Consider the following 56,692-nt stretch of genomic DNA (forward strand, 5'->3'; position numbering starts at 1 on the left):
CCGGCCGTGCCCAACCCGCCACCACCGGCGCCGGCACCCCCCGCCCCGCCGCCGCCCGCACCGGCCCCCGCCGCACCGCAGAAGGCCGACATCGCGGTGGCCTGCCCGAAGCAGGTGCCACCGACCGTGCCCGACCAGGCGATCGAGGACGGCATCAGCGGCACGGTGAAGGCCGAGCTGCGCATCAAGGCCGGCAAGGTGGTGGGCGTGCAGATCCTGTCGGGTCCGCGCGTGTTCCATGCGGCGGTGCGCCGCGCGGCCGCCGCCTACGGCTGCACCACGCCGCCGGATGTCGAGCTGATCGCCATCCAGGACTTCACCTTCAAGGTGGAATGAGGAGAAACCCGGTCGGTCCATGACCGACCGCGATGCCGGGCATCGGGCGAAACGATTTCACGCCGCCCGGTGCCTTCCGCAGAATTCCGTCACCGAACACCACCGCGCGCACACGCCGGTGGAACAAGAGGCCCACGGGCCCCACCGTGCAGGAGACATCGATGAGCACCACCATGACACGCCCCCTTTCCGCCACGGGGGCCTCCATGCGGGAACCCCGCTTCATCCAGGCCGCGCTGCTGCTGCTGACGGCCAGCCTGACGGTCCTGGTCACCGCCATCCTGGGCCCCAGCATGCCGGCCATGCAGGCCCACTTCAAGGACGTGCCCGGCGCCGACTACCTGGTGCCGCTGACGATGACGGCGCCGATGCTGATGATGGCCGGCCTGAGCGTGTTCGTCGGCGAGCTGGCCGACCGCGTCGGCCGCAAGCCGCTGCTGCTGGGCTCGGTCACGCTGTATGCGGTGATCGGCACGGCGCCGCTGTACCTCGATTCGCTGATGGCCATCATCGCCAGCCGCTTCGCGCTCGGCGCACTCGAGGCCTGCCTGATGACCGTCAGCACGACGATGATCGGCGACTACTACGACGGCGCCAAACGTGAGCGCTACATGTCGCTGCAGACGACCGTCGCCGCCACCTCGGCCTTCCTGCTGAACAACGTCGGTGGCATGGTGGCCGAGTACGGCTGGCGCGCGCCCTATGCGGTGTTCGCGATCAGCCTGATCCTGGCCCCGCTGATGGCGCTCTATCTGTGGGAACCGCACACCCGCGCCAACATGACGGCCGCCCAGGTCGAGCAGGACAGCATGTCCTTCCGTCCGGGCCGCCTGGGCTTCATCTGCGTGCTGGCGGTCGTGCTGGGCATCGTGTTCCTGACGGTGCCGGTGCACTTCGGCTACCTGTTCGGCGCCATCGGCGTGCAGTCGCCGGCGCAGATCGGCATCGCCTACGGCATCAACAGCCTGGGCGTGATCGCCGGCACCCTGCTGTTCGGCTGGGGCCTGGCCCAGCGCGTGGGCGTGCCGCTGCAGCTCACGCTGGGCTGCCTGGTGGCCGGTGGCGGCTTCATGATGATGCAGGGCGCGGCCGACTACACGACGATGACCACCGCCGGCTTCCTCAACGGCCTGGGCTGCGGCGTGCTGCTGCCCACGATGGTGACCTGGAACATGCGGGAGCTGCCGGTCTCGCGCCGCGGCGTGGGCATCGGCGCCTACCAGTCGGCCCAGTTCTTCGGCATGTTCGTCAACCCGATCCTGATCGTCGGCCTGGAGAAGGAACTGGGCGGCGCCCGCGCGCTGGCCATCGGCCTTGAAGGCCGGGTCCTGGTCGGCCTCGGCCTGCTGGCCCTGGCCATCGGTCTGCTGGGCCGTCGCCGCTGAGCGCCGGATGCGGCCATGACCCGGCTGCTGCTGGTCGATGACGATCACGACCTGACCGACCTGATCGGTGAGTACCTCGCACAGGAGGGCTTCGACGTCGAGGCGGTGCATGACGGTGCCGAGGGCGCCCGCGCCGCCCTCGACGGCGACTACGCGCTGGTGGTGCTCGACGGCATGCTGCCGCGGCTCGACGGGCAGGAGGTGCTGCGGCGCATCCGCGCCCGCAGCAGCGTGCCGGTGCTGATGCTCACCGGCCGCGGCGACGACGCCTGCCGCATCGAGGGCCTGGAGGCCGGTGCCGACGACTACGTGACCAAGCCCTGCTCGCCGCGTGAGCTGACGGCCCGGGTGAGGAGCATCCTGCGGCGCCTGAAGCCCGATCTGCCGGTGCTGGCGCCCCAGCGCGTGCTGCGCACCGGTGAGCTGGTGATGTGGCCCGAGCAGCGCCGCGCCTGCTGGCGCAGCCAGGACCTGAGCCTGACGCCGACCGAGTTCAGCCTGCTGGAGGTGCTGGCCGAGGCCACCGGCCGCGTGGTCTCGCGCGAGGAGCTGTCGCGCCGCGCCCTCGGCCGCGAGGTCGGCCCCTACGACCGCAACATCGATGTCCACCTCAGCGCCATCCGCCACAAGCTGGGACCGGCCGCCGACGGCCAGCCCTGGATCCGGGCCATCCGCGGGCTGGGCTACCAGTTCGTCCGCCTGCACTGACCCGCTGGCGGCGGGATCCGGCGCTGCGCGCCCATCGCCACGCTGGCCCCACCAGCTGTTCTGGAAGATGCTGGCCGCCTGCTGGTGCACGTCGATCGGCACCGGCCTGGGCATCCACCTGTTCGCCCGGCTGCTGCCGGGCCTGATCGACCTGCCGCCGACGCCTCCGCGTCTGAGCCAGTCGCTGGGTATGCCGCTGCTGGCCGGTGCGCTGTGCGCCTGCGGCATCAGCGCCGTGATGGCCTGGCGCCTGGCACGGCCCTTGAGCCTGCTGCGGTCCGGCTTCCAGGCCGCCGCGGCCGGCCATCTGGAGACCCGCATCTCGCCCGCGCTGGCCGGTCCGGCCGACGAGTTCACCGGCCTGGCGCGCGACTTCGACGGCATGGCCCAGCAGCTGCAGCAGCTGATGCAGGCGCGCCAGCGGCTGCTGCACGACGTCTCCCACGAGCTGCGCTCACCGCTGGCCCGGCTGCAGGTGGCCTGCGAGCTGCTGCAGCGCCAGCCATCCGATCCGGCCCGCGCCGTCGCCCGCATCGAGCGCGAGATCGCCCGCATGGATGCGCTGGTCAGCGACGTGCTGACGCTGGCCCGCATCGAGGCCGGCCCCTGCCCGCCCGAGGCCGCGCCGGTGGACATCGGCGCCCTGATCGACCGCGTGGTGCAGGATGCGCAGTTCGAGGCCCAGGCCAGCGGCCACACGATCCGCTGGCAGGCCCCTGCCACGCACTGGCGCCTGCACGCCCGCGCCGAGCTGCTGCGCCGCGCGGTCGACAACGTGCTGCGCAATGCGCTCAAGCACGGCCCGCCGGACCAGCCGGTCGATGTCGGCCTGCAGCTCGATCCGGCCGGCCGCTGGCTGTGCATCCACATCGCCGACCGCGGCCCGGGCCTGAGCGACGAGGAATGCGCCGCCGTGCTGCAGCCCTTCGTGCGCGGCGGCGCGGCGGCACCCACGGGCCGTGGTGCCGGCCATGGCCTGGGCCTGTCGATCGCCGCCCGGGCGCTGCAGGCCCATGGCGGTGATCTGCGGCTGCAGCCGCGCACCGGTGGTGGCCTGACGGCCGCACTGCGCCTGCCGTGGCCCGGCCGCACCGCGTGACGCGCATCGGCGGCGTGGACGGTCGCCACACGGGCCTGCGATCGCGTCACCTCATCCTGCAGGTCAGGCATGTCTCGCCGAAGGCGATCGCGCCGGTCTTAACCTGCTTTTACCGATCCCGCAGGGCCTACCCTGAGGACGCCCGGACAGCTTGCGGACACCATGAGCGACACGTGATGCAGGCCTTGCACCCGAGAGACCACAAGGCTGCCACGGCCCACGCCCAGACCCGCATCGAGGTACCCGCCCATGTTCCGCACCGACCGTCCGCGCACCGCCTTCCATCCGCTCAGCCTGGCCGTGGCCTGCGCCCTGCTGGCCCCTGCCCTGCCCGCCCTGGCCCAGAACCAGGATGCGGCCGACCCCCCGCAGGAGTCGGCCTCCGCGCCGCGCCGCCAGCTGCAGGCCGTCACCGTCACCGCCGAGCGCCGCGCCGCCAACATCCAGAAGACCGGCATCGCCATGCAGGCCGTCGGCGGCACCGAGATCGCCCAGCAGGGTCTGAGCAGCGGCAGCGAGATCCTGAAGAACGTCTCCAACGTCGAGGTCCAGGGTGCGGCCCGCGGCAACGTGATCGCCGTGCGCGGCATCGGTTCCGACCTGCCGCCGGGCATGGGCGAATCGGCCGTGTCCACCAACTACGACGGCATCTACAACTTCCGCGCCGAGATGAACACGCTCGGCTTCTTCGACCTGGAGCGGGTCGAGGTGCTGCGCGGCCCGCAGGGCACGCTCTACGGCCGCAATGCGGCCGCCGGCGCACTGAACTACGTCACCCGTGATCCGGTGTTGGGCAGGCAGCAGGGCAATGCCTCGCTGGAGCTGGGCTCGCAGAACCTGATGCGCACCGAGGCCGGCTTCAACCTGCCGCTGTCCGACACGCTGGCGCTGCGCCTGTCGGGCGCCAGCATCAGCCGCGACGGCTACCTGAGCGACGGCTTCAACGACGCCCAGGCCAGCGGTGCCCGCGCCAAGCTGCTCTACCGCCCGGACGACACGCTGCGCCTGGTGCTGGGCGCCGAGCGCATCCACCTCGGCGGCAAGGGCCCGGGCTTCATCCCGCAGGCCAACTGGGACAGCTCGTCGACCCGGCTGCAGGCCGTCGTCCACCCGACCACGCCGGGTCTGGAGAAGGTCGGTTACCAGGATTACGAGGGGACCAAGCTGTGGGCCCAGCTCGACCTGAACCTGGGCTTCGCGAACCTGACCGTGCTGCCGGGCTGGCAGGACGCCTCGGGCGTGGTCTACCGCAAGTACGACGGCTCGCGCCCGGCCGGCAGCGAGGAGCAGTACAACGCCGATCCGGCCGTCGCACGCCAGAAGAGCCTGGAGGTGCGGCTGGCCTCGCCGGCCGCGTCCCCGATCCAGTGGGTGGCCGGTGCCTATGGCTACGACATGCTCAACGCCCAGACCTGCCTGTTGGGCACGACGGCCTGCGCCTCGTCGAACAACACCCATGACACGACGACCTCCAAGGCGCTGTTCGGCCAGATCAGCGTGCCGGTCGCCGAAGGCACGCGCCTGATCACCGGCCTGCGCCTGACGCGCGACCACAAGACCGCCATCGACGGCTCGGTCGGCGACTGGGATTCGACCGACGGCAAGATCGGCCTGGAGCACGACCTGGGTGCCAAGGCCATGACCTACCTGACCTGGTCGACGGCCTATCGCCCGGGCGGCTTCAACACGCTGCCGGGCAACAGCGGCACCTTCGATGCCGAGAAGCTGCGCTCGCTGGAGCTGGGCCTGAAGAGCCGCTGGCTGGACGACACGGTGCAGCTGAACGCCGCCGTCTTCCGCTACGACTACCGCAACTACCAGGCGGTGGACTTCGCGATGCTGGACACCGGCACGCTGCACGCGCAGTTCCTGAACGTACCCAAGCAGACCGTCCAGGGCATGGAGGCCGAGGCGCAGGCCCTGCTGCCGGGCCAGGCCGGCAAGGTGCGCGCGTCCTTCACCTGGCTGGATGCCACGCTGGGCAACCTGACCCAGACCAACCCGGACGGCAGCACCTACTCGCTGGCCGGCAACCCGCTGCCCCATGCCCCCAAGCTGAGCGTGAAGGCCGGCTATGAGCTGCCGATCGAGGTCGCCACCGGCGGCACCGTCACGCTGCGCGCCGATGCCCGCCACTCGCAGAAGCAGTACGTGTCGATCACCGAGAACGCCTACACGCTGCAGCCGTCCTACACCCAGGCCGATCTGTCGGCCAACTACCGCAGCGCGGACGACAAGTGGGGCCTCAACGTCTACGTCAAGAACGTGACCGACTACGTGCCCAAGGTCGCCAACTTCGCCGGTTACACGATGGTCGGTGCACCGCGCACCGCCGGCGTGGTGTTCAACACCAAGTTCTGAGAGTGGCCCTGGCGATGACACCCCGCTTCTCCACCCTGGCCCTGGCCCTGTGGCTGGGCCTGAGCACCGTCGCCCAGGCCCAGATGCCGGGCCCGGTACCGCCCGAGGCCATCGCTGCCGCCCGGCTGAACCCGCGCCTGGCCGCGGGCGAGGCCTGGATCGTGCCGCAGACCACCGAACTGCAGAGCCTGACGCTGGCCGCCGGCTCCGCGCTCGCCGCCCCGCCGGGCAAGAGCCTGACCCTGAGCGTCGACGGCGTGGAGACCACGCCGCGCCCCGGCCGCTACCAGGGCCGCATCGTGCTGACCATCAGCGATCGCCACGAGGTGGTCTTCTCGCCGCTGCAGAGCCACCCCTTCCGCCAGGCCGTGCTGCTGGATGAACGCGGGCTGGATCCGGCCCGATCGGCGCTGGCCGCGGCCGGCGCACCGCGCGTGCAGGGCCGCACGCTGGCCGGCGCCCACATCCGCTCGGCCGGCGAGAACTTCAACGGCCTGCTGGCCGCCGGTGGCGACTGGACCGTGCAGGGCCTGCAGCTGGACATGAGCGGCAACGGCGGTAATGACTTCGCCGGTTATGGCGCCGGCCTGATGTCCGATGGAGCGCGCACCCGGCTGGTGGTCGATGGCGCCCGCATCCGCACCCACGGTGCGGTGCGCACGGCCGTGGTGGCCGGCGGCGGCAGCCATCTGCTGGTGCGCGACAGCCGGATCGATGCGCTGGGCGGCACGCTGCCGCCCGACTACGTCAGCAACGTCACCCCCGGCGAGATGAAGGATGCGCCATGGATGCTGGGCATCCGCGGCAACAACCGGGCGACCAATCTGCTGGGTGACCGCACCGTGGCCACCTATCTGCGCTCGGACCTGGCGGCCGATGGCTGGGGCGTGCTGTCGGTCGATGCCAGCCAGAACGCGCACCTCAACGCGATCGCCAGCACCGTCACGCTGCGCGGCGAGAGCGGTTATGGCTCCTACGCGATCGGCAACTCGACCAACCGCTTCCTGGGCACGACGATGGACGTGCCCACGCACGGCATCATCATCACCGGCGGCCATGCCGTCTTCGGCGCGAGCCGGCCCGATGTGCTGGCCGCGCTCGACCGCGAGCTGGCACTCGGCCTGGGCGCGGCCGAGCTGGCGGCGATCCCGCTGCGCCAGAGCGTGGTGCGCGCCGGCCGCCATGCGGTGATGAGCTGGGGCGATGCCACGGTGCAGGTGCGCGATGCCACCGTCTTCGAGACCGGCGACGCGGTGTTCCTGAACAAGGGCGCGACGCTGACGGTCGATGTCGACGGCTCGCAGGGTGCCCAGCTGCGCTCGGCCACCGGCGTCATCCTGCAGGCGATCGACAACGACGATCCCGGCCCGGTGATGCGCAACGGCCTGATGGCCAACCTCGGCGTCTGGCGCGAGCCGACGGAGCCGGTGCGGCCGGTGCCCGGCTTCGACAACACGGCCGAGCATCCGACCGACATGCGCCTGCGCTTCACGAAGACGACGCTGAACGGCGACTTCTACAACGCGATCCGCGCACGCCAGATCGGCGGCGGCTTCGGCCCCGACGGCCCCAGCCCCGAGCCGCCACGGCCCTACGGCGCCAACCTGCTGCTGACGCTGCAGGACAGCACGCTGACCGGCGTCGTCAGCGCTGCCAGTGCCCGCCACCTGAAGGCCGAGATCGGCCCGGCCGATCATGCCTGGCTGGGCCGCGTGACCAACACCGTGGGCCCGGCCATCAACAACGGCGTGATCGTGCGGTTGCAGCGCTCGACCTGGACCGTCACCGGCCCCTCACACCTGACGGTACTCGACCTCGCCGACGGCGCCCGCCTGCAGGCCCCGGCCGGCCGCCGGCTGCGCCTGAGCGTCGACGGCCGCGAGGTGCCGCTGCGTGCCGGCCGCTACACGGGCCACATCGTGGTCGAGCCGGTCTGACGGGGGCGATGATGAACCGGCACCCGTCCGCATCCCCATCCGCGTCCCCCCTGACCGGCCGCCCCGGCGCGCCCGCCCGGCCACCGGCCGCGCAGCGCCACGGCCTCTGGCTGTCCGTGCTGAGCCTCGGCCTGGGCCTGGCCACGACGGCCCTGCCGCCCGCCGCCGAGGCCGCCGGCACCGTCCAGGCGGTGACCGCAGCCACGGCCCCAACCCCTCAGGCCGAGCGCTACGTGCGGGTCTTCCCCGGCCGCTACACGCCGCGCGAGCAGGCCTGGGTGCAGAAGTACCTGGACGACAACGCCGCGCTGCAGCGGCGCGGCCCGATCGACGTGCAGCGCCTGGTGCGCGGCGAGCTGCCCCGGGACACCCCCGGCCTGGGCCCGGTGATCCGCGTCACCGAGGACTGGGTGCGCTACCAGAACCAGCGGGTGGACCCGGACAACCCGCTGCGCCATGACCGGGCCTACGCGCAACGCGCCGGCCTGCCCGACATCCTGGCCTTCAACACCTTCGGTGCGCACGACGACACCTTCATGGTGCCCTGGCCGCCGGCCGCGCGCGACAAGCTGCTGGTCAGCGACCTCAACCACAGCGTGACCACGCTGCGCCCGATCCACCCGGGCGACACGCTGTACCTGGTGGCCGACGCGCGCGAGGTGATCGACCTCACCCCGCCCGAGGGCGCCACCCAGCGCACGGTGGCCCTCAACACGCAGGGCAGCATCTACAACCAGCGCGGCGAGAAGGTCAACGAGGTGATCTTCCGCGTCACCGAGAGCGTGCGCCAGTTCCGCGATCCGTCCGAGGCGCCGAAGAACCCCGGTTTCTTCGACATGTGGGAGGCGCCGGACTGGCTGAGCCGGCCGGCCCGCGTCTACACCGACGCCGACTGGGCCCGCATCGCCCGCCTGTGGCGCGGTGAACAGCGCCAGGGCGCCACGCCGCGCTACTGGGACGACGTGGCGGTGGGCAGCGCGCCGGCGCCGACGCTGGACGGCCCCATCCTGGCTTCGGTGACGCCGGTGCCGCCCTGGGGCATGGGCTCGGGCGGCAGCCGCACGCTGCGCCGCGAGATCCTGGATGACGGCCAGCGCGCCGGCCTGGTGCGCGGCGCCCGCGACGGCATCTGGCGCACCCGCGAGCGCGCCGGCTATGTGCCGGCCACGCCGCCGCAGCCGGCCGGCCATGCGGGCGGACCGCCGCCCGATGCCGGCGCCATCACCACCACCGACATCCACAAGGACGGTGAGCAGCGCAGCCCGCTGGTCAACTACATGGGCCGCGATCTGGCCATCCGCCACCTCGACCACTGGATGGGCGAGGCCGGCTGGCTGCAGAACATCCGCTGGTCGATCATGGACCCGCGGGGCCACGCGGCCATGGGCCTGCCGGTGCCGGCCAACCCGCGGGCCGAGCACTTCCTGGACCGCCTGGCGCCCTTCATGCCCGAGATGAGGGGCCGCTACGTCCACACCCACGGCCTGAGCCAGGACGTCGCGCTGGTGCAGTCGCGCGTGGTGTCCAAGGCCGTCGTCGATGGCCAGGCCCTGGTCGAGCTGGTCTGGTGGATCGAGACGATCGACGGCCAGATCTGGCAGGAAGGCGCGGCCACGATCCGTCTGCCGCGCAAGCCGCTCTGAGGCGGCGCCGCCGCCCGGCCACACCCCAACCCCACACCATCCGCCCGCCATGTCCTGCACACCGATCCTCCGCCGTCCGGCCGCCGTGCTGTCCTCCCTGCTGTGCGCGATGGCGCTGGCCATCCTCAGCCTGAGCGTCATGCCACCGGCCGCGCGCGCCCAGGGCATGCCCGGTGCGCCGGGCGGCGCCATGGCGCCGGCGATGCAGGGTGGCCCGGGTGCGGCCAGTGGCCCCGGCGCTCCCGGTGGCCCGGGTGGCCCGGCGGGGGGCCCGCCGCTGCCCGCCGGCCTGCCCCCGATGCCGCCGCAGGAGCCGGTGGTGCTGGTGCCGGTGGTCGAGATCGTCGACGGCCAGTGGCGCGCCGGGGATCCCGCGGCAGCCGCTCAGGTGCGCGGGCAGGATGGCCGCCAGGCGCTGCGCATCGTCTCCACGCGGGACCAGGTCAACGGCCTGATCGTACGCGGCCGAGGGCAGACCACGCTCAAGGGCGCCCGCATCGAGATCCGCGGCCGCGGCAAGAGCGACTTCGACGGCATCGCCGCCGGTCTGCTGGTCAAGGACGACGCGCAGCTGACGCTGCACGACGCGCGCATCGTCACGCGCGGCGTGGTCGCCTCGGCCATCACGGCCACCGACCGCAGCACGCTGGAGGTGCGCCGCTCGCACCTGGTGGCCGAGGGCGGGCCGCTGCCCAGCGGCTACACCCGCCGCATCGGCCCCGGCATGATGGAGCCGCCGACCCCGCTGGGGCTGTCGGGCACGGCCCGCACCACGCTGGCCCTCGGCAGTGCGAAGGTGCGCTATGTCGACAGCCACATCGAGGCCGAGGCCTGGGGTGCGCTGTCGACCGACGCGGCCCGCGGCGCGACGCTGCAGGCCGACCGCTGCACGATCGTCGTGCGGCGCAGCGGCTACGGCACGTACTCGGACAACGGTGCGGCGGTGATCCTCAACGACAGCCGCATGACGGTGCCGACCTTCGGCGGCGTGATCGCCGGCCAGGCCAGCCTGACCCTCAACCGCGTCGTCAGCCAGTCGGGCGGCAACACGGTGATGATCCACAGCGTGATGGGCCAGCCGCAGGAGGTGGGCACGCTGCACATCGACGGCGGCACGCTGCACAGCACGAACGCGGCCATCGTGGTCAAGAGCGCGAACGCCGACATCGTGCTGCGCCGCACGACGCTGCGCGCCGACAACGGCGATCTGCTGCTGGGCGTGGCCAACGACGACGCCTTCGCCACCCGCACGCAGGGCGCGGTGGTGCCGGGCATCCGCGCGCTGGTGCAGGACAGCACGCTGCAGGGCCACCTGGTGCACCTGGACAAGGACCGCGCGATGCGCGTGCGCCTGCAGGGCAGCCGGTTGCAGGGCCGGGTCCAGGACGTGGAGCTGGCGCTGGACGCCGGCAGCCACTGGCTGGCGACGGCCGATTCACGCGTGCGCCTGGCGCCGGGCACGCCGCTGGAGCGCATCGATGCGCGGCCGGGCGTGACGATCACGGCGCTGGCGCAGCCGGGCGGCCTGGCGGTGGGCGAACACCGGCTGGCCAGCGGTGGCCGGCTGCTGATCCAGGCCGATCCGGGCTGAGGCCGTGGCCTGCACGGGTCACGGCGTCATCGGGGTGCCGCGCCGCCGGAGGCCCTGCGGCGCGGCACCCCATTCCATCATTCCTTTCTTCATCTGCATCGACAGGACGCTCCTCACATGACAGCGCATCTGAGTTCCCATCTGCCGGCCCGCCGGGGCGATCGTCTGGCGGGCAAGGTGGCGGTGGTCACCGGCATCGGGGCCGGCATCGGCAAGGGCATCGCCCGCATGTTCGCGCTGCAGGGTGCGCGGGTGATCGGCTGTGACATCGACGCGGCGGCGGCGCAGGCGACGGTGGATGCGGCGGCGGCCGAGGATCTGGTGATCGACAGCCTGCATCCGCTGGATCTGACGCAGCCGGCCGACGCGAAGCGGCTGATGGACCATGCGGCGCAGCGTCATGGGCGCATCGACGTGCTGGTGAATGCGGCGGCCTTCGGGGCTTTCGTGTGGCTGGAGGAGATGGACTATGAGCGGGACTGGAAGCGGACGCTGACGGGTGAGGTGGATCTGGTGTTCCTGGCCTGTCAGGCGGCGTGGCCGTATCTGAAGGGGCATGGGTCGAGCGTGATCAACTTCGCGAGTGCGAATGCGCGGATGGCCTTGCCGCTGTCGCCGGCGCTGGCGCACTGTGCGGGCAAGGGGGCGGTGCTGGCGATGAGTCGTCAGTTGGCGATGGAGGGGGCGCCGCACGGGATCCGGGTGAACACGATCAGTCCGGCCTTGGTGGAGACGGCGGCGACGCGGTTTCCGATGGAGAACATTCCGGGTTTCCGGGAGCAGGTGCTGGGCAAGCTGATGCTGAAGCGGACGGGGCAGCCGGAGGACATCGGGTGGCTGGCGGTGTTCCTGGCGTCGGATGAGTCGAGCTGGATCACGGCGGCGGATCATGCGATCGATGCGGGGGCGACGGCTTGGTGAGGTGGGGCTTGATGCTCAGGATGAGGGTTGTTGTGCCTGGGGGCTTTTGAGGCGCTTGCGGGTGGGACGGGGGGGCGGCCGGTGCGCTCGCGCCGGAGCGGGGTACGCGCTTCACTTCGTGTCCCCCGGCGCCCGGAGGGCGCCTCCTCCTTGACCTGCGTGAAGCGCGTACCCCGCCCCGACGCTCGGGGGGCGTGGGGGGGCTGGGCGCGTGGGCGTGGGCGTGGGCGTGGGCGGCTGGCGGAGGTGGCGGGATGGATGGACTGGACGAGGATCGTGCGGAGATGGATCTGGCGCGGCACCGGGCGAATGTGGCGCGGTTGCTGGCGGACATGGCGCGGCATGGCAATGGACGTGAGGATCCGGTGCGTACGGTGCCGGCGGCGCTCGGGGATCGTTGGAGCTCGCTGATCATGCATCTGCTGAGTGCGGGGATGCTGCGGCATGCGGAGATCAAGCGGCTGGTGGGGCGGGTGTCGGCGGAAGGGGAGATCTCGCAGCGGGTGCTGACGCTGAAACTGAGGCTGATGGAGCGCGACGGGCTGGTGGCGCGGCGGGTGACGGGGGATGTGCCGCCGCGGGTCGAGTACCGGCTGACGCAGGCGGGGCATGAGGCCTATGCGCACTTCATCGCGCTGGTGCGCTGGGCGGAACGGCAGACGGCGGCGATCCGGGAGGCGCGGGCGGCCTATGACCGGCGGCATCCGGATGTGGTGGCGATGCTGCAGCAGTCGCGTCAGGTGGGTTCGGGCGGCTGAGCGGGAGCGTGGGGTCAGGCACTTAAAAGTGCTCATGGCGAGTCCGCTTGGCCGGGCTCGGGGTGCTCTCTAAGCTGATCGTCAGGTCGCATCGGTCTGCAGGGGCAGGCGGTGCGGCAGGACGAACACCTGAAGGAGACCGCCGATGACCCGTACCCTCACTTCGATGGCGCTGTCGCCGCGCGCCCGCATCCACACCAGCACCCACGCTCTGGCCGCCGGCACCCTGATGTCGACGCTGCTGCTGGCCTTCGGCGCGCAGGCGGCGACGATGGACCCGCGGCCCTTCTTCCGTGAGGTCGACCGCAACCACGACGGCTGCATCACGCAGGCCGAATGGCGCAAGGCCGGTGCGCCGGCTTCGGCCTACGACATGCTGAAGGATGCGGCGGGCTGCGTGAGCGTGGCGGCGATGCAGCGCACCGAGGCGCCGGACGGCATCGACACCAATGGCGACGGGCAGCTGACGCTGGCCGAGCTGAAGGCCTTCGACAGGAAGATGGCGCCGATCATGGCGGCGCAGGCCAAGGCCGGTGGCGCCACAGCGGGTGGCGGCGGCGCGCCGGCGATCCGTATCACCGATGGTGAGCGTGCGGCCGCCACCTGGGCGGTGCAGAACCTGATGAGCCGGCACGAGTACATGCACGCGGCCGGGCTCAATCTGGAGGAGATCGACGGCCACTGGGTCTCGCGCAGCGGAAAGTTCGCGAAGACGGCGGCCTTCGCCAGCCCGGGCTGGGTGATGAACGGCATCGAGACGGTGCGCGCGGCCTACGGCCAGGGCAGCCGCAAGGACGCCGAGGCCGCGCGCAAGGCGCTGGCGGCGATCGATCCGTCCGTCCAGGACACGCCGGCGTTCTTCGGCGCCGGGGCCGAATGGGTGATGCACACCAGCACCACGCCGCTGATCGAGATCGCCGACGATGGCCAGACGGCGCAGGGCGCCTGGTACTCGCCCGGCATGGGCATCATGCCGAACATCGTCGACGGCAAGGTCAAGCTGACGCCGGTGATGTTCTGGGAGAAGTACGGCGGCGACTTCGTCAAGGAGGACGGGGTCTGGAAGATCTGGCACCTGCAGATGGCCTATGACTTCGTGCCCGGCCTGCCCGCCGAGATGGTGGCCGACATCCAGAAGAAGCTCGGTGATCTGGCCTGGAAGGGCCTGGCCGGCGGCGCACAGGTCGAGGCCGGCGAGCGCATGAACGGCGCGCTGCCGCCGGGCTTCAGCCAGCCGAAGTACAGCTATCCGGCCTACAGCCCGCAGCGCCCCGGCATCGTCTACCCGCACCTGCCGCGGCCCTACAGGACCTGGGGCGAGACCTTCAACAACTGCAACTGCGACCAGTGAGCCGCACCCGCCTGACCCGAGGAGTGCGCACCATGTCCCCCCCCGCCCTCACCCCCACCCTCCGCCCGGTCGCCCGGGCCGTGCTGGCCGCCATCGCCTGCCTGGGCCTGTCCGTTCAAGTCCAGGCCCAGGTCCAGGCGCCGGTCCAGGCCGAGGACGCCGCGGGCCGTGCCGCGCCGCCCGCCGCCGACGCACCGACCGCCACCACCCCACCGGCCCGCGGCGCGCTGCAGGACGTCGTCGTGACGGCCGAGCGCCGCACGACGAACGTGCAGAAGACGGCGATCTCGATCACCAGCACCAGCGGCGCCGAGCTGCGCGCCAAGGGCCAGACCACGCTGGAATCGACGCTGTCCGACACCCCGGCGGTCAACGTGATGGCCACGCCGCAGGGCGGCCAGGTCTTCGTGCGCGGCGTCGGCTCGCAGGGCGACAGCAACTACGTCGATCCGGCCGTCTCGCTGAACCTGGACGGCGTCTACAGCGGCCGCGCCGAACGGGTGTTCGCCAGCCTCTACGACGTGCAGCGCGTCGAGGTGCTGCGCGGGCCGCAGGGCACGCTCTACGGCCGCAACGCGACCGGTGGCAGCGTCAACGTGATCACCAACAACCCCGGCCCCACGCAGGAGGCCGGGCTGAACCTGCAGCTGGGCAACTTCGGCCTGCGCCACGTCGACGGCTTCGTCAACCTGCCGGTCAGTGACACCGTCTCGCTGCGCGTGGCCGGCATGCGCGAGCAGCGCGACGGCTACTTCAGCAACGGCGGCCGGGCCTCCGATCTGACGGCCGGGCGCGTCAAGCTGCGGGTCCAGCCGAATGCCGACGTCACCTTGCTGGCCACCGTCGATGCCTTCGACAGCCAGGGCCGCGGCGTCACCTCGGTGCCGCGTGCCTTCAGCGGCGGGCCGCCCTTCTTCAACTGGCGCACCGACTACGCGGACCCCTGGGAGGTCGATCCGCTGCATCCGGCCGACGTGCAGCACACGCGCTTTCTGACCAGTTCGCTGCAGGCCGATGTCAACCTGGGTTTCGGCCAGCTGACGGTGCAGCCGGCGATCACCCGCAGCCGCCGCCTGACGCAGACCGATCTGGTGGCCGGCACCGCCGTGCCCGGCACCACGCTGCCGCTGCCCGAAAGCATCTGGGAGGAGACGCAGAAAACGCTGGAAGTGAGGCTGGCCGCACCGGCCCGCGCCCGGCTGCAATGGGTGGTCGGCGCCTACCTGTTCGATGCCGACAACCGCCAGAGCGGCGTGCCACCGTCCTACCCGACACCGACCTGGGAGAGCTACGGCACCCGCGTGCCGACCACCTCCAAGGCGCTGTTCGGCCAGGCCACCTGGCCGCTGGCCGAGGCCTGGCGCCTGACCACCGGACTGCGCCACACCCGCGACGAGAAGACCACCACCTACGGCGTGCGCAGCACCAGCGTGTGGACCGGCAGCGCCTACGACAGCGGCCTGCTGTCGACGGCCAACGCCTACAGCGCCACCACCGGCAAGCTCGGTCTGGAACATGACCTGGGCCCGCGCAACATGGTCTATGCCCAGGTGGCCACCGGCTACAAGGCCGGTGGCTTCGGCATCGCCGTGCCCCCGCAGGCCTTCGAGCCCGAACGGCTGACGGCCTTCGAGCTGGGCAGCAAGAACCGCTTCCTGGACAACCGGCTGCAGGTCAACGGCGAGCTCTTCCACTACCGTTACCGCAACTACCAGGTCATGTATGCGGACTCGGCCGCGCCCTCGCCGATCAGCGGGGACACCACGGCCGCCTTCATGCAGTACGTGGTCAATGCGGGCGAGGGGCAGATCAGCGGCGCCGATGTCGAGGCCCGCTGGCGGCTGGAGGACGGCCCCGAGCTCAAGGCCGCCGCCACCGTGACCGAGGCCCGCTACGGCGATTTCGCGCTCGGCGCGCTGCAGTCGATGAACGGCGCACGGGTGGTCGGCACGCCGCGCTGGACGCTGACGCTCGGCGCCGAGCAGCAGTGGCCGCTGGCCGGTGGCCTGCTCACGGCCGGCTTCACGACGAAGTTCTCCGATGGCTACACCGTCTCGCTGAACGACGCGATGCCGGGCGGCAACCTCAACGGCCGCCAGGGCGCCTTCCACAAGACGGATCTGCGCCTGGGCTGGGCGCCGGACGACGGGCGCTGGAGCGTCTCGGCCTGGGTGCGCAACCTGGAGAACGATGCGCAGACCACCCAGGTCCTGCCCTTCGGCCGCGCGCAGATCACCGATCCGCGCACCTTCGGCGTGAACGCCGGCTGGACCTTCTGAGCGCAGGCGGCACGGGGCGCGGGCGGGCCGCGACAGAAGTCGCGGATCGCGGCCGCGCATCGGGGGAGACGGCTCAAGACCGCCGGCCCCCGGCCCGAAACCGGGCAGGACGACGCCCCGGACGCCGCTGCGGTGCCCGGGCCCTCCGCACCGATCGAGAGCCCGCCCGTGATGCGCCCTGCCCTGCCCCTGACCTGCGCCGCCAGCCTGCTGCTGGCCATCGCCCTGCCCGCCACGGCCCAGACCAGCCCCTGGACACTGCGCACCGGCCCCGCCCGGGTGACGCTGCACACCGAGACCCGGCTGAGCGTCGCGGGCAATGACGTGCCGGGCGCCGCGGTGGCGGCCAGCGGCAGCGATCCCCTCGGCCTGGAGCTGGGCCGCCGCCTGGACGAGGCCTGGACGGCCCGCCTGGCCATCGGCCTGCCGCTGCCCGAAAGCACGCTGCGCACCGCCGGCTCGCTGCAGGCCATGGTGCCGCCGCTGAGCGGCACCCTCGGCCGCGTGCAGTACGCACCGCTGGTGCTGACGGCCACCTGGTCGCCCGGACGCTGGGGCGCCCTGCAGCCCTATGTGGGCGCCGGCATCAACCACACCCGGATCACCCGCACCGAGGACGGCGACCTGTCCGGCCTGACGGTCGACCATGCCTGGGGCAGCGTGCTGCAGCTGGGCGCCAGCTGGGCGCTCGATGCGCGCTGGGCGCTGTTCGCCGATGCGCGCACGGTGCGGCTGAAGACGACGGCCCGCGGCCAGCTCACCGCGCTCGGCGGCCTGCCGGCCGAGGCGAAGGTGCGGCTGGATCCGACCATCGTCCACATCGGGCTCGAATACCGGCCCTGAGCGGCCGGGCCCCTGATCCGGCCCGTCTGCTCACCGGCCCTCCGCCGTCTGCCCGCCGCCGTCCGCCCGCGGGTCGACGGCCTGTCCGCCCGGCCGTCCGCCCTGCCGTGCCGCCCATCCGCCCCACCTCCGCCACACCGATGTTGGACCGCTTCCTCTGCCGCTTCCGCCTGATGCCCCGCATGCTCGGCGGCTTCGCCATCCTGGTCGTGATCGCGAGCACGCTGGTGGCGCTCGGCGTCTACGGCATGGGCCGCATCCGTGACGACGCCCAGCGCATGGCCGCGCATGAACGCGTGGCCATCGCCGCGATCGACGACACCCTGTCGCAACCGGGCACCAGCGGCCATGCCGCCCTGCGCCAGGCCCGCGACACGCTGGATCGCCAGGCACGCGAAGGCCTGGCCGAGGCCGACGCGATCCAGGCCGAGGTGCTGCGCTGGCTGGCCGTGCTGCTGGTCGGTGGCGTGGGCTTCGGCACCTGGCTGTACGTGGCGATCGCCCGCTCGATCAGCCGCGCCGCAGCGCGGGCGGCCGCACTCGGCGAGGCGATGGCGCGCGGTGATCTGACGCAGTCCATCGATGCGGTCGGCAACGACGAGCTGGCCGGCATGACGCGCCAGCTGGAGGCCATGCGCCTGACCCTGGCCACGCTGGTGCGCCAGGTCAGCACCTCGGCGGTGACGATCGACCAGGCCTCGGCCGAGATCGACGCCGGTGGCCGGGATCTGGGCGACCGGGCCGAGCGCATCGCCGCCCATCTGCAGCGCACCAGCCATGAGCTGACCGAGCTGTCACGGGCGCTGGGCGACACCACGACATCGGCGGAATCGGCCGACCAGCTGGCCGGCGATACCGCGCGCACCGCCGGCGATGGCGGTCAGGCCGTGCAGCGCATGGTGAGCTCGATGGACGGCATCCGCGACCGCGCCGCCCGCATCCGCGACATCATCGGCACCATCGACGGCATCGCCTTCCAGACCAACATCCTGGCGCTGAACGCGGCGGTCGAGGCGGCCCGGGCCGGTGAGAACGGCCGCGGCTTCGCGGTCGTGGCCGGCGAGGTGCGGGCCCTGGCCCAGCGCAGCGGCGAGGCCGCCCGCGAGATCCGCGGCCTGATCCTGCAGTCCAACGACGCGATCGAGGCCGGCACCGAGGTGGCCGGCGATGCCGGCCAGCGCATGGCGCAGATCGTCGGCTCGGTCGGCAGCGTCAGCGCGCTGGTCTCGCAGATCTCGGTGGCGGCGCGCGACCAGACCCGCAGCATCGGCCAGCTGACGGCCGGCCTGTCCGAGGTCGACGGCATGGCCCAGGGCAATGCGGCGCTGGTCGAGCAGACGACGGCGGCCGTGCAGTCGCTGCGCGCCCAGGCCGCTGAACTGGCCGGTCAGGTGCGGCGCTTCCGGGTCTGAGCGGCGGCGGCGCCAGGCCGTCTGCGGGGGGCGGCCGCGGCCGCCGGGTCGGCACCCTCGGCCGGTGCCGGATCGCCACCGGCCAGCGCCTGCAGGATCACCTCGCGCAGACGGCGCGAGGCCGGATTGCGCTCCTCGCGCCGCCAGGCCAGGTGGATCTCGGCCACCACGTCGTCGCGCCACAGATCGCGGTAGACGACCTGGTCGAAGCGCAGATGGCGCGCCGAGGCCGGCACGATGGCCAGCCCGATGCCGGCCTGCACCAGGGCCACGATGGCATGCGTCTGCCCCATCGGGTGGATCCAGCGCGGCTGCACGCCGGTGGCGGCGAACAGCTCCAGGATGCGGTCGTGGAAGTACTGCCCCTCACGTCGGGCGTACATCACCAGCGGCTGGCCGGCCAGATCGGCCAGCGTGATGCGGGCCTGCGTGGCCAGCGGATGCATGGCCGGCACGGCCAGCTGCATCGGCTCGCGCAGCACGCGGCGGTAGTCGAGCGCGATCTCGGTGGCCAGCGGGCGCACCAGGGCCAGGTCCAGCGTGCCCGCGGCCAGCCCACGCAGCTGCTGCGACGAGACCATCTCCTCCAGCACGATCTCCACCCCCGGCAGCGCCTGGCGCGCCTGCAGCAGCAGCTGCGGCACCATCACGTAGCTGCAGACGGCCGTGTAGCCCAGGCACACGCGACCGGCCTCGCCGCTGGCCGTCAGCCGGGCCTGCTCGATCGCGGCCGTGGCCTGCTGCAGCAGGCGCCGCGCATCCTCCAGCAGCGCGGCACCGGCGGCCGTCATCGCCACGCTGCGGCTGGTGCGGTCCAGCAGGCGCACCCCCACCGCCGACTCCAGCAGCTGGATCTGCCGGCTGAGCGGCGGCTGGGTCATGTGCAGGCGCGCCGCGGCACGGCCGAAGTGCAGCTCCTCGCAGACGGCGACGAAGCAGCGCAGCTGGAACAGGTCCATCATCGATCCAGTTCATGTATTGATCGATCCAAATATAGCGTTGGACCCTGATCGATCGGATTTCTACACTGCGCCGCAGATGCCCGGGCCGAGCGCCGGCCACGGGTGCGACGGACTGCAGGAGACACGATGCGCCGATCGATCCTCTTCACCCTCACGCGGGCCGCACTGGCCGCCGCGGCCTGCGGCCTCGTTGCCGGCCCGGCCGCCGCCCAGACCGCCGCCTGGCCGACCCGCCCGGTCACGATCGTCGTGCCCTTCGCGCCCGGTGGCGGCACCGACACCGGTGCGCGCATCCTGGCCGAGCAGCTGTCGCGCCGCTGGGGCCAGACGGTGCTGGTCGACAACAAGAGCGGCGCCGCCGGCCAGATCGGCGCCGACAGCGTGGCCAAGGCGCGGCCGGACGGCCATACCTTGCTGATGGGCAACGTCGGCACGCAGGCCATCAACCCGGCGCTCTACCGCCGCATGCCCTACGACCCGGACAAGGCCTTCGCGCCGGTCTCGCTGGTGGCCGAGCTGCCGCTGGCGATGATGGTCCACCCCGGCGTGCCGGCCCGCAGCGTCAAGGAGTTCATCGCGCTGGCCAAGGCCAGGCCGGGCCAGATGAGCTACAGCAGCTCGGGCGCCGGCGGCGGCCCGCACCTGGCCGCCGAGATGTTCAAGGACGCCACCGGCAGCTTCATCGTCCACGTGCCCTACCGCGGCGGCGGGCCGGCCATCGCCGATCTGATCGCCGGCCATGTGCAGCTGTCGTTCATGACCGCCTTCGAGGCCAATGCCCACCTGAAGACCGGCAAACTGAGGGCCCTGGCCGTCACCAGCGCCCAGCGCGTGCCGGCCCTGCCCGACGTGCCCACGCTGGCCGAGGCGGCGATCCCCGGCTTCAACAGCATCTCGTGGATCGGCCTGCTGGCACCGGCCGGCACGCCGCCCGAGCTGACCGAGCGCATCGCCGCCGACGTGCGGGCCGTGATGGCCCAGGACGAGGTGCACCGACGCTTCGCCGATCTGGGCGCGCAGCCGGCCGCCGGCACACCCACGGCCTTCGCCCGCCTGATCGAGGCCGACCGCAAGCGCTACGCCCGGATCATCCAGGACCGACACATCACGGCCGACTGAGGGCGCCAGGCGAGCGGACCCACGCACCGCCCGACCCGGCTCCCGCCACGACCGATTCCTGCAGGGCCACGCACCCGGTGGCCCGCATTCCAACCTCCATGACGAGGAGACAGACCATGCGCCGACCGATCACCCGCCGCCCGCTGCTGGCCCTGCTGGCCGCCCCCCTGCTGCCGACCCTGCTGGCGCTGCCCACGGCCGCCCAGGCCCAGGGCTTTCCGTCGCGGCCGATCACGATCGTGGTGCCGGCCACGCCGGGCGGCGCGATCGACATCACCGCGCGTCTGATCGGCGCGAAGCTGGCCGCGGCCTGGGGCCAGCCCGTGGCCATCGAGAACAAGGCCGGCGCTGCCGGCATGCTGGGCTCGGACACCGTGGCCAAGGCCGCACCGGACGGCCACACGCTGGCGCTGGTGGCCAGCAGCCATGCGATCAATCCCAGCATGTACCGCAAGCTGCCCTTCGACACCGTCAAGTCCTTCGAGCCGGTGGTGCAGACCCACATGGTGCCGCTGGTGCTGGTCGTCAACCGCGAACTGCCGGTCAAGACCGTGCCCGAGCTGGTCACGCTGGTGAAGGCCAAGGGCGGCCAGGCCAGTTATGCGTCCAGCGGCAACGGCGGCGCGCCGCACATGTCGGCCGAGCTGTTCAGCAGCGTGGTCGGTGTCGACATGACCCATGTGCCCTACAAGGGCAGTACCGCCGCCCATCCGGACCTGATCGCCGGCCGCACGCTGCTGATGTTCGACACCGTGGCGGCCGTGGCCCCGCAGGTCAAGGGCGGCAAGCTCAACGCGCTGGCCGTGACCACCACCCGCCGCTCCAGCGCCCTGCCCGAGGTGCCGACGATGGCCGAGGCCGGCATCAAGGGCTATGACACCAGCACCTGGGGTGGCCTGTTGGCCCCCGCGGGCACGCCGCGCGAGGTGGTGGCGAAGATCAATGCCGAGGTGAACAAGGCCCTGGCCTCATCCGACGTGCGCGAGAAGCTGGCGGTGGCCGGCATCGAGCCGGTCGGCGGCACGCCGGCGCAGTTCGGCGGCTTCATCCAGAGCGAGATGCAGCGCTGGGCCCAGGTGGCCCAGCGCGCCGGCATCCAACCCGAATGACCCCTGACGAAAGACCCCCCATGACCCCACCCACGCTGCTGCAGGCCGGCGACCTGCCGGACTGGGCGCTGGACGAGCTGCGCGCGCTGTTCCGCGTCGTGGCCCTGCCCGCGGACCCGGCCGACATCGCGCCCTTCCTGGCCGAGCACGGCCCGGCCATCCGCGGCATGGCGCTGCGCAAGACCCGCGTCGACACGGCGCTGCTGCAGGCCCTGCCCGCGCTCGAGATCATCTCCAGCTACAGCGCCGGCCTGGACAACGTCGACGTGGACGCGGTCAAGGCCCGTGGCATCCGGCTGGAGAACACCTCGCAGGTGCTGGCCGCCGACGTCGCCGACACCGCGATCGGCCTGACGCTGGCGCTGACGCGCGACCTGGTCAATGCCGACCGCTTCGTGCGGGAAGGCCAGTGGCCGCGCCAGCCGCAGTACCCGCTGGGTCGATCGTTGGGCCGGCTGCGGGTGGGCATCGTCGGCCTGGGCAGCATCGGCCTGGCCATCGCCCGCCGCCTGGCCGCCTTCGATGCCCGCGTGGCCTGGTACGGCCCCCGCCCCAAGCCGGTCGACCTGCCCTGGCATGCCGACATCCTGTCGCTGGCCCGCGCCAGCGACCTGCTGATCCTGACCTGCCCGTTGAGCGACGCGACGCATCATCTGGTCGACGCGGCCGTGCTCGACGCGCTGGGGCCGCGCGGCCTGCTGGTCAACATCGCCCGCGGCCCGGTGGTCGACGAGCAGGCCCTGATCACCGCCCTGGCCGAAGGCCGCATCGCCGGCGCCGCCCTCGATGTCTTCGAGCACGAACCCGAGGTGCCCGCGGCCCTGCGGCAGGACCGCCGCCTGGTGCTGACACCCCACATCGGCTCGGCCACCGAGGAGACCCGGCGCGGCATGGCCGAGCATGTGGTGGACACGCTGGCGGCGCATTTCGGGCTGACCGGGCCGCGGGCGGCCTGAGACGGACCGGTGAGGCGGCCGGGCAGCGGCCAGCGGTCCGCGACGGGCGGCGCTATGCTGCCGGCTCGTCCGCCCCTCATGCCCGGAGTCACCGCATGGCCACCACATCCACCGTCCTCGGTCAACCTGCTCTGGAGCTGGACGGCCGCTACGCCGGCGCGCTGCGCAGCCTGCAGCCGCCCGGCCATCGGGTGCAGCCCGCGGCCTCCGGCGCTGCGGACCGTGGCGCGTCACCGGGCCCGGCCGTCGGCATCACGCCGATGGCCGCCGAGTTCGATCTCGTCGACGACAGCCCGCTGCTGGCCTGGGCCCAGAGCCTGCTGAGCGGCAAGCCCCGCACCGCCGCCGGTGCCGCCCTGCAGCTGGACGCCCAGCGCAAGGTGCAACGCCGCATCGCCTGGACCGACGGCGTGCCCACCGCGCTGCGCCTGCCCACGCTGGACGCCACCCTCAAGCAGCCCGTCACGCTCGGCCTGAGCTGGCAGCCGGGCAGCGTGGCCTACCCCAAGGCCGCTGGCGAGGTGGTGACCGACGCCTCGTCCAAGCCCGCACGGAAGGCGCCGCAGCTGGGCCAGTTCCGCGTCCTGAGTCTGCCGTTCAACGGCGCCCATGTGCAGCGTGTGGCACTGCCCGGCATCAACGTGCGCGGGGCCACGGCCGGCACCACCGTTGACGCACGGCAGGCGCCGTCGGCCGCAGCCGTCGACCTGGGCGAACTGCGCCTGGACATCGCCAGCGCGGGTCGCGATGCGGCTCTGGCCTGGGTCGTCCAGTGCGTCACGGACGCACCGCAGAAGGCCAGCGAGGCGCTGACGCTGACCGTGGAGCTGCTGGACCCGTCACTGAAGACCGCCTTGGCGCGCCTGGTGCTGTCCGGCTGCGGCCTGCTGGCCTGCGACGAGCCCCTGCTGCGGTCGGACACGGCGACGCCCTCCGTCATGTCGCTTCGTTTGTCCGTCAGGCAGATCACGCTCCAGCTCGTGAACTGAGCGGCTCATCAATCCGAGGGCCGCCCTCGTCTGGGCGGTGGATGGATCGCCCGCCCCTGGAAGCGCACGATGCCGGCACGGCGGCCGCGCGGTGCGGACGCCGAGACGCTCAAAGGAGCCGATCATGCGCGACCGCTACACCATCTACCGCCTGACGCCTCAGGACAGCAGTGACGAACGCCTGCGCCAGCTGGCCGGCAGCCTGTTCGACCAGAACCAGGACTACCGCCTGGACAAGACCGCCGATGGCCTGACCCTGCGCCATGGCCACCGGGTGGTGGAGCTGTTCCACGCCAGCGGTGGCGTGTGGGCCGCCGACGAGAGCCAGCTGTGGCGCCCGTCGGTCAAGGCCGATCTGCCGAGCGCCGACGAGGCCGTCCTTCTGGCGCACAAGCTGAGCGACAAGCACCGCCTGCTGCCCCCGCTCGACAAGCCGCTGGCCTGGGGCCCGCCGGTGACCGGGGGCACCTGGCATGCGCAGCGGGATCTGAAGACCGGCCAGCGCCAGCAGCGCCAGCTCGACGTGCAGGTGGTGTTCCCGCTGCAGGTCGACGGCCTGCCGGTGGTCGGCGGCGGTGGCGATTTCAGCTTCAGCTTCGGTCATCAGGGTCGGCTGATCGGCTTCTCGGGCAATGCCCGCCAGGCCACGCCGGCCTTCGAGGCCCAGGCCATCCCGCCGGAGAAGGCCATCGAGCAGTGGCGCGCACAGTGCCCGAAGTTCGAGATCCAGGACCTGATGAGCCGCCCCGCCTACTACGCGGCCCCCTCGCATCTGGGGCAGGACTTCCTGTACCCGGTCCACGTGGTCCAGGGCACCATCGTCAGCGGCAAGCACCGGATGCCGATGCGCCAGGTGCTGCTGCCGGCCTCCGATTTCGGCCCGCCGCTGCAGATGGGCCAGCCCCAGGAGATCCGCCCGCGCAACGCCCGCGCCGGCCACCGCGCCACCGAGACCAGCAAGCACGCGCCGGTGGCCCCGCGCCGCAGCCCGGCCAGCCGCTCGCCATCACGGCCATGGGAGGCCGGCACCTCGTGGATCGGCAGCCTGGGCGGGCTGGCCGGCAGCCAGGCCAATGCCCAGGGCTTCATCAACGAATGGGCGGCCGCCGGCTGGCACATCGACTTCAACTGGGGCAATGCCAACGCCTTCGAATCCGACTGGCGGCGCAACGACGACACCTGGGTCGACGCCGCCGACTTCGTCTTCTACACCGGCCATGCCGACATGAACGGCTGGATGCTGGCCAACCCCGATGACGGCTCGCTGAGCTACACCGAAGTGGGCGGCGCCCCGGGCAAGCCGGGCGATCTGTGGGGTGCCAACGACCTGGAGTGGGTGACGATCGCGGCCTGCGGCCCGCTGCAGGACAACCTGCTCTACCCGGGCGGCGGCGACGTGCTGGCGCGCTGGGACGGCGCCTTCGACGGCCTGCACCTGCTGATGGGCTACGGCGGCATCACCTTCGACAACACCGAGGAAGGCGGCCGCCTGGCGCGCTATGCCAAGGGCGGCGCCACCCTGATCGATGCCTGGTTCCGCACCGCACGCGAGATCCAGCCCGCCACCAACGGCGCCAGCGCCCCCAACGGCCCCAACATCTACGTCGGCGCGATGTGGGTGGGCAAGGCCGGTGCCGACCCGGTCAGCGACCACGCCTGGGACCACGGCTCGGTGTCGGCCGACCCGTCGTCGCCGAGCTTCCTGGCGTGCATGTGGACGATGACCTGAGGGGCTGGCGGGGCGGCGGGGCGGCGGCCGGGCCTCACCGGCCGCCGCCGGACGCCGTCAGAACGACTGCTGACCGGTGGCCTTCTCGATCAGCTTGTCGATCGAGACCGCCAGCACCAGCAGCAGGCCGGTGACGATCAGGCGGATCTCGTTCTCGACGCCCATCAGGTTCAGGCCGTTCTGCACGGTGCCGATGACGAGTGCGCCCAGCAGCGCGGCATGCACCGAGCCACGGCCACCGAACAGGCTGACGCCCCCGATCACCGCCGCGGCGATCGATTCGAGCAGCAGGGTGCCGCCGCCAACGCCGCCGCCCGAGAACACGCCCACGCCCAGCGTGCGCGAGGCCGCCAGCACCCCGGCGATCGCCGCCACACCGCCGGCGATGCCGAAGGCCGTCATCTTGATGCGGCCGACCGGAATGCCGGTGCGGCGCGCAGCCTCGTCGTTGTTGCCGACGGCGTACAGATACAGGCCGAACTGCGTCTCCTTGAGGACGTAGCCGCCCAGGCCCAGCATCAGCGCGAAGACCAGCACCATCACCGGCACGCCCTGGTGCGCGTTGAGCACCATGAGCACCGCCACCCCCAGCACGGCCGCGCCGCCGAGCGGCAGGGCCACGCCGGACAACAGGGACGCGCTCAGGCCGGCCCGGCGACGGCGCCACAGGTCCGACAGGCTCAAGCCACCATAGACCAGCAGGCCGAGCAGCAGACACATCCAGGCCGCGGCCCCCTCGATGCGGGTCTGGGCGATCTGGTCGATGCCGGTGCCCATCAGGCTGTAGCGCGCGGTGGGCGGCAACAGCAGCAGCTGCGCGCCGTTGAGCGCCAGGCCCAGGCCCAGCGTGACGACGAACGACGGCACGCCGACGAAGGTCATCCAGCGCGCGGACAGGCAGCCGATGAGCACGCCGAAGACCAGCGCGCAGGCGATGGCCGCCGAGGGCGAGAAGCCCGACTCGACGATCAGCCGCGCCATCAGCACCGAGGTGACGCCGTTGATGGCCGCCACCGACAGGTCGATCTCCTTGACCAGCAGAACGAACATCAGGCCGAGTGCCATGATGCCCACCACCGTGCTCTGCACCAGCAGGTTGGACAGGTTCTGCGCCGACAGGAAGACCTCGTTCTGGATCGCGAAGAAGATCCACAGCGCGATCAGACCGACGACCACCGGCAGGGCCCTCAGATCGGACGCCAGCAGTTCACCGAAGGTGCGGCGGTTCTGGCGGCCGCCGAAGGTCGTCGTCGCGGCACCGATGGTGCCACTCATGGCTTGAGCCATTGCATTCTCCTCGTTGGGCGGTCTTCAGGCCGCCAGATTCAGGGCCTCGTTGCCGCCGACCATCGCGTTGACCACCTGCTCGCCCGTCACCTCGCACGAGCGGAAGCTGGCGGCATTGGCGCCCAGTCGCATCACCTCGATGCGGTCGGTGCACTTGACGACGAAGTGGTGGATGTCGTGGCTGACGACGACGATGCCCAGGCCTTCGTCGGCCAGCGTGCGGATCAGCCGCGCCACCTGCTCGGCAGCGGAATGGCTGAGCGCGGCCGTGGGCTCGTCCAGGATCAGCAGCTTGGGCTTCCACAGGATGGAGCGGGCGATGGCGATGTTCTGCCGCTGTCCGCCCGACATCGCGCCCACCGGACGCGTCAGCGAGATGCTGCCCATGCGCATGCGGCCCAGCACCTCGCGGGCCCTGACCTCGCATTCGGCGCGGCGGATGCGGCGGCCGAACCACGACGGGCCGGTCAGCTCGCGGCCCAGGAACAGGTTCTGCACGGCGTCCAGGTTGTGGCACAGGGCCAGATCCTGGTAGACGGTCTGGATGCCGTGGGCCGACGCATCGGCCGGCCCACCGATGCGCACCGGCTTGCCCTCGATCTCGAAATCACCGGTGTCATGCGCATGCACACCGGACATCACCTTGACGAAGGTCGACTTGCCGGCGCCGTTGTCGCCCACCAGGGCCACGACCTCGCCCGGGTGGACATCGATCGAGGCACCACGCAGGGCCTGCACCGAGCCGAAGGACTTCTTGATGTTGCGCAGCGAGATCAGCGGCACGCCCTGGCGGGGGACGAACGGCTCCTGTGCGCGGGCAATGACCTCAGTCATGTTCACTCTCTTCTGAAAGGGCGTGCCGCCCGCTGGCAGGCGGCACGCGGGACGGACCGCAGGCTTACTTGGCGCTGGCCTGGCACACCGGCGTCTTCTCCGCCCCCTGGCAGATCTGCGCCCAGGTCCAGACGCCGGCCTTGACCACGTCGCCCAGGTTGGCGGCGGTGATGTTGCCGACCGGCAGGAACATCGTCGGGATGTCCATGAACTTGTTGTTCACCTTGCCGTTGACCAGGGTCCTGGGCACGCCCTTGCCAGCCAGGATGGACGCGACGACATCCGCGGCATGCGTGGCCTCGATCTTGAGGTCCTTCATCACCGAGTTGTCCTGCCAGCCCTGGGCGATGTAGCGCAGCGCCTCGACGTTGGCATCCTGGCCACCGGTGACCAGCTTCTGGCCCGGCTTGTAGCCCTGGCCGATCAGCGCGGCGACCGCGCCCCCGGTGGTGCCGTCGTTCATGCCGAGAAAGACATCGACGTCGCCCTTGTTGCGCGTCAGGCAGTCCTCGGCGAAGGACTGGGCCTTCACCGGATCCCAGTTCTCGGTGTATTGCTCGCACACCACCTTGACCTTGCCCGAGGCGATCAGCGGCTTGATGAACTCGTTCTGGCCGGCTTCGAACTGGCCCGTGCCGTACTCGCCCTGCTGACCCTTGATGCGGGCCAGCTTCACCACCGGCTTGGCCATCCTGCCGATCAGCTCGGCCGCACGCTGGCCCTGGGCCTTGCCGACCGCCAGCGAGTCGAACACCACGTAGGCTTCGGCCTTGCCGCCGACCGCGTCATGGTCGTACAGCACCACCGGCACCTTGGCCGCGGCCGCCGCGGCCAGGCTGCCGGCCGACAGGTTGGCGTCCGCCGAGGTGTAGACGATGACCTTGGCGCCCTGGGCGATGGCGTCCTCGACCAGGCGCTGCTGGCGGGTCGGATCGCCCTGGGCGTTCTGCACCGTCACCTTGGCCTGGGGGGCCCGCTTCTTCAATGCCTCGATGAACAGCGGCGCATCACGGCTCTCGAAGCGGATGGTGGTGGCATTGGGCAACAGGAAGAAGACCTTGTCCTGGGCCATGGCCGACGGCGCGGCGGCCGCCAACAGCGCAGCGCCGAGCAGGGGGATGGAACGCTTGATCATGCTTGTCTCCAGATGTCGTGAAAGGTGCCTGCCAGGACGGCGCAGGCACGAGCAGGCCCCGGCCCCGGGCCGTCCCCCGGGGCTTGATGCAGTGAATGTGAGGAGACCGGGAGCGACAGGCCTCGCCTGCCGACGGTCCGTGCGCTCAGACCGCCACGGCGCGACCGGTGCGGACCGACTCGATCGCGGCCTCGGCCAGGCGCAGCGCCTGACGGCCATCCCACGGCGTGGTGGGCAGCGGTGAGCCGGACTTCAGGGCCTTGAGGAAGGCGTCGAGCTCGTTGCGGTAGGCGTCGGTGTAGCGCTGCAGGAAGAAGTTGAGCAGCGGCTCGCGCGCCTCGGTCTCGGCGGCGGTGAAGCGGCGCACGGTGCTGGGCCGCAGGTTGTCGTTCATCAGCATGCCCTTCGATCCGAGGATCTCGAAGCGCTGGTCATAGCCGTAGCTGGCCTCGCGGCAGCAGTTGATGTGGCACTGCTTGCCCGAGGCCGTCTGCATGATGACCATCAGGGTGTCGTGGTCGTCGAACTCCTCCATCAAGGCTGGATCGACCACGCGGCTGGCCTTGGCGTACACCTCGACCGGCTCCTCGCCCAGGAGGAAGCGCGCCATGTCGAAGTCGTGGATCGCCATGTCGCGGAAGATGCCGCCGGAGTGCGCCACGTAGTCGCGCGGCGGCAGGCCCGGGTCGCGGCTGGAGATGATGACCTGGCGCACGGTGCCGATGTCGCCGGCGTCGATGGCCTGGCGCAACGCGATGTTGCTGGGATCGAAGCGGCGGTTGAAGGCCATCATCACCTTCGCGTCCAGCGCCTTGAGCTCGGCCACGGCCGCATCGGCCTTGGCCAGGTCGTTGTCGACCGGCTTCTCGCACAGCACGGCCTTGCCGGCACGGGCGGCACACAGCATCAGGTGGGCATGGGTGTCCGACGGCGTGCCGATGACCACCGCATCGACATCGGGCCGCGCGATGGTGGCTTCGGCATCGGTCGAGGCCTCGCAGTTCAGCTGGGCCGAGAGGCGGTCGGCCGCCGCCGCGATGGGGTCGGCGACGGCGATCAGGCGGGCCAGCGGATGGGCGGCCACATTGGCGGCGTGGATCTGGCCGATGCGGCCGGCACCGAGAACGGCAACTCGAATCATGAGGGGTCTCCTGTGGAAGGAAATAGGGGCGCAGCGGGCCTCAGCCCGGCTGGCGATCGAACTGGCGCATCGCCGTGTCGAAGGAGGTCTGCGCCATCACGTCGAGCGGCAGCAGGCGGAAGCTGCGGGAGATGATCTCGACGCCGTAGTACGGCGCGTCACAACCGGCGGCCTGCACGGCCTCGATGAAGGCCGGCACGTTGAAACAGCCCTCGCCACACAGGCGGCGGCTGAAGCGGGTGTCCTCGAACAGCGTGCCGACCACCTGCGGGTCGGCGTCATCCAGTTCCACGCCCTTCAGGAAGCGGGCCGGGATCCTGGCGATCTCGTCGTAGGACATGCCGCCACGCGCCACGTGCCAGACATCGAGCAGCAGGCCCCCGTTGGGCTGGTCGGCGCCCGCGATGATGGCCATCGCGGTGTCGATGGTGGCCACGTTGGTGAAGGGCATCATCTCCATCAGGATGTTGGTGCCGACCTCACGCCCCTGCTCGCACAGCAGGGCGAACTCGTCGCGCAGGCGCGGCACGTCGGCCGGCGCCTCGGCGAACAGCTCGGGGGAGACCTTCAGGTTGCGCGCGCCCAGCTCGCCAGCGGATTCCAGCAGCTCCTGACGCATCCGGTCGGAGGCGACGCGGCGCGGATCCTGGGCGTCGAAGAACCAGTCGCCGAGGAACTCGACGTCGATGTGACGGATGCCGTGGTCGGCCAGCACACGGCGCACGCCGGACCAGCCGAGGCGGTCACGGTGGGCCATCAGGTCGGCATGGACCAGGCCCATGCCGGTGTAGCCGGCACGCGCGGCGGCGGCGGCACGCGCTTCCAGGCTGTAGGGGCTGACCTCGGTCGGGGCGCCGGGGTAGACGTCACCGGCCAGGGTCCAGTAGGCGGCCAGCAGTTCGGGGGTTGGGCGGGACGATGTGCTCACAGGATGACCTCGGCGCCTGCGTTCCGGGACGAGGCGAACAGCGCTTCGATCAGCAGACTGATGTTCAGCGCCTGGGTGGCGGGGATGACGACCGGCGCGCCTTCGCGCACCGAGCGGTGGAAGTGGGCGAGTTCGCGGTCGAAGAAGACGGGGTTGCCGATCTCGGCCAGCTCGGGCGAGTAGATGGTCTTCTTCGAGGCCCAGTTGATCGGGAAGCCGGTCTCGGCCCAGTCGGTCCAGCCCTCGCGGTAGCCGTCGATGCTGCCGTTCTCGTAGAGGCGGTAGCTCGACGGCGAGGGGCGCGAGCTCATCATGCCGGCGGTACCGTAGGCCGTGATGTCCCAGGCCTCCAGCCAGGGCAGCGGATCCCAGGAGAAGAAGTCGACGACGACGATCTTGTCGTCGTAGTTCAGCACCGCGCCGGCCGCATCCTCGCGCGAGGTCTCGCCCATCGCGCCGGGGAACTTGGTGATGCGCGCGTTCACCGAGCGCGGCATGCCGAAGTGGTGGATCACCCGGTCGAACAGGTGGCAGGAGATGACGAACATCGCGCCGCCGATGTCGCCGGGCTGCTTCATGTGGCTGGTGTCGGCCTCGTGGTGCGAACAGCCGCCATGCGCGCGCACCTGCAGCACCTGGCCCAGACGGCCGCTGCGCAGCACCTCCTGCATCTTGTCGACCGAGGGCGAGAAGCGCCAGCAGTAGCCGACCTGCACGATGCCGCCGGTGCGCTCGACCGCCTCGACGATGCGGCGCGCATCGGTCGAGTTCCGGCCCGCCGGCTTCTCGCACAGCACGGCCTTGCCGGCCTCCAGCGCCTCGACCGTCAGATCGGCCATGGCATAACTCTTGGAATGCACGTAGACGACATGCACGTCCGGGTCGTCCAGGATCTCCTGCTTGCTGCGCGGCTGCAGGCCCATCGCGTCACAGAAGGGCTGCAGCAGCGGGCTGTCGTCGGCGGCACCCAGCATGCGGGCGCCGCTCAGGCGCTGGACGGCGCGCACGCGGCCCGAGGTGTGCGGATGGGTGATGCCCAGACAGGCGACGCCGAGTGTCGCGTCGGTACCGATCGGTGTGCGCAGGGTGACGGGGGCCATGGCGGGGTCTCCTTCTTGGTTCGGATGTCAGGGATCAGGCGCCGGCCTGGGCGCGGCGGGGCGGTCGCCCCGCCCAGGCATCGCGCAGCAGCTGGCGGATGCCATCCGCCTCGATCGGTCGCGGATTCCAGTAGGGGTTGGCCAAGGCCACGCTCAGCACCCGTTCGATGTCGGCTTCGTGCATGCCCAGCTCGCGCAGGCTCAGCGGGGCACCCAGCTCGCCGGCCAGTGCATGGATGCCGGCAGCGGCATCACCGCAGTCCAGCGCATGGGCGATGCGGGCCATCGCCTGCGGCACGGCCGGCGCGTTGTAGGCCAGCGCATGGGCCAGCACCACGGTATGGGTCTGGGCATGGGGCAGATCCAGCGTGCCGCCCAGCGTGTGACAGAGCTTGTGGTGCAGCGCCATGCCCACATGGCCCAGCACCGTGCCGCACAACCAGGCGCCCTCCAGGCAGAGCGCCCGGCTGGCGTCGGTGTCCTCCGCTGCGCGGTCCAGCCCCCGCAGACCGGCGGCCATGCTGCGGAGGCCTTGCTCGGCCATCAGCGCCATCACCGGGTTGCCGTCGCGGGCGTACAGGCCCTCGGCCGCATGGGCGATGGCGTTGATGCCACTGGTCACCGACATCGCGTACGGCAGGCCGTCGCTCAGATCCGGGTCGTAGATCACCGTGCGGGGCAACACGCGGGGCTCGCGGCCGGTCCGCTTCACGCCGTCGGCGGTGATGCCGTAGATCGGCGTCATCTCGGAGCCGGCGTAGGTGGTCGGCACGGCCAGGATGGGCAGCGGCGACTCCAGCGCGATCGCCTTGCCCAGGCCGATCGTCGAGCCGCCACCGATGGCCACCGCGCAGTCGGCCTGCAGACGGGACGCCTCGGCCGCGGCCTGGCGGGCGGTCTCGATCGGCACGTGCATGCGGGCGCCGGCATGAATGCCGGCACAGCGATCGCCCAGCAGGGCGGCGGCCCGTTCGGCGATCTCGCGCTGCTCCGGGGTGCACAGCACGAGCGCGCGGCGCGCACCGAGGGCCTGCACCTCGGCCGGCAGGTCCACCAGACGACCGCGGCCGAAGACCACACGGGCCGGCTGTGCGGTGTAGACGAAACTCGACGACAGCGACACCTCAGGCCTCCTGGCGCAGCACCGGCGCCGTGGTGACCATCGCAGACACGGCCGGGTAATCGACCTGGTAGCGGGCCACCCGCATGTCGCCGAGTTCCTGACGCACCCTCAGGTGCTCGGGATGGGACGCATAGGCATCCAGCGCGGCCTGACTCTCGAACTCGGTGTACAGCACCATGTCGCAGGCATAGTCGACGCGGCTGGTGTCCAGGCCCACCTCCAGCGTGCGCAGACCCGGAATGCGGCCGACGAGCCCTTCGAAGCGGCTCTTGACGAAATCGGCGGCTGCCTGCCGCTCCGCAGGGCTCGCGCCCCGCACGTTCCACATGACGATGTGCTTGATCATGGACCACCCGGTTGTGTGCTCGGCCGCCCCGGCGCCCGAGGGGCCGCGGTCGGTCGGATGAAGCCGGACTGCCGCGGACCGCTTGATCCGCATCAGCGCCTCACCTTGGGGGTCACTGTAGATTCACGCGTTTCGGCAAAAAACCGCCAGGGGGAAAATCTCCTTTGCTCTTGGCGGAAGAATCGCGCGGGTAAATCCCAGGATCAGGCCGCAGGCTCCATCAACGAAGCCCACTTGGCCTCCAGCCCCAGGCGCTCGAAGCGCTCGACCAGGAAGTCGTTGAAGACCCGGATCTTGGCCGGCTGCAGGCGGCGGCTCTGGTAGGCCAGGTTGATGTTCAGCGGCGGCAACTGCCAGTCGGTGAGCACCGGCACCAGGCGGCCGGCCACGATGTCCTCGTAGACGATGTAGAGCGGCTGGATCACCAGGCCGAGCCCGGCCAGACCGGCGGCGCAGATCACCTGGCCCTCGTTGGAATCCAGCAGGCTGTCGATGCGCACGTCGCGCGACTCGTCGCCGCGGCGCAGGTGCAGCACGTTCGGGTCCTTGGCCAGGTTGTAGACCAGCAGGCGGTGGCGCGCGAGATCCTCGGGCTGCTCCGGTACCCCGCATTCCGCGAGGTAGCCGGGTGAGGCCGCGATCACCCGTCGCGTCACCGCCAGCCGCCGCACCGTGATGCCCGAATCGCCCTCGACCTCCCGCGTGCGGATCGCCACGTCGATGCCGGCCTCGATGAAGTCGGGGTAGCGGTTGGCCGCGACGATCTGCACCGTCAGCTTCGGATGGCGGCGGTGGAACTCGGCCAGCGCCGGGGCGATGTGCATCATCGCGAACGACACCGAGCTGGTCACCCGCAGCACGCCGGCCGGCTGCACCACGTTCTCCAGCACGGCGGCTTCGGCTTCGGCCATCTCGCCGAGCATGGCGGCGCAGCGGCGGTGGAAGTCCTGCCCGGCCTCGGTCAGCCACAGGCGCCGCGTGGTGCGCTCGACCAGCCGGGCGCCCAGGCGCTCCTCCAGCGCCAGCAGCATGCGGCTGCCGGCGGCGTTGGACATGTCGAGCTTCTCGGCGGCACGCGACAGGCTGCCGAGCTCGGCCACCTGCACGAAGAACTCGATCTGCGCCCACCGATCCATTCGATTTCTCCAGCCACTGAAAAACTCATTTCACGATAGCGCATTTCTTTCCAGCGCACGGCCCCCTATCGTCCTGATCCAGCCGTGAGCCCGACGGCCTAGGAGACAACCCTGATGCGCAACATCAACGAAGACACCATCACCCAGGCCGTGCTCGCGGCCATGGCCGGCTGCAAGCAGCCGCGACTGCGGACGATCATGGTCAGCCTGGTGCAGCACCTGCACAGCTTCGCCCGCGAGGTCGAGCTGACCGAGGACGAGTGGTTCAAGGCCATCCAGTTCCTGACGGCCGTCGGCCACATCACCGATGACGTGCGCCAGGAGTTCATCCTGCTGTCCGACGTGCTGGGCCTGTCCACGCTGGTGACCGCGCAGAACAACGCCAAACCTGCGGGGTGCACCGAGGCCACGGTCTTCGGCCCCTTCTTCGTCGAGAACGCGCCGGAGTACGCGCTGGGTGCGGACATCGCCAACGGCGCCGGCGGCGAGCCCTGCCATGTCAGCGGCCAGGTGCGCAGCCTGGACGGACGCCCGCTGGCCGGCGTGCGGATGGATGTCTGGCAATCCGACGAGGATGGCCATTACGACGTGCAGCGCCCGCCCACCGAAACCCAGCCGCACACCCACCGCGCCCGCGGCCGCCTGCGCACCGATGCCCAGGGCCGCTACCACTTCCGCTCCATCCTGGCCCAGCCTTATCCGATCCCGCACGACGGGCCGGTCGGCAAGATGCTGGAGGCCCTGGGCCGCCATCCGTGGCGTCCGGCCCACCTGCACTTCATGCTGGAGGCCGCGGGCCATGAACGGCTGATCACCCACGTCTTCCGGGACCAGGACCGCTACCTGGATTCCGATGCCGTCTTCGGCGTGCGCTCGACGCTGATCGCGCCCTGGGTGCGCCATGAGGCCGGCCCGGCGCCCGACGGCAGCGTGCAGGAGCGCCCCTTCTGGACCCTGCACTACGACTTCGTGCTCAACCCGCAGGCCACGACCGTGGCGGCCTCCGGCACGGACACCGCAGGGGCCCGCGCATGATCGACAAGCGCTGCCCCAGCGTGCAGGACGCGCTGGCCGACGTGCCCGATGGCGCGACCGTGATGATCGGCGGCTTCGGCACCGCCGGCCAGCCCGACGAGCTGATCGACGCCCTGCTGGACCAGGGTGCGCGCGAGCTCACCATCGTCAACAACAACGCCGGCAACGGTGACACCGGCCTGGCCGCGCTGCTGGGTGCAGGCCGCGTGCGCAAGATCATCTGCAGCTTCCCGCGGCAGAGCGATTCCTGGCACTTCGACCGCCTGTACCGCGAGGGCCGCATCGAGCTGGAACTGGTGCCGCAGGGCAATCTGGCCGAGCGCATCCGCGCCGCCGGGGCCGGCATCGGCGGCTTCTACACCCGTACCGGCCATGGCACGCCGCTGGCCGAGGGCAAGGAAACGCGCGAGATCAACGGTCAGGGATACGTGCTGGAACACCCGATCCACGCCGACTACGCGCTGATCAAGGCCGAGCGCGGCGACCGCTGGGGCAACCTCACCTACCGCATGACGGCCCGCAACTTCGGCCCGATCATGGCCACGGCCGCCCGCGTCACGGTGGCCTCGGTGCACGAGATCGTCGAGCTCGGCACCCTCGATCCCGAGGCGGTGGTGACGCCGGGCCTGTACGTGCAGCGCCTGGTGCAGATCGAACGCCGCGTCACCCGCGCCGGCGGTTTCAAGGCTGCCGCCTGAGGAGCCCGAGATGACAGACCACACCCTTCCCACCCGTTGGACGCGTGACCAGATGGCCCGCCGCGTGGCGCAGGACATCCCGGCCGGCGCCGTCGTCAACCTCGGCATCGGCCTGCCCACGCGGGTCGCCAACCACCTGCCGGCCACGAGCGAGCTGATGATGCACAGCGAGAACGGCGTCATCGGCTTCGGCCCCGAGCCTGCCGCCGGCGCGGAGGACTACGACCTGATCAACGCCGGCAAGCAGCCGGTGACGCTGCTGCCCGGCGGCTGCTTCTTCCACCATGCCGACAGCTTCGCGATGATGCGCGGCGGCCACCTGGACATCTGCGTGCTGGGGGCCTTCCAGGTCTCGGCCAGCGGTGATCTTGCCAACTGGCACACCGGTGCGCCCGACGCGATCCCGGCCGTCGGCGGTGCGATGGACCTGGCCGTGGGGGCGCGGCAAACGTTCGTCATGATGGAACACACGACCCGCCAGGGCGACACCAAGATCGTGCCCGCCTGCACCTATCCGCTGACCGGCGTGGGCTGCGTCAGCCGCATCTACACCGATCTGGCCGTGCTGGACGTGACGCCGGACGGCCTGGTGGCCATCGATCTGGTGCCCGGCCTGGACCTGGCCACGCTGCAGGCCGTGACCGGCGCACCGGTGAGCCTGGCCACGAGCCGCACGCCCGCGACATCCCCGGAGGCCGCATGAACGACGCCTACGTCTGCGACGCCCTGCGCACCCCTTTCGGCCGCTACGGCGGCGCACTCAGCAGCGTGCGCGCGGACGATCTGGGCGCCGTGCCCCTCCGTGCGCTGATGCAGCGCCATCCCGAGGTGGACTGGAACGCGGTGGACGACGTGCTCTACGGCTGTGCCAACCAGGCCGGCGAGGACAACCGCAACGTCGCCCGCATGAGCGCGCTGCTGGCCGGCCTGCCGGTGACGGTGCCGGGCACGACGATCAACCGTCTGTGCGGTTCGGGCCTGGACGCCGTGGGCAGCGCCGCCCGCGCGCTGCGCTGCGGCGAGGCCGAACTGATGATCGCGGGCGGCGTGGAGAGCATGAGCCGCGCCCCTTTCGTGGTGCCCAAGGCCGAATCCGCCTTCAGTCGCGCGAACTCGATCCAGGACACCACGATCGGCTGGCGCTTCATCAACCCGCTGATGCGGGAGCGATACGGCGTCGACTCCATGCCCGAGACCGCGGAGAACGTGGCGCGCGAGCATGGCATCGAACGTGAGGCGCAGGATCGGATGGCGCTGGCCAGCCAGCGCAAGGCACTGGCGGCACAGCAGGCCGGCCTGTTCGACGCGGAGATCACGCTGGTCAGCGTGCCGCAGCGCAAGGGCGAACCGCGTCTGGTGCAGGTCGACGAGCATCCGCGCGAGACCACGCTGGAAGCGCTGGCGGCGCTCAAGGGCGTCGTGGGCCGCGACGGCAGCGTGACCGCCGGCAACGCCTCGGGCGTGAACGACGGCGCCTGTGCGCTGCTGCTGGCCAGCGAGGCCGGCGCACGTCGCCACGGCCTGCAGCCGCGGGCACGCATCGTCGGCATGGCCACCGCCGGCGTGCCGCCGCGCGTGATGGGCATGGGCCCGTCACCGGCCACCCGCAAGGTGCTGGCGCAGACGGGCCTGCGTCTGAGCGACATGGACGTCATCGAGCTCAACGAGGCCTTCGCGGCCCAGGGGCTGGCCGTGCTGCGCGACCTCGGCCTCGACGACGACGATCCGCGCGTGAACCCCAACGGCGGCGCCATCGCGCTCGGCCACCCGCTGGGCGCCAGTGGTGCCCGGCTGGTGACCACCGCGATGTACCAGTTGCATCGCAGCGGCGGCCGCTACGCGCTGTGCACGATGTGCGTGGGCGTGGGCCAGGGCATCGCGGTGGTGATCGAGCGCGTCTGAGCGCCCCGGCGCCACAGGCTCAGGTTCGGCCGCTCACACCGGCACCCACAGCGCCGGCAGACCCGGCAGCCGCTTGAACAGGCCACTCAGCGCGCCGGTCCGCACCAGGGTCGTGGCCGCCTCGATGTCAGGGGCCAGATAACGGTCGACCGGCATGGCCGCCACCTCGGCGCGCAGCAGGGCGTGGGCCTGCTCCAGCACGTCCGAGCTGCGCAGCGGGCGCAGGAACTCGATGCCCTGGGCCGAGGCCAGCCACTCGATGGCCAGGATGCGGGCCACGTTGGCGATCATCGGCTGCAGGCGCCGCGCGGCGAAGGTGGCCATGCTGACATGGTCCTCCTGGTTGGCGCTGGTGGGCAGGCTGTCGACGCTGGCCGGGTGGGCCAGCGACTTGTTCTCGCTGGCCAGCGCCGCGGCGGTGACGTGGGCGATCATGAAGCCGCTGTTCAGGCCGGCGTTGCTGGTCAGGAAGGGCGGCAGGCGCGAGACGCCGGCGTCGATCAGCATCGCGATGCGGCGCTCGGCGATCGCGCCGACCTCGGCGATGGCGACCGCGCAGGCGTCGGCGGCCAGCGCCACCGGCTCGGCGTGGAAGTTGCCACCGCTGACCATGCTGCCGTCCTCGAAGAACACCAGCGGGTTGTCGGTCACGGCATTGGCCTCCCGCACCAGCACCAGCGCGGCGTGGCGCAGCTGGTCCAGACAGGCGCCGACCACCTGGGGCTGGCAGCGCAGGCAGTAGGGGTCCTGCACGCGGTCGTCGCCGTCGGAATGGCTGGCGCGGATCGCGCTGCCGGCCAGCAGCGCGCGGTAGTACTGGGCCACGTCGATCTGGCCGGGCTGGCCGCGCAGCGCGTGGATGCGCGGGTCGAAGGGGCCGTCGCTGCCGCGGGCGGCGTCCACCGTCAGCGCGCCGATCACCAGCGCGCTCTCCAGCACCGGCTCGAAGGCCAGCACGCCGTGCAGCGCCAATGCGGCCGAGGTCTGGGTGCCGTTGATCAGGGCCAGGCCTTCCTTGGCCTGCAGCACCAGCGGCGCGATGCCGTGCCGGGCCAGCAGACCGGCCGCCGGCACCGGGGCGCCATCCACGTTGAAATGGCCCTCGCCCAGCAGCGCCAGCGTCATGTGCGACAGCGGCGCCAGATCGCCCGAGGCGCCGACCGAGCCCTGGGCCGGCACCCAGGGCACCAGGCCGGCGTTGTGCACGGCCAGCAGGGTGTCGATGACGGTCTCGCGCACGCCGGAATGGGCGCGTGCCAGGCTGGCCGCCTTCATCGCCAACATCAGGCGCACGACCGGTGCCGACAACGGCTCGCCCACGCCCACGCTGTGGCTGCGGATCAGGTTGAGCTGCAACAGGGCCAGATCGGCCGCGCTGATGCGGGTGCTGGCCAGCTTGCCGAAGCCGGTGTTGACGCCGTAGACCGGCGCATCGCCGGCCGCAGCGGCCTGCACGACGGCGGCACTGGCCCGGATGGCCGGGCGGGCGGCATCGTCCAGCAGCAGCTGCAGGGTCTGGCCGTGGATGGCGGTCAGGTGGTCCAGCGTCAGCGCGCCGGGGGTCAGGATCAGGGGAGTGCTCACGGGGTCAGGCCTGGGGGATCATGGGCAGGTTCAGGGCGTGCTCGCGTGCGCACTGGCGGGCGATCTCGTAGCCGGCGTCGGCATGGCGCATCACGCCGGTGGCGGGGTCGTTCCACAGCACGCGCTCGATGCGCTGCGCGGCGGCGTCGGTGCCGTCGCAGACGATGACCACGCCGCTGTGCTGGCTGTAGCCCATGCCGACGCCGCCCCCGTGGTGCAGGCTGACCCAGGTGGCGCCGCCGGCGGTGTTCAGCAAGGCGTTGAGCAGCGGCCAGTCGCTGACAGCGTCCGAGCCGTCCATCATCGCCTCGGTCTCGCGGTTGGGGCTGGCCACGCTGCCGCTGTCCAGGTGGTCACGGCCGATGACGACGGGCGCCTTCAGTTCGCCGTTTCTCACCATCTCGTTGAAGGCCAGGCCGGCGCGGTGGCGCTCGCCCAGGCCGATCCAGCAGATGCGCGCGGGCAGGCCCTGGAAGGCGATGCGCTCGCCGGCCATGTCCAGCCACCGGTGCAGATGGGCGTCCGCGGGGAACAGCGCCTTCATCTTGGCGTCGGTCTTGCGGATGTCTTCCGGATCGCCGCTCAAGGCCACCCAGCGGAACGGGCCCTTGCCGCGGCAGAACAGCGGCCGGATGTAGGCGGGCACGAAGCCGGGGAAGTCGAAGGCGTTCCGGACGCCCTGGTCGAGGGCCACCTGGCGGATGTTGTTGCCGTAGTCCACGGTCGGGATGCCCATGGCCTGGAAATCCAGCATGGCCTGCACATGCACCGCGCAGCCCTGGGCGGCGGCCTGGCGCAGCGCGGCGTGCTGGGTGTCGTCGGCCTGGGCGGCGCGCCACTGGGCCACGCTCCAGCCAGCCGGCAGATAGCCGTTGACCAGGTCATGGGCGCTGGTCTGGTCGGTGACCAGATCGGGCTTCAGGCCACCGGCCCGGGCGCGCCGCACCAGTTCGGGCAGCAGCTCGGCGGCATTGCCCAGCAGCGCGACGCTGATCGCCTGGCCCTCGGCGGTGTGGCGGGCGATGCGGGCCAGCGCGTCGTCCAGATCGGCGGCCTGTTCGTCGACATAGCGGCTGCGCAGGCGGAAGTCGATGCGGCTCTGCTGGCACTCGATGGTCAGCGAGCAGAAGCCGGCGAAGCTGGCGGCCAGCGGCTGCGCGCCGCCCATGCCGCCGAGGCCGGCGGTCAGGATCCAGCGCGTCCGGTGGATGCCGCCGGGTGACCGGGCGCCGGGCCGCCCCAAGCCGGTGGCCGTCCCCTCGGGGGACCGTTCGACGTGCCCGGCGAACGAGGGGTCGTCAGGGAAATGCTGTCGCGCGGCCTCGACGAAGGTCTCGTAGGTGCCCTGCACGATGCCCTGGCTGCCGATGTAGATCCAGCTGCCGGCCGTCATCTGGCCGTACATCATCAGGCCCTTGCGGTCCAGCGCGTGGAAGTGCTCCCAGGTCGCCCACCGGGGCACCAGATTGGAATTGGCGATCAGCACCCGCGGCGCATCGGCATGGGTGCGGAACACGCCCACCGGCTTGCCGCTCTGGATCAGCAGCGTCTCGTCATCGCCCAGCGTGCGCAGCGACGCCAGGATCTGCTCGAAGCTGGCCCAGTCGCGTGCGGCCTTGCCGATGCCGCCGTAGACGACCAGGGCGTCCGGATGCTCGGCCACGTCCGGATCCAGGTTGTTCTGCAGCATGCGCCAGGCCGCCTCGGTCAGCCAGCTCCTGCAGTGCAGCGTGGTGCCGGTGGGGGCGCGCACCGGGCGCGGGCCGGCGGCCGGAAGGGACGGATCGCTCATGGGCAGGCTCCAGATCGGGGTGGCGGGCCGGACGGGGGGGGGGGCGCAGGCCGATGGCTCGCGCTGCGGCCACATCCAGCCGGAATGGCTGCGCACTCTACTTGTCTAGACAGGCTCATGCAAGTACCATCTGTCGCCATGGTGTCCCGCCAATCCGCCTCCGCCCCGTCCAACGAACCGCGCACCGAGCCGCGCACCGCCCAGGCGCCGTATGCCCGCGTCAAGCAGCACCTGAAGGACCGGCTGGCCGCCGGCGACTGGGCGCCCGGCGTGCAGATGCCGTCCGAGGCGGAGCTGGTGGCGCAGTTCGGCGTCAGCCGCATGACCGTCAACCGCGCGCTCAAGGAGCTGCAGGCCGAGGGCCTGGTCGAGCGGGTGCAGGGCGTGGGCACTTTTGCCGCCGGGCTGCACAAGGTCTCCAGCACGCTGACGCTGCGCGATCTGCACGACGAGATCAGCGCCCGCGGCCATGCCCACAGCGCCGAGGTGGTGCTGCAGCAGGCCGAGACCGCCGGCGCCGGGCTGGCCGCCCAGCTGGGCCTGGCCGTGGGCGACACCGTCTTCCACACGCTGATCGTGCACCGCGAGAACGGCGTCGCCCTGCAGTGCGAGGACCGCTACGTCCACCCCGGCGAGGCGCCGGACTACCTGGCCCAGGACTTCAGCCGCATCACGCCCACCCACTACCTGTTCCAGGCCACCGCGCTGTGGCGTGCGCAGTACCAGGTGCAGGCCACGGTGGCCACCGCGCAGGAGGCGGCACTGCTGGGCATCGCCGCCGCCGAGCCCTGTCTGGTCATCGTGCGCCGCACCTTCAGCCGCCAGGGCCCGATCACGCTGGCGCGGCTGGTGCACCCGGGCGCGCTGTACCAGCTGCAGGGGGACTTCGAGCCGTGAAGCCGACGCTGCACCGCGTGCGGCTGGACGCCGTGCCGGCCCGCCCCTGGCGCAACGGCGGCGGCCTGACGCGCGAACTGCTGGTCTGGCCGCCGCCCGCGGCTGGCGCTGGCACGGACGCAGACACCACCACCGGCACGGCCGCCGACGCACGCCCCGATCCCCTGACGATCCACGACAGCGGCCCGGACCACGCCCGCTGGCAGCTGCGCCTGAGCGTGGCCGACATCACCCGCGACGGCCCGTTCTCGTCGTTTCCCGGCATCACACGCCACTTCGCGGTGCTGGAAGGCGCCGGCGTGCGCCTGCACTGGCCGGACCGCCAGACGCTGCTGACGCCGCAGGACGCCCCGCTGTGCTTCGACGGTGCCGATGCGCCCGACGCGCAGCTGCCCGCCGGCCCGACGCGTGACCTCAACCTGATGGTGCGCGGCCACGCGCCGTGCCACGGTGCCGACGCCCTCGCGCGCAGTGGCCTGCGCCGGGCCCGCACCGGCCCGCTGCCCGCCGCCGCCCGCTGGCGGGCCTGCTACAGCCACGGCGGCGCCACGCTGCAGCTCGGCGAGGTGCCCCTCATCCTGGCCGCTGGCGAGCTGCTGTGGAGCCTGGACGACCCGCGCCCCTGGCGCCTGAGCCACCCGGCCGCCGCCACCTTCTGGCTGTGGGCCACGCCCGAGGAGACCGACCGATGACCCGCCTGCTGCTGCGCGGCGCCGCGCTGGCCACGATGGACGGCGCCACCCCCTGGGGCGGGCAGCCGGACGGCGCGCTGCTGATCGACGACGGGCACATCGCCTGGCTCGGCGCCGCGGCGGACCTGCCCGCCGGCCTGAGGGTCGACGAGGAGATCCATCTCGACGGCGGCGTGCTGCTGCCCGGCTTCGTCGATGCCCACACCCATCTGGTCTATGCCGGCAGCCGTGCGCACGAGTTCGAGCTGCGCCTGCAGGGCGCCAGCTACGAGACGATCGCCCGCGCCGGTGGCGGCATCCGTTCGACGGTGGCCGCCACCCGCGCCGCCGACGAGGCCACGCTGCTGGCGCTGGCCCTGCCCCGCGCCCGCGCCCTGCGGGCCGAGGGCGTGACCACGCTGGAGATCAAGTCCGGCTACGGCCTGTCCGAGGCCGACGAGGCCCGCTGCCTGCGCGTGGCCCGCGCGGTGGGCGCGGCCACCGGGCAGACGGTGCGCACCACCGCCCTGCCCGCCCACGCCCTGCCGCCCGAATACGCCGGCCGCGCCGACGACTACGTGGACGACGCCTGCCGCTGGCTGGCCGGCTGGCACGCCCAGGGCCTGGTCGATGCGGTCGACGCCTTCTGCGAGACCATCGCCTTCAGCCCGGCCCAGGTCGAGCGCCTGTTCCGCGCCGCGCGCGCGCTCGGCCTGCCGGTCAAGCTGCATGCCGAGCAGCTCAGCGACAGCGGCGGCGCCGCGCTGGCGGCCCGCTTCCAGGCCCTCAGCGCCGACCACCTGGAATGGCTGTCGGACGCCGGCATCGCCGCCATGGCCGTCGCCGGCACGGTGGCCGTGCTGCTGCCCGGTGCCTTCTACTTCCTGCGCGAGACGCGGCTGCCGCCGGTGCAGGCCCTGCGCGCGGCCGGCGTGCCGATCGCGCTGGCGACCGACCACAACCCGGGCAGCTCGCCCACGCTGTCGCCGCTGCTGACGCTCAACATGGGGTGCACGCTGTTCGGCCTGACGCCCGAGGAGGCGCTGGCCGGCATGACCCGCCACGGCGCCGCGGCCCTCGGACTGCACGACCGCGGCCGCCTGGCGCCGGGCCTGCGCGCCGACCTCGTGCACTGGGCCGTCGACCACCCCCGCGAGCTGGCCGCCGCCTTCGGCCAGCGCCCCGCCTGCCGCGTCTGGATCGCCGGCCAGGAGACCCGCCCATGACCCCCGCGCTGAACGCCCCCCTGCCCGACGCCTGCGCCGATGACGACGGCCCGGGCTACACGCTGCACCGCGGCAGCACCCCGCTGCTGGTCAGCGTGCCGCACGCCGGCACCTGGATCCCGCCCGCGCTGCACGACGCCTACACCGAGCGCGCGCTGCGCGTCGAGGACACCGACTGGTGCCTGGGCGCGCTCTACGCCTTCGCCCGCGATCTGGGCGCCAGCCTGATCGTGCCGCGCGCCTCGCGCTACCTGATCGACCTCAACCGGCCACCGACCGATGCGCCGATGTACCCCGGCGCCAACAACACCGGCCTGTGCCCGACGGTCAGCTTCGAGGGCCGGCCGATCTACCGCGAGGGCCGTGCCCCCGATGCGGCCGAGATCGCCCGCCGCCGCGACGCCTGGTGGCACCCCTACCACGCGGCCCTGCGCACCGAGCTCGACCGCCTGCACGCGCGGCACGGCCATGCGCTGCTGTTCGACGGCCACAGCATCCGGCCCGAGCTGCCCTGGCTGTTCGACGGCCGCCTGCCCGATCTCAACCTGGGCACCGCCGACGGCCGGGCCTGCAGCCCCTCGCTTCGGCAGGCACTGCGCGACGTGCTGGCTGCCCAGCCGCACTTCAGCTGGGTGGTCGACGGCCGCTTCAAGGGCGGCCACATCACCCGCCACCACGGCCAGCCGGCGCAGGGCGTGCAGGCCGTGCAGCTGGAGATGGGCTGGCAGTGCTGCATGGACGAGCAGATGCCCGCCACCGGCCAGCCACGGCTCGATCCGGCGCGCGTGGCCCGGCTGCAGCCGGTGCTGGCCGCGCTGCTGCGCACGATGATCGACTGGCGGCCGGAGACGGCCGCATGAGCCGGCCCCACACCGCCCAGGCCGCCGCCCAGGCCGCCACCACCACCACCACCACCGCCCCCCCCGCCGCCGAGCGCCCGCGCACGCTGTGGGCTCCGTCCGCCTGGCTGGACGGCCGCTGGCAGGACCGGGTGCTGCTGGAGATCGACAGCGCCGGCCGCTGGTCCGCGCTGAGACCCGACCATCCCTGCCCCGAGGGCCTGGCGCCGCTGCCCGGCCCGGTGCTGCCCGGCCTGGTCGATGCCCACAGCCACGCCTTCCAGCGCGCCTTCGCCGGCCTGTCCGAGCGCCGCGAGGGCGCGCACGACGACTTCTGGAGCTGGCGCGACCGCATGTACCGCGTGGCCGGCGCCCTCACGCCGGACGAGCTGCACGCGATCGCCGTCCACCTCTACCGCGAGCTGCTGCGCGGCGGCTACACCCAGGTCTGCGAGTTCCACTACCTGCAGCACCGCCCGGACGGCCGCCCCTACGACGACCCGCTGGCCTTCGCCCACGCGCTGGCCCGCGCCGCCGCCGACACCGGCATCGGCCTGACCCTGCTGCCGGTGCTCTACGAGCGGGCCGGCTTCCGCCAGCCCGCGCTGCGGCCGGACCAGGCGCGCTTCCGCATGGATGCCGCGGCCGTGCAGGCCGCCTGCCAGGCGCTGGCGGCCGACGGCCACGCGACCTTGAATGCCGGCCTGGCCGTGCACTCGCTGCGCGCGGCCACGCCCGAGGGCCTGCGCCAGCTGGCCGCCTGGGTGGCCGACGGCACCGATGGCGCCTGCGCCGGCCTGCCGCTGCACATCCACGTCGCCGAGCAGACCGCCGAGGTCGACGACTGCCTGGCCGCCACCGGCCAGCGCCCGCTGCAGTGGCTGGCCAGCCAGGGCCTGCTGAACCCGCGGTGGCACCTGGTGCACGCCACCCACGTCACGCCGGCCGAGATCGCCGCCGTGGCCGCGGCCGGCGCCAGCGCCGTGATCTGCCCCGGCACCGAGGCCGATCTGGGCGACGGCCTGACCGACATCGCCGGCTGGCTGGACGCCGGCGTCGGGCTGTCGGTGGGCTCGGACAGCCAGGTCACCCGCGACTGGCGCGAGGAGCTGCGCTGGATGGACTGGGGCCAGCGCCTGGGCCGGCGCCAGCGCAACGTGGCCGCCGCACCGCAGGCCCACCAGGGCGCGACCGCCGCACGCCTGTTCGAGTCGGCCTGCGCCGCGGGCGGCCGCGCGGCCGGCCAGGCGCGCTGGGGCCTGCAGCGCGGCGCCCGCGCCGACCTGCTGGTGATCGATCCGCAGGACCCGGCCCTGGCCGGCGTGCCGGCCTCGCACCGGCTGGACGCGCTGGTGTTCTCGGCCCCGGCCGGCCCCTGGCAGGGCGTGATGGTGGCCGGCCGCTGGGTGATCCCCTGCCCGGCGGCCGACAGCAGGCCCCACACCGGCCCGGGCCCGGGCCCGGACCCCGCCTACACCCGCGTGATGGCACGGTTGTGGGGCATGCCGGACCCTCCACCCGGCCCGGCCCGGGCTTGAACAAGGGATGGCGGCCCCGCGGGACCGCTCATGTCATGCGGCAGGGCATGGCTCCTGCTAGCCTGAGCGCATGACCCCGCCGCTCGACTTCGACCATCCCACCGTCCTGCAGCTGCGCGCCGATCTGGCCCTGGCGCTGCGTGCCGCGGCCCACCACGGCCTGTCCGAAGGGGTGTGCAACCACTTCAGCATCGAACTGCCGGATGCCTCGGGCCGCTTCCTGCTCAACCCGCGCGGGCTGCTGTGGTCGGAGGTGCGGGTGCGCGACATCGTGATGGTCGATGCCCAGGGCCGGGTGCTGGCCGGCCGCCATCCGGTCGAGCCGACCGCGATGTTCATCCACGCCGCCCTCCACCGCCTGGGCGGCCACGCCTGCGTGCTGCACACCCACATGCCGCATGCCACCGCGCTGACGCTGACCTGCGACCGCGCGCTCGACACCCGGCTGTCCCAGAACGCGATGCGCTTCCACGGCCGCACCGCCGTCGATGCCGCCTACAACGGCTTCGCGCTCGACGTGGCCGAGGGCGAACGCATCGCCCGCGCGATGGCCGGCGCCGAGATCGCCTTCCTCGGCAACCATGGCGTCATCGTCGGCGGCAGCCGCATCGACCATGCCTACGAGGACCTGTACTACCTGGAGCGCGCCTGCCAGGTGCAGGTGCTGGCGCAGTCCACCGGGCGGCCGCTGGCCCCGGTCGACGAGGCGCTGGCCGTGCGCGTCGCGCAGCAGTCGCTGGGTGAGCGGCTGCAGGGCGAGCTGTTCTTCGAGGCGCTGCGGCGGCAGGTCTGAGGCCCCCGGGGTCCAGGGGACGACAGCGGCCGACGGGGCGGCCTGTGCATTCCCGCACAACGCGCGGGACGGGCCTGCGGGAAGAATCGCCGCCGCTCCCCGCATCGCGCCGGACGTCAGAGGCCGGTCGACAGCGTCGGGAGTGCATCACCGAGGCACACGCACATGACCCCCATCCCCACCCGCACGATCCGCACCCTGGCGGCCACCGCCGCGCTGCTGCTGGGCACCAGCGCCCAGGCCACGTTCGCGCTGGGCGAATGCCACACCCTGAGCGCGACCAACGACTCGGGCATCACCGTCACCGAATGCGGCTATGCGCTCGGCGCGAGCTGGTATGGCCACTACCAGGTCGACAACGGCAGCACCGAGGGGATCCTGGATCTGTACGTCAGCACCCAGGTCGGCGACGAGACGATGCCGGACACCATCCGCGAACGGTGGTCGGCCGGCTACATCTCGAAGGTCGACTGGGACGCCAACCAGGCCCTGCAGTACGGCAGCTTCGCCAGCGTGTTCGGCGAGGCGGACACCGGCGCGTACCACTTCTTCAACAACCACCCGCCGGGCACGGAGGCCAACCCCATCGTCGCCGGTGAGTCCACGGGCCCCTTCGAGTTCAGTTTCTCCACCATGCCCCGCACGAACTTCCTCGCGCTGGGGACCGGCGGCCAGGTCCTGGCGCAGAGCTATGCGGTGACGACCGCCGTGCCCGAGCCCGGCAGCTGGGCGCTGATGGCGCTGGGCCTGGGCGTCGTCGGCCTGGGCGCACGCCGGCGCCGCGCCGGCTGAGCCGCGACCGCCCTGAAGGCGCACCGGGGCGCCGGCCGGCGAGCGATCGTCGCGCCCCGGGCCCGCGCCTCAACCCTGCTCCGCCGCCTGCTCGAACAGCTCCAGCAGGCGCCGCGCCGCCGGTGACAGCCAGCCCTGGGCGCGGTGAGTGACCACCAGGCGGCGGCGCATCGCCGCGCCCTTGACCGGCACCTCCTTGAGGCCCGGAAATCGCGCGCGGCCCTGCAGGTGGTTGCGCGAGATGAAGCTCAGCAGGCCGGTCTCGACGATCAGCGCCGGCAGCATCAGCAGCATCGTCGTCTCCACCTGCACCCGCGGCCGCGGCAGGCGCTGGCGGTCGAAGGTGTGGTCCAGCCAGTCGCGCGTGGGCGCACCCGGCGGCTGCAGGGCCCAGTTGTGGGCGGTCAGGTCGCGCAGCGTCGGGCGCAGCGCGAACACCGGGTGCCGCTCGCTGGCGGCCACGACGATGGTGTCCTCGGCCAGCGTCTTCGACACCCAGCCCGGCTCGGCCGGGCTCTCGGTGGCCACCATCAGGTCCAGCTCGCCGGCGCGCAGCTGCGGCTTGAGGCCGTCGACCAGACCCACCACCGTGCGCAGCGTCACCTGCGGCGCCTCCTGCAGCAGCTGGCGGGCGACCGCCGGCAGCAGGTGCTGCGCGGCCGTCGGCACGATGCCGATGCGCACGTGGCCGCTCAGGCCGGCACCGATGGCCGACAGCTCGCGCCGGGCATCCTCGGCATCGAAGCGCAGCTGACGCGCCCACTTCAGCAGCACCCGGCCGGCCTCCGTCAGGCGGATGCCGCGGCCGGCCTTCTCGAACAGCGCGGCGCCGCAGTCGGCCTCCAGGCGGCGGATGCTGCTGGTCAGCGCCGGCTGGCTGCGGTGCAGGCGCGTGGCCGCCTGGCCCAGGTGTTCCAGCTCGGCGATGGTCTCGAAGTAGCGCAGGTCCCGCAAGTCCATTGCAAAAGCTCCGTGGATGGATGGCGAGAAATTATCGATTGGACGGTGATGCCACCGTCTTCAATACTGCCCTCCATCACGGCGCCCGTCCCTGTCACCCAGAGGCGCCGGACGACACGACATCCGGAGACGACATGCCCATCCCCCGCCGCCTCGCGCTCGCCCTCGCCGCCACCCTGCTCAGCGGCAGCGCGCTGGCCCAGTCCTGGCCGGCCAAGCCGATCCGCCTGATCGTGCCCTTCCCGCCCGGCGGCGGCACCGACATCATCGCCCGCGAGACCGCCCAGCACGTGGCCAAGGCCACCGGCTGGACCTTCGTGATCGAGAACAAGCCCGGCGCCGGCGGCAACCTGGGCGTGGACGCGGTGGCCAAGTCGCCGGCCGACGGCTACACCCTCGTGCTGGGCCAGACCAGCAACGTGGCGATCAACCCCACGCTCTACCCCCGCCTGCCCTACGACCCGCTGAAGGACCTGGCCCCGATCGGCCTGGTGGCCCGCGCGCCGCTGGTGCTGGTGACCGGCATCGCCCAACCCTACAAGTCATGGGCCGACGTGGCGGCCGCCGCCAAGGCCAGGCCCGGCGCCATCAACTACGCCACCTCCGGCAACGGCACCGTCGCCCACCTGACCGGCGAGCTGCTGCAGAAGGCCTCCAGCACCCGCCTGCAGCACGTGCCCTACAAGGGCGCCGCACAGGCGCTGACCGACGTCATCAGCGGCAATGTCGACCTCTACCTGAGCTCGGTGCCCACGCTGCTGCCGCAGATCCGCCAGGGAAAGCTGCGTGCGCTGGCCGTCACCTCGGCCAGGCGCGTCGACGACCTGCCGCAGGTGCCCACCGTCGTCGAGTCCGGCCACGCCGGCTTCGATGCGGTGACCTGGTTCGGCCTGCTGGCCCCGGCGGGCACGCCCAAGGAAGCGATCACGCGCCTGAACGCCGAGTTCAACAAGGCCCTGGCCACGCCCGAGCTGCGCAAGCGCCTGGACGACGAAGGTGCCAGCGCCGTCACCAGCACGCCCGAACAGTTCGGCGCGCTGATCCGCGAGGACATCCCGCGCTGGGGCAAGGTCGTCAAGGAATCCGGCGCCCGGGTGGACTGACCCACGGAACGACGGGCCGGAGATCGCCCGGCCCGTCTCCCCACTTCACTGATTTCTTTCCAGGAGATTCGCATGAGTCAAGCCGCTGCATGGCCCGACGTGATCCGCACCATCGAGCGCACCGATCCGGCCGTGGTCGCCCAGGCCGCCCGCTTCCCGTCCTCGATCCTGGCCGACGTGGCCGGCCGCCGCGGCGCGCTCAGCGGCCGCATCGCGCCGCTGTCGCCCGAGATGCGCGTGGCCGGCACGGCCCTCACGGTCGAGGTGCGCCCGGGTGACAACCTGATGATCCACGTGGCGCTGGCCATCGCCCAGCCCGGCGACGTGATCGTGGTCGACGGCAAGGGCGACCTCAGCAGCGCGCTGATGGGCGAGATCATGTGCCAGCAGGCCAAGGCACTCGGCATCGCCGGCGTGGTGATCGACGGCGCGGTGCGCGACAGCGAGGCCATCCGCGAACTGGGCTTCCCGATGTACGCCGCCGGCCTCAACCCCAACGGCCCGACCAAGGGGGTGCCCGGCCGCGTCAACCATCCGGTGTCGGTCGGCGGGGTCAGCATCCACCCCGGTGACCTGATCATCGGCGACGCCGACGGCATCACCGTCATCGAGCGCGCCAAGGCCGCCAGCCTGCTGCCGCTGGCCGAGGAGAAGGTGGCCGCCGAGACGAAACGCATCGCCGACATCCGCAGCGGCCATCAGCTGCGTCCGGGCTGGCTGGACGGCGCGCTGCGCGCCGCCGGCGTGCTCAAGGCCGGGGAATCGCTGTGAGCGCGCGCCGCCCGGTCTTCCTCGTCACCGGCAGCGACCTGGCGGCCGATGCGCTGGCCCTGCTGGATGCGCATGATGTCGTCTATGCCGGTGCCAAGCCGACCGAGGCCGACCTGATCGGCCTGTGCCGCACGCACGACCCGGTGGCCATCATCGTGCGCTACGGCAAGGTCGGCGCGGCGGTGATGGATGCCGCGCCCGCGCTGCGCGTGATCTCCAAGCACGGCAGCGGCACCGACACCATCGACAAGGCCGCCGCCGCCGCCCGCGGCATCGCCGTGGTGGCCGCGGCCGGCGCCAACGCCGCCGCCGTGGCCGAGCATGCGCTGGCCCTGCTGCTGGCCTGTGCCAAATCGGTGGTGGCCCTCGATGCGCGCATGCACGCCGGCCACTGGGACAAGGCCACGCACAAGAGCGTGGAGCTGGAAGGCCGCACCGTGGGCCTGATCGGCCTGGGCGCCATCGGCCTGCGCTTCGCCCGCATGGCCGAGGCCATCGGCATGCGCGTGCTCGGCTTCGACCCCTACGCCAAGGACGTGCCGGCCGGCGTGCAGCGCGTGGACGACCTGGCCACGATCTGGCGCGAGAGCGACGCCCTCTCGCTGCACTGCCCGCTGACGGCCGACAACGCCGGCCTGATCAACGCGCAGACCCTGGCCGCCTGCAAGCCCGGCGTGATCCTCGTCAACACCGCCCGCGGCGGCCTGATCGACGAGGCCGCGCTGCTGGCCGCCGTGCGCAGCGGTCAGGTGGGCAGCGCCGGCCTGGACAGCTTCGCCGTCGAGCCGATGGAGGCCGGCCACCCCTTCCACGGCCAGCCCGGCATCACGCTCAGCCCGCACATCGGTGGCGTCACCGCCGACGCCTACGTGAAGATGGGCGTGGGGGCGGTGCGCAATGCGCTGGCCGTGCTGAACGGCTGACCGGAGCGGCACCATGGCCCAGCGTTGGACACACGCACCCGAAGGCAGCCACTGGGGCGAATTCGGCCCCGACGACCAGCTTGGCCGCATGAACCTGGTGACGCCGGCCAAGGTGCGGCAAGGCGTGGCCGAGGTGCGCGAGGGCCTCACCTTCGTGCTCAGCCTGCCGCTCGATGTGCCCGGCGGCCGGGCCATGAACCCGCGCCGCATCCCGCCGCAGCGCTACGCCGTGATCCGCGACGGCCAGAGCGCCGGCCAGCAGGGCTTCTGCTGGTCCTATCAGTCAGAAGACGCGGACCTGACCGATGTCGTCAACGACGACGTGGTGCGCTTAAGCCTGCAGTACTCCACCCAGTGGGACAGCCTGGCCCACATGGGCAGCCGCTTCGACGCCGATGGCGACGGCGTGGCCGAAGCGGTGTTCTACAACGGCTTCCGGGCCGGCGAGGAGATCCGCCCTGGCGTGGAAGACGCATCTGCCGAAGCCCGCGGCGAGCCCCATGCCCGCTACCCCGGCCCCGAGGCCGGCGCACTCGGCATCGAACGCCTGGCCGAGCATGGCGCGCAAGGCCGCGGCGTGCTGGTCGACCTGGAGCACCACCTGGGCCGCACCCGCCAGGCCGTGGGCTACGACACGCTGATGCGCATCCTGGAGGCCGACGGCGTGGTGGTGGAGGAAGGCGACATGGTGTGCCTGCACACCGGCTTTGCCGACACCCTGCTGGCCATGGACCGCCAGCCCGATGTGGCGCACCTGCACGCCACCGGCTCGGGCCTGGACGGCTGGGACAGCAAGCTGCTGAACTGGATCACCGATGTGCGCCTGTCCTGCCTGATCGCGGACAACCCGGCGGTGGAGCTGGTGGTGCCCAAGCTCACCCAGCCGCAGGCGCTGCGCCAGCCGCGGCTGCCGCTGCACGAGCACTGCCTGTTCAAGAACGGCATCCACCTGGGCGAGCTGTGGCTGCTGACGCCGCTGGCCCGCTGGCTGCGCGCGCACGCCCGCAGCCGCTTCCTGCTCACCGCGCCGCCGCTGCGGCTGCCGGGCGCGGTGGGCTCGCCGGCCACGCCGATCGCCACGGTCTGAGCGCGCCGGACACCGCACCCGACACCACGGACACCGACAACGATTCCACCGGAGACCTGCTGATGAACCGCCGCCTGACCCGTCGCCATTTGCACCGTGCTGCCGCCGCGCTGGCGCTCGGCCTTGCTGTCGCCGTGCCCGCCCACGCCGCCTGGCCCACCGACAAGCCCATCCAGCTCATCGTGCCCTACGCCCCGGGCGGCACGGCCGATGCGCTGGCCCGGCTGGTGGCCGAGCAGCTGGGCCCCAAGCTCGGCACCACGGTGATGGTGTTGAACAAGGCCGGCGCCAGCGGCACGCTGGGCGAGGCCGAGGCCGCGCGCGCCGCGGGCGACGGCTACACGCTGCTCTACACGGCCACGCCGTACTCGATCAACCCGCACCTGCAGAAGCTGCCCTACGAGGCCAAGGACCTGCAGCCGGTGACCCAGGTGGCGCTGGCGCCGATGTTCCTGGCCGTGGGCAGGGCCTCGCCCTACAGGAGCCTGGCCGAGCTGATCAAGGCCGGCAAGCAGGCGCCGGGCAAGCTCAACTTCAGCTCCGGCGGCCAGGGCACGGTGCAGTACATGGGCGCCGAACTGCTGCTTCAGGCCGTGGGCGTGAAGGCCACGCACGTGCCCTACAAGAGCGGCGGCCCGGCACTGCAGGCCATCATGGCCGGCGAGGTGGACTTCGGCATGGGCAACGTGTCGGCGCTGGCCGGCTCGGTCAAGAGCGGCCTGGTGCGGCCGCTGGCCATCACCTCGGCCACGCGCAATGCCAACCACACCGACGTGCCCACCATCGCCGAGAGCGGCGTCAAGGGCTATGAGGTCCACGAGTGGAACGGCATCTTCGCGCCGGCCGCCACGCCGCGCGAGACCGTTCAGCGCCTGAGCACCGCGCTGCGCGAGGTGCTGGAATCCACCTCGGTGAAGGCGCGCATCTACGCGCTGGGCGCGCGCACCGTGGGCTCGTCGGCCGAAGACTTCCGCCAGTTCCTGGCCAAGGAAGAAGCGCGCTGGGGCGCCACCGTCAAGGCCGCCGGCATCCGGAAGGAATGATGAATGATGGTCCTGCTGCAAGCACCTGAGGTACGCGACTGCGAGGTCTTCACCCGCATGCCCGAGCGCTTTCGCCGCAGCGGCCAACGCTCGGACTGGGCTGACGCCAACCGCGGCAGCGCGCCCACCGATTCCTTCCTGGAAGGGCCGGTGTTCGATGCGGCGGGCAATCTCTATGTCACCGACATCCCGTTCGGCCGCATCTTCCGCATCGATGCCCAGGGCGAGTGGGAGCAGGTGGCGCAGTGGGACGGCGAGCCCAATGGCGCCAAGTTCCTCAATGATCGCGAGCTGCTGGTCACCGACTACCGCAACGGCCTGATGGCGGTGGACGTGGTCAGCGGCGCCGTGCGCCCGTACCTGGACCGCCGCAACAGCGAGCGCTTCAAGGGCGTCAACGACCTGATCTTCGACAGCCGCGGCAACCTGTACTTCACCGACCAGGGCCAGACCGGCCTGCATGACCCCACCGGCCGCCTGTACCGCCTGCGTCCCGGTGGCCAGCTGGACCTGCTGCTGGCCAACGTGCCCAGCCCCAATGGCGTAGCGCTGTCACCCGACGAGCGCGTGCTGTATCTCGGCGTGACACGCGGCAACCAGGTCTGGCGCGTGCCGCTGCTGGACGATGGCAGCGTGTCCAAGGTCAGCGCCTTCTTCACGTCCTACGGCCCCAGCGGCCCCGACGGCCTGGCGGTGGACGAGACCGGCCGCGTCATCGTGGCCAACCCCGGCCTGGGCCTGGCCTGGGTGCTGAACCCCCGCGCCGAGCCCGAGCAGGTGTGGCGCAGCTGCGCCGGTGCCTCGTTCACCAACATCGCCTTCGGCGGACCCGAGCGCAAGACGCTGTACGCCACCGAGTCGGCCACCGGCACGGTGATGCGCGCCACGCTGGCGCATGCCGGCCTGCCGCTGCACCGCCCGGCCGCGTAGCCGGACCGCCCGGTCGCCGGCAACGGCGCCCACTGACGACACACCCTGACGACCATGAACCCCACCCCCAGATCCCTGGCCGCCCTGGCGCTGTGCACCGCCTCTCTGACCCTGGTCGCCACGCCCTCTGTCGCACAGTCTTCCAGTTATCCTCAGCAGCCGGTCAAGCTGATGGTGGGCTTTGCCGCCGGCGGCCCGTCGGACCTGGTGGCCCGCGCGTTCGCCGACCAACTGGGCAAGGCCGCCGGCCAGACCGTGATCGTCGAGAACAAGCCCGGCGCCAATGCGGTGCTGGCCACCGAGGCCGTGGCCGCCGCCAGGCCCGACGGGCTCACGCTGCTGGCCGCGGCCACCAACCACACGATGATCCCGGCGCTGTACGGCAGCCGCATCAAGTTCGACGCGATGAAGTCGTTCACGCCCGTCTGCACGCTGGCCAGCAGCGCGACGGTGCTGGTGGTGGGGCCATCGCTGCCGGTGAAGACGGTGGCGCAGTTCCTGGAACGCGCCAAGGCCAGGCCGGGCAGCCTGAGCTATGCCACGCCGGGCCAGGGCAGTTCTCCGCACCTGGCCACCGAGCAGTTCCGCAAGCTCACCGGCCTGAGCCTGGTGCATGTGCCGTACAAGGGTGCGGCACCGGCCGTCACCGATCTGCTGGGCGGCCAGGTGGATCTGTCCTTCGCCACGCTGGGCTCGGTGCTGCCGCACCTGAAGTCGGGCAAGCTCACCGCGCTGGCCGTGGCCGCGCGCCAGCGCTCGGCCCTGCTGCCCCACGTGCCCACCTTCGACGAGGCCGGCGTCAAGGGCTATGTGGTCGACACCTGGTATGGTCTGTTGGCTCCGGCCGGCACACCGGCCGAGGCCCTGCGCGTGCTGACCCGTGAAGCCGGCGAGTTCGCCCGCTCACCCGCCATGCGCGAGCGCCTGGCGAACACCGGCCTGGAGCCTCAGGCCCAGTGCGGAGAACCCTTCGCCGCACAGCTCGCCCGTGAACTGGACGCCCATGCGCGCCTGGCGGCTGACCTCAACCTCAAGGCCGAGTGAGCACCCCCATGACGTCGCTGAACCGTCGCCGGCTGTGCGTTCATCTGCCGGCCCTGGGCCTGGGCGGCCTGCTGCTGCAGCAGCCGCTGGCGCTGCGGGCGCAAGGCAGCACCGGTGATCGCCCGATCAAGCTGATCGTGCCCTTCCCGCCCGGTGGCAACGTCGACCTGAGCGCCCGCATCCTGGCCCCTGAACTGGCGCGTGAGCTGGGCCAGCCGGTGATGGTGGACAACAAGGCCGGCGCCGGCGGCACGCTGGGCCTGGATGCGGTGGCCAAGGCGGCACCCGACGGGCTGACGCTGGGCATCGCCTCGCCGATCAACCATCTGGCCGCGCCCTCGCTGTACCCGCGCCTGCCCTATGACCCGGTCAAGGACTTCACGCCGGTCGGCCTGATCGCCAGCGTGCCGATGGTGCTGGTCGTCGGTGCCGGATCACCGGTGCGCAGCGTGGCCGAGCTGCTGGCGCTGGCCCGCAGCCGCAAGGGCGCGATGACGATGGCCTCGGCCGGGGGCGGCAGTGGCAACCACATCGTCGGCGAGCTGT

Annotated in this window: 52 protein-coding genes (1 of these 52 cut by a window edge); 38 read left to right on the forward strand and 14 right to left on the reverse strand. The window is 72.0% G+C overall.

Features of this window, described 5'->3' with window-relative positions:
* Positions 1-336: energy transducer TonB (locus tag AACH11_RS21510; protein WP_479725259.1), on the forward strand; the 336-nt coding region annotated here is incomplete at its 5' end.
* On the opposite strand, the gene AACH11_RS21515 is transcribed toward AACH11_RS21510, so the two are convergent.
* Positions 323-511, reverse strand: coding sequence for a hypothetical protein (locus tag AACH11_RS21515; protein ID WP_341376331.1), 189 nt, complete (start codon positions 509-511; stop codon positions 323-325). The two genes, AACH11_RS21510 and AACH11_RS21515, sit on opposite strands and share 14 nt — an antisense overlap.
* Between AACH11_RS21515 and AACH11_RS21520 the strand changes: the two genes are divergently transcribed.
* From AACH11_RS21520 to AACH11_RS21580, 13 genes are all read left to right on the forward strand, one after another.
* Positions 510-1,721, forward strand: coding sequence for an MFS transporter (locus tag AACH11_RS21520; protein ID WP_341376332.1), 1,212 nt, complete (start codon positions 510-512; stop codon positions 1,719-1,721). The genes AACH11_RS21515 and AACH11_RS21520 overlap by 2 nt on opposite strands.
* Before the next feature lie 15 nt (positions 1,722-1,736).
* Positions 1,737-2,429: a response regulator transcription factor gene (locus AACH11_RS21525; protein ID WP_341376333.1), complete on the forward strand. Its 693-nt coding sequence runs from the start codon at positions 1,737-1,739 to the stop codon at positions 2,427-2,429.
* Between the two features lie 67 nt (positions 2,430-2,496).
* Positions 2,497-3,528, forward strand: coding sequence for a sensor histidine kinase (locus tag AACH11_RS21530; RefSeq protein WP_341376334.1), 1,032 nt, complete (start codon positions 2,497-2,499; stop codon positions 3,526-3,528).
* Between the two features lie 249 nt (positions 3,529-3,777).
* The gene (locus AACH11_RS21535) at positions 3,778-5,889 is read left to right on the forward strand and encodes a TonB-dependent receptor (protein WP_341376335.1); all 2,112 of its coding nucleotides are present in this window, start codon (positions 3,778-3,780) and stop codon (positions 5,887-5,889) included.
* Between the two features lie 2 nt (positions 5,890-5,891).
* On the forward strand, positions 5,892-7,826 hold the full coding sequence (locus AACH11_RS21540) for a hypothetical protein (protein WP_341376336.1): 1,935 nt from the start codon (positions 5,892-5,894) through the stop codon (positions 7,824-7,826).
* Positions 7,827-7,837: 11 nt separating this feature from the next.
* Positions 7,838-9,469, forward strand: coding sequence for a hypothetical protein (locus tag AACH11_RS21545; RefSeq protein WP_341376337.1), 1,632 nt, complete (start codon positions 7,838-7,840; stop codon positions 9,467-9,469).
* A gap of 49 nt (positions 9,470-9,518) precedes the next feature.
* On the forward strand, positions 9,519-11,060 hold the full coding sequence (locus tag AACH11_RS21550; protein WP_341376338.1) for a hypothetical protein: 1,542 nt from the start codon (positions 9,519-9,521) through the stop codon (positions 11,058-11,060).
* Positions 11,061-11,177: 117 nt separating this feature from the next.
* Positions 11,178-11,981 (forward strand): SDR family NAD(P)-dependent oxidoreductase, encoded by an 804-nt coding sequence (locus AACH11_RS21555; protein ID WP_341376339.1) that lies wholly within the window; start codon positions 11,178-11,180, stop codon positions 11,979-11,981.
* Positions 11,982-12,235: 254 nt separating this feature from the next.
* Positions 12,236-12,739: a winged helix-turn-helix transcriptional regulator gene (locus tag AACH11_RS21560; RefSeq protein WP_341376340.1), complete on the forward strand. Its 504-nt coding sequence runs from the start codon at positions 12,236-12,238 to the stop codon at positions 12,737-12,739.
* A gap of 145 nt (positions 12,740-12,884) precedes the next feature.
* Complete coding sequence (locus AACH11_RS21565) at positions 12,885-14,090, forward strand: nuclear transport factor 2 family protein (RefSeq protein ID WP_341376341.1); 1,206 nt, start codon at positions 12,885-12,887, stop codon at positions 14,088-14,090.
* Between the two features lie 32 nt (positions 14,091-14,122).
* Positions 14,123-16,369: a TonB-dependent receptor gene (locus AACH11_RS21570; RefSeq protein WP_341376342.1), complete on the forward strand. Its 2,247-nt coding sequence runs from the start codon at positions 14,123-14,125 to the stop codon at positions 16,367-16,369.
* 171 nt (positions 16,370-16,540) lie between these two features.
* Positions 16,541-17,212, forward strand: a complete 672-nt coding sequence (locus AACH11_RS21575; protein WP_341376391.1) for an OmpW/AlkL family protein — start codon at positions 16,541-16,543, stop codon at positions 17,210-17,212.
* A gap of 140 nt (positions 17,213-17,352) precedes the next feature.
* Positions 17,353-18,624 (forward strand): methyl-accepting chemotaxis protein, encoded by a 1,272-nt coding sequence (locus tag AACH11_RS21580; RefSeq protein WP_341376343.1) that lies wholly within the window; start codon positions 17,353-17,355, stop codon positions 18,622-18,624.
* On the opposite strand, the gene AACH11_RS21585 is transcribed toward AACH11_RS21580, so the two are convergent.
* Complete coding sequence (locus AACH11_RS21585) at positions 18,600-19,586, reverse strand: LysR family transcriptional regulator (protein WP_341376344.1); 987 nt, start codon at positions 19,584-19,586, stop codon at positions 18,600-18,602. The two genes, AACH11_RS21580 and AACH11_RS21585, sit on opposite strands and share 25 nt — an antisense overlap.
* A 126-nt stretch (positions 19,587-19,712) precedes the next feature.
* On the opposite strand from AACH11_RS21585, the gene AACH11_RS21590 reads away from it, so the two are divergent.
* The 5 genes from AACH11_RS21590 to AACH11_RS21610 all read left to right on the forward strand — a co-directional run bounded on the left by AACH11_RS21590 (position 19,713) and on the right by AACH11_RS21610 (position 25,488).
* The gene (locus AACH11_RS21590; protein ID WP_341376345.1) at positions 19,713-20,705 is read left to right on the forward strand and encodes a tripartite tricarboxylate transporter substrate binding protein; all 993 of its coding nucleotides are present in this window, start codon (positions 19,713-19,715) and stop codon (positions 20,703-20,705) included.
* A 116-nt stretch (positions 20,706-20,821) separates the two neighbouring features.
* Complete coding sequence (locus AACH11_RS21595) at positions 20,822-21,814, forward strand: tripartite tricarboxylate transporter substrate binding protein (protein WP_341376346.1); 993 nt, start codon at positions 20,822-20,824, stop codon at positions 21,812-21,814.
* 20 nt (positions 21,815-21,834) lie between these two features.
* Complete coding sequence (locus AACH11_RS21600) at positions 21,835-22,770, forward strand: 2-hydroxyacid dehydrogenase (protein WP_341376347.1); 936 nt, start codon at positions 21,835-21,837, stop codon at positions 22,768-22,770.
* 95 nt (positions 22,771-22,865) lie between these two features.
* On the forward strand, positions 22,866-23,759 hold the full coding sequence (locus AACH11_RS21605; protein WP_341376348.1) for a hypothetical protein: 894 nt from the start codon (positions 22,866-22,868) through the stop codon (positions 23,757-23,759).
* A gap of 124 nt (positions 23,760-23,883) precedes the next feature.
* A complete protein-coding gene (locus AACH11_RS21610) occupies positions 23,884-25,488 on the forward strand; it encodes a DUF6345 domain-containing protein (RefSeq protein WP_341376349.1) in 1,605 nt (534 codons plus the stop codon).
* A 57-nt stretch (positions 25,489-25,545) separates the two neighbouring features.
* On the opposite strand, the gene AACH11_RS21615 is transcribed toward AACH11_RS21610, so the two are convergent.
* The 9 genes from AACH11_RS21615 to AACH11_RS21655 form a co-directional block, all read right to left on the reverse strand.
* Positions 25,546-26,775 (reverse strand): sugar ABC transporter permease, encoded by a 1,230-nt coding sequence (locus AACH11_RS21615; RefSeq protein ID WP_341376350.1) that lies wholly within the window; start codon positions 26,773-26,775, stop codon positions 25,546-25,548.
* A gap of 24 nt (positions 26,776-26,799) precedes the next feature.
* Positions 26,800-27,609 carry an ATP-binding cassette domain-containing protein gene (locus tag AACH11_RS21620; protein WP_341376351.1) on the reverse strand — a complete coding sequence of 270 codons (810 nt, stop codon included), beginning with the start codon at positions 27,607-27,609 and terminating at the stop codon, positions 26,800-26,802.
* Positions 27,610-27,673: 64 nt separating this feature from the next.
* Complete coding sequence (locus AACH11_RS21625; protein WP_341376352.1) at positions 27,674-28,744, reverse strand: ABC transporter substrate-binding protein; 1,071 nt, start codon at positions 28,742-28,744, stop codon at positions 27,674-27,676.
* 145 nt (positions 28,745-28,889) lie between these two features.
* A complete protein-coding gene (iolG, locus tag AACH11_RS21630; RefSeq protein WP_341376353.1) occupies positions 28,890-29,885 on the reverse strand; it encodes an inositol 2-dehydrogenase in 996 nt (331 codons plus the stop codon).
* 40 nt (positions 29,886-29,925) lie between these two features.
* The gene (locus tag AACH11_RS21635) at positions 29,926-30,813 is read right to left on the reverse strand and encodes a sugar phosphate isomerase/epimerase family protein (protein WP_341376354.1); all 888 of its coding nucleotides are present in this window, start codon (positions 30,811-30,813) and stop codon (positions 29,926-29,928) included.
* A complete protein-coding gene (locus AACH11_RS21640; RefSeq protein ID WP_341376355.1) occupies positions 30,810-31,913 on the reverse strand; it encodes a Gfo/Idh/MocA family protein in 1,104 nt (367 codons plus the stop codon). Before AACH11_RS21640 ends, AACH11_RS21635 begins: the two co-directional genes overlap by 4 nt.
* Before the next feature lie 34 nt (positions 31,914-31,947).
* A complete protein-coding gene (locus AACH11_RS21645; protein ID WP_341376356.1) occupies positions 31,948-33,036 on the reverse strand; it encodes a maleylacetate reductase in 1,089 nt (362 codons plus the stop codon).
* 1 nt (position 33,037) lies between these two features.
* The gene (locus tag AACH11_RS21650; protein ID WP_341376357.1) at positions 33,038-33,382 is read right to left on the reverse strand and encodes a Dabb family protein; all 345 of its coding nucleotides are present in this window, start codon (positions 33,380-33,382) and stop codon (positions 33,038-33,040) included.
* A gap of 203 nt (positions 33,383-33,585) precedes the next feature.
* Positions 33,586-34,518 (reverse strand): LysR family transcriptional regulator, encoded by a 933-nt coding sequence (locus AACH11_RS21655; protein ID WP_341376358.1) that lies wholly within the window; start codon positions 34,516-34,518, stop codon positions 33,586-33,588.
* Positions 34,519-34,632: 114 nt separating this feature from the next.
* Between AACH11_RS21655 and AACH11_RS21660 the strand changes: the two genes are divergently transcribed.
* The 4 genes from AACH11_RS21660 to pcaF are packed head-to-tail and all read left to right on the forward strand — an operon-like array spanning position 34,633 to position 38,153.
* Positions 34,633-35,553 (forward strand): intradiol ring-cleavage dioxygenase, encoded by a 921-nt coding sequence (locus AACH11_RS21660; RefSeq protein WP_341376359.1) that lies wholly within the window; start codon positions 34,633-34,635, stop codon positions 35,551-35,553.
* A complete protein-coding gene (locus AACH11_RS21665; protein WP_341376360.1) occupies positions 35,550-36,251 on the forward strand; it encodes a 3-oxoacid CoA-transferase subunit A in 702 nt (233 codons plus the stop codon). Before AACH11_RS21660 ends, AACH11_RS21665 begins: the two co-directional genes overlap by 4 nt.
* Before the next feature lie 10 nt (positions 36,252-36,261).
* Entirely contained in the window at positions 36,262-36,954 is a 693-nt protein-coding gene (locus AACH11_RS21670) for a 3-oxoacid CoA-transferase subunit B (RefSeq protein WP_341376361.1), read from the forward strand.
* Complete coding sequence (pcaF, locus tag AACH11_RS21675) at positions 36,951-38,153, forward strand: 3-oxoadipyl-CoA thiolase (RefSeq protein ID WP_341376362.1); 1,203 nt, start codon at positions 36,951-36,953, stop codon at positions 38,151-38,153. The genes AACH11_RS21670 and pcaF overlap by 4 nt, the downstream gene beginning before the upstream one ends.
* 33 nt (positions 38,154-38,186) lie before the next feature.
* On the opposite strand, the gene hutH is transcribed toward pcaF, so the two are convergent.
* Together hutH and hutU are read right to left on the reverse strand one after the other, a co-directional pair.
* Positions 38,187-39,737, reverse strand: coding sequence for a histidine ammonia-lyase (gene hutH / locus AACH11_RS21680; protein WP_341376363.1), 1,551 nt, complete (start codon positions 39,735-39,737; stop codon positions 38,187-38,189).
* Positions 39,738-39,741: 4 nt separating this feature from the next.
* Positions 39,742-41,529 (reverse strand): urocanate hydratase, encoded by a 1,788-nt coding sequence (gene hutU / locus AACH11_RS21685; RefSeq protein ID WP_341376364.1) that lies wholly within the window; start codon positions 41,527-41,529, stop codon positions 39,742-39,744.
* Positions 41,530-41,670: 141 nt separating this feature from the next.
* Between hutU and hutC the strand changes: the two genes are divergently transcribed.
* The 7 genes from hutC to AACH11_RS21720 all read left to right on the forward strand — a co-directional run bounded on the left by hutC (position 41,671) and on the right by AACH11_RS21720 (position 48,285).
* Positions 41,671-42,426, forward strand: a complete 756-nt coding sequence (hutC, locus tag AACH11_RS21690; protein ID WP_341376366.1) for a histidine utilization repressor — start codon at positions 41,671-41,673, stop codon at positions 42,424-42,426.
* The gene (locus AACH11_RS21695) at positions 42,423-43,118 is read left to right on the forward strand and encodes a HutD/Ves family protein (RefSeq protein WP_341376367.1); all 696 of its coding nucleotides are present in this window, start codon (positions 42,423-42,425) and stop codon (positions 43,116-43,118) included. The genes hutC and AACH11_RS21695 overlap by 4 nt, the downstream gene beginning before the upstream one ends.
* Positions 43,115-44,323, forward strand: coding sequence for an imidazolonepropionase (hutI, locus tag AACH11_RS21700; protein WP_423228797.1), 1,209 nt, complete (start codon positions 43,115-43,117; stop codon positions 44,321-44,323). The genes AACH11_RS21695 and hutI overlap by 4 nt, the downstream gene beginning before the upstream one ends.
* Positions 44,320-45,183 (forward strand): N-formylglutamate deformylase, encoded by an 864-nt coding sequence (hutG, locus tag AACH11_RS21705; protein WP_341376368.1) that lies wholly within the window; start codon positions 44,320-44,322, stop codon positions 45,181-45,183. The genes hutI and hutG overlap by 4 nt, the downstream gene beginning before the upstream one ends.
* Complete coding sequence (hutF, locus tag AACH11_RS21710; RefSeq protein WP_341376369.1) at positions 45,180-46,700, forward strand: formimidoylglutamate deiminase; 1,521 nt, start codon at positions 45,180-45,182, stop codon at positions 46,698-46,700. Before hutG ends, hutF begins: the two co-directional genes overlap by 4 nt.
* 70 nt (positions 46,701-46,770) lie before the next feature.
* On the forward strand, positions 46,771-47,493 hold the full coding sequence (locus tag AACH11_RS21715; RefSeq protein WP_341376370.1) for an aldolase: 723 nt from the start codon (positions 46,771-46,773) through the stop codon (positions 47,491-47,493).
* Positions 47,494-47,658: 165 nt separating this feature from the next.
* The gene (locus tag AACH11_RS21720) at positions 47,659-48,285 is read left to right on the forward strand and encodes a PEP-CTERM sorting domain-containing protein (RefSeq protein ID WP_341376371.1); all 627 of its coding nucleotides are present in this window, start codon (positions 47,659-47,661) and stop codon (positions 48,283-48,285) included.
* Between the two features lie 69 nt (positions 48,286-48,354).
* Here the strand turns inward: AACH11_RS21720 and AACH11_RS21725 are convergent, their stop codons facing one another.
* On the reverse strand, positions 48,355-49,245 hold the full coding sequence (locus AACH11_RS21725) for a LysR family transcriptional regulator (protein ID WP_341376372.1): 891 nt from the start codon (positions 49,243-49,245) through the stop codon (positions 48,355-48,357).
* A gap of 134 nt (positions 49,246-49,379) precedes the next feature.
* Here AACH11_RS21725 and AACH11_RS21730 point away from each other — a divergent pair, with 134 nt between their 5' ends.
* The 8 genes from AACH11_RS21730 to AACH11_RS21765 all read left to right on the forward strand — a co-directional run.
* Entirely contained in the window at positions 49,380-50,348 is a 969-nt protein-coding gene (locus AACH11_RS21730) for a Bug family tripartite tricarboxylate transporter substrate binding protein (protein ID WP_341376373.1), read from the forward strand.
* Positions 50,349-50,420: 72 nt separating this feature from the next.
* Complete coding sequence (locus AACH11_RS21735) at positions 50,421-51,119, forward strand: RraA family protein (protein ID WP_341376374.1); 699 nt, start codon at positions 50,421-50,423, stop codon at positions 51,117-51,119.
* Positions 51,116-52,042: an NAD(P)-dependent oxidoreductase gene (locus AACH11_RS21740; protein WP_341376375.1), complete on the forward strand. Its 927-nt coding sequence runs from the start codon at positions 51,116-51,118 to the stop codon at positions 52,040-52,042. Before AACH11_RS21735 ends, AACH11_RS21740 begins: the two co-directional genes overlap by 4 nt.
* Before the next feature lie 13 nt (positions 52,043-52,055).
* Entirely contained in the window at positions 52,056-53,129 is a 1,074-nt protein-coding gene (locus tag AACH11_RS21745) for a cyclase family protein (RefSeq protein ID WP_341376376.1), read from the forward strand.
* Between the two features lie 62 nt (positions 53,130-53,191).
* A complete protein-coding gene (locus AACH11_RS21750) occupies positions 53,192-54,172 on the forward strand; it encodes a Bug family tripartite tricarboxylate transporter substrate binding protein (RefSeq protein WP_341376377.1) in 981 nt (326 codons plus the stop codon).
* A 6-nt stretch (positions 54,173-54,178) separates the two neighbouring features.
* A complete protein-coding gene (locus AACH11_RS21755; protein ID WP_341376393.1) occupies positions 54,179-55,102 on the forward strand; it encodes an SMP-30/gluconolactonase/LRE family protein in 924 nt (307 codons plus the stop codon).
* 54 nt (positions 55,103-55,156) lie between these two features.
* Positions 55,157-56,146, forward strand: coding sequence for a Bug family tripartite tricarboxylate transporter substrate binding protein (locus AACH11_RS21760; RefSeq protein ID WP_341376378.1), 990 nt, complete (start codon positions 55,157-55,159; stop codon positions 56,144-56,146).
* A gap of 8 nt (positions 56,147-56,154) precedes the next feature.
* Positions 56,155-56,692, forward strand: the 5' portion of a protein-coding gene (locus AACH11_RS21765; RefSeq protein ID WP_341376379.1) for a Bug family tripartite tricarboxylate transporter substrate binding protein. It continues 461 nt past the right edge of the window; only the first 538 of its 999 coding nucleotides appear in the window; the start codon lies at positions 56,155-56,157; its stop codon lies off the right edge, out of view.

The sequence above is a fragment of the Pseudaquabacterium rugosum genome (assembly GCF_038066575.1).
Classification (GTDB): Bacteria; Pseudomonadota; Gammaproteobacteria; order Burkholderiales; family Burkholderiaceae_C; genus Pseudaquabacterium; species Pseudaquabacterium rugosum.

What these genes read in the sequence shown, in the direction of transcription:
- AACH11_RS21520 (WP_341376332.1), top strand. Translation starts at nt 510, where the DNA reads ATGACACGCCCCCTTTCCGCCACGGGGGCCTCCATGCGGGAACCCCGC.
- AACH11_RS21515 (WP_341376331.1), bottom strand. Translation starts at nt 511, where the DNA reads ATGGTGGTGCTCATCGATGTCTCCTGCACGGTGGGGCCCGTGGGCCTC.
- AACH11_RS21525 (WP_341376333.1), top strand. Translation starts at nt 1,737, where the DNA reads ATGACCCGGCTGCTGCTGGTCGATGACGATCACGACCTGACCGACCTG.
- AACH11_RS21530 (WP_341376334.1), top strand. Translation starts at nt 2,497, where the DNA reads ATGCTGGCCGCCTGCTGGTGCACGTCGATCGGCACCGGCCTGGGCATC.
- AACH11_RS21535 (WP_341376335.1), top strand. Translation starts at nt 3,778, where the DNA reads ATGTTCCGCACCGACCGTCCGCGCACCGCCTTCCATCCGCTCAGCCTG.
- AACH11_RS21545 (WP_341376337.1), top strand. Translation starts at nt 7,838, where the DNA reads ATGAACCGGCACCCGTCCGCATCCCCATCCGCGTCCCCCCTGACCGGC.
- AACH11_RS21550 (WP_341376338.1), top strand. Translation starts at nt 9,519, where the DNA reads ATGTCCTGCACACCGATCCTCCGCCGTCCGGCCGCCGTGCTGTCCTCC.
- AACH11_RS21555 (WP_341376339.1), top strand. Translation starts at nt 11,178, where the DNA reads ATGACAGCGCATCTGAGTTCCCATCTGCCGGCCCGCCGGGGCGATCGT.
- AACH11_RS21560 (WP_341376340.1), top strand. Translation starts at nt 12,236, where the DNA reads ATGGATGGACTGGACGAGGATCGTGCGGAGATGGATCTGGCGCGGCAC.
- AACH11_RS21565 (WP_341376341.1), top strand. Translation starts at nt 12,885, where the DNA reads ATGACCCGTACCCTCACTTCGATGGCGCTGTCGCCGCGCGCCCGCATC.
- AACH11_RS21570 (WP_341376342.1), top strand. Translation starts at nt 14,123, where the DNA reads ATGTCCCCCCCCGCCCTCACCCCCACCCTCCGCCCGGTCGCCCGGGCC.
- AACH11_RS21575 (WP_341376391.1), top strand. Translation starts at nt 16,541, where the DNA reads ATGCGCCCTGCCCTGCCCCTGACCTGCGCCGCCAGCCTGCTGCTGGCC.
- AACH11_RS21580 (WP_341376343.1), top strand. Translation starts at nt 17,353, where the DNA reads ATGTTGGACCGCTTCCTCTGCCGCTTCCGCCTGATGCCCCGCATGCTC.
- AACH11_RS21585 (WP_341376344.1), bottom strand. Translation starts at nt 19,586, where the DNA reads ATGATGGACCTGTTCCAGCTGCGCTGCTTCGTCGCCGTCTGCGAGGAG.
- AACH11_RS21590 (WP_341376345.1), top strand. Translation starts at nt 19,713, where the DNA reads ATGCGCCGATCGATCCTCTTCACCCTCACGCGGGCCGCACTGGCCGCC.
- AACH11_RS21595 (WP_341376346.1), top strand. Translation starts at nt 20,822, where the DNA reads ATGCGCCGACCGATCACCCGCCGCCCGCTGCTGGCCCTGCTGGCCGCC.
- AACH11_RS21600 (WP_341376347.1), top strand. Translation starts at nt 21,835, where the DNA reads ATGACCCCACCCACGCTGCTGCAGGCCGGCGACCTGCCGGACTGGGCG.
- AACH11_RS21605 (WP_341376348.1), top strand. Translation starts at nt 22,866, where the DNA reads ATGGCCACCACATCCACCGTCCTCGGTCAACCTGCTCTGGAGCTGGAC.
- AACH11_RS21610 (WP_341376349.1), top strand. Translation starts at nt 23,884, where the DNA reads ATGCGCGACCGCTACACCATCTACCGCCTGACGCCTCAGGACAGCAGT.
- AACH11_RS21615 (WP_341376350.1), bottom strand. Translation starts at nt 26,775, where the DNA reads ATGGCTCAAGCCATGAGTGGCACCATCGGTGCCGCGACGACGACCTTC.
- AACH11_RS21620 (WP_341376351.1), bottom strand. Translation starts at nt 27,609, where the DNA reads ATGACTGAGGTCATTGCCCGCGCACAGGAGCCGTTCGTCCCCCGCCAG.
- AACH11_RS21625 (WP_341376352.1), bottom strand. Translation starts at nt 28,744, where the DNA reads ATGATCAAGCGTTCCATCCCCCTGCTCGGCGCTGCGCTGTTGGCGGCC.
- iolG (WP_341376353.1), bottom strand. Translation starts at nt 29,885, where the DNA reads ATGATTCGAGTTGCCGTTCTCGGTGCCGGCCGCATCGGCCAGATCCAC.
- AACH11_RS21640 (WP_341376355.1), bottom strand. Translation starts at nt 31,913, where the DNA reads ATGGCCCCCGTCACCCTGCGCACACCGATCGGTACCGACGCGACACTC.
- AACH11_RS21650 (WP_341376357.1), bottom strand. Translation starts at nt 33,382, where the DNA reads ATGATCAAGCACATCGTCATGTGGAACGTGCGGGGCGCGAGCCCTGCG.
- AACH11_RS21655 (WP_341376358.1), bottom strand. Translation starts at nt 34,518, where the DNA reads ATGGATCGGTGGGCGCAGATCGAGTTCTTCGTGCAGGTGGCCGAGCTC.
- AACH11_RS21660 (WP_341376359.1), top strand. Translation starts at nt 34,633, where the DNA reads ATGCGCAACATCAACGAAGACACCATCACCCAGGCCGTGCTCGCGGCC.
- AACH11_RS21665 (WP_341376360.1), top strand. Translation starts at nt 35,550, where the DNA reads ATGATCGACAAGCGCTGCCCCAGCGTGCAGGACGCGCTGGCCGACGTG.
- AACH11_RS21670 (WP_341376361.1), top strand. Translation starts at nt 36,262, where the DNA reads ATGACAGACCACACCCTTCCCACCCGTTGGACGCGTGACCAGATGGCC.
- pcaF (WP_341376362.1), top strand. Translation starts at nt 36,951, where the DNA reads ATGAACGACGCCTACGTCTGCGACGCCCTGCGCACCCCTTTCGGCCGC.
- hutU (WP_341376364.1), bottom strand. Translation starts at nt 41,529, where the DNA reads ATGAGCGATCCGTCCCTTCCGGCCGCCGGCCCGCGCCCGGTGCGCGCC.
- hutI (WP_423228797.1), top strand. Translation starts at nt 43,115, where the DNA reads ATGACCCGCCTGCTGCTGCGCGGCGCCGCGCTGGCCACGATGGACGGC.
- hutG (WP_341376368.1), top strand. Translation starts at nt 44,320, where the DNA reads ATGACCCCCGCGCTGAACGCCCCCCTGCCCGACGCCTGCGCCGATGAC.
- hutF (WP_341376369.1), top strand. Translation starts at nt 45,180, where the DNA reads ATGAGCCGGCCCCACACCGCCCAGGCCGCCGCCCAGGCCGCCACCACC.
- AACH11_RS21715 (WP_341376370.1), top strand. Translation starts at nt 46,771, where the DNA reads ATGACCCCGCCGCTCGACTTCGACCATCCCACCGTCCTGCAGCTGCGC.
- AACH11_RS21720 (WP_341376371.1), top strand. Translation starts at nt 47,659, where the DNA reads ATGACCCCCATCCCCACCCGCACGATCCGCACCCTGGCGGCCACCGCC.
- AACH11_RS21725 (WP_341376372.1), bottom strand. Translation starts at nt 49,245, where the DNA reads ATGGACTTGCGGGACCTGCGCTACTTCGAGACCATCGCCGAGCTGGAA.
- AACH11_RS21730 (WP_341376373.1), top strand. Translation starts at nt 49,380, where the DNA reads ATGCCCATCCCCCGCCGCCTCGCGCTCGCCCTCGCCGCCACCCTGCTC.
- AACH11_RS21735 (WP_341376374.1), top strand. Translation starts at nt 50,421, where the DNA reads ATGAGTCAAGCCGCTGCATGGCCCGACGTGATCCGCACCATCGAGCGC.
- AACH11_RS21745 (WP_341376376.1), top strand. Translation starts at nt 52,056, where the DNA reads ATGGCCCAGCGTTGGACACACGCACCCGAAGGCAGCCACTGGGGCGAA.
- AACH11_RS21750 (WP_341376377.1), top strand. Translation starts at nt 53,192, where the DNA reads ATGAACCGCCGCCTGACCCGTCGCCATTTGCACCGTGCTGCCGCCGCG.
- AACH11_RS21755 (WP_341376393.1), top strand. Translation starts at nt 54,179, where the DNA reads ATGGTCCTGCTGCAAGCACCTGAGGTACGCGACTGCGAGGTCTTCACC.
- AACH11_RS21760 (WP_341376378.1), top strand. Translation starts at nt 55,157, where the DNA reads ATGAACCCCACCCCCAGATCCCTGGCCGCCCTGGCGCTGTGCACCGCC.